We start from the raw sequence: 57,671 nt of genomic DNA, 5'->3' as shown, positions 1-57,671 counted from the left end.
GAAAAAATTAGAGCTTAATCAGCCAATAATGATCGAAATGTGATCACTTAATAAACCCGATGAAAGCAAAGATGAAGCTATCAAGTATATTGCTGATGCATATGAGTTTTATAATAAGCAATGAGAGTTAGTTGGCGGGGATAATTAATATGAATCAAATTGATAAAAAATATAGTGACGAAATAGCTAAGCTTAAGCAAGAAGTGTATGATGCCAATATGCTTTTAGTCAAGTACAATCTAGTTATTCATACTTGAGGCAATGTCTCAGGAATAACTAAGGATAGAAAATATATGGTCATTAAGCCTAGTGGTGTTGATTATGCAACACTTAAGCCTGAAGATATGGTTATTACCGATATGGATAATAATGTGTACGATTCAAAATATAGGCCATCAAGCGACACACCAACTCATACATTGCTTTATAAAAATCATCCTGAAATTCAAGGCATTGTACACACACATAGTACTAATGCAGTAGCTTTTGCACAGGCTGGCAAAGATATCCCATGTTTTGGTACAACTCATGCAGACAATTTTTATGGATCAGTGCCTTGTGCTAGAGCACTAACTCCTGAGGAAATTAATGGTGCTTATGAGCATAACACTGGGTTAGTTATTATTGAAACATTTAACAATAGAAAGCTTGATTGGAAAGCAACAAGTGCAACACTAGTTAAAGAACATGGCCCTTTTGTTTGATCATTTAAGTCACCTAAAGATGCAGTTGATTTAGCATTAACATTAGAACAAGTTGCCAAAATGGCAATTAAAACCTTAATTATAAGTAATAGCAGTGCTCCTGAAGCACAAAAAGCATTAGTAGAGAAACATTACAACCGTAAGCATGGCAAAAATGCTTATTACGGCCAAAAATAGGTATAAATGGAAACTAAATTAAAGACTTATCGTGTTAATTATGTTAATAATGCATATTGATATCAGCCATCAATATGAACTTTTTCTAGACGTTCATGAGCCTCATATCCATTTAAAGAAATTGAAAACTTAATAGACAAATTAGAACTTAATTACTACCCTGGCGGGATAATAGATCTTAATAATGACCCTAGACATAAAGTGTTTAATGCAGTCCAAAGACACTTAAAAACAGGCATATCCATCAATCCTAGCTCGCTAAAAGACAAAGCTAATTATTTAGTTTATGAAGTTGATGAACAAGTTAGAGTAATTTTAAATGATAAGTCTTTAAAACACCTAGCTAGAGGCTTAATATTTTGTGTCCCATTAGCCTATTTTAAAGTCATAAAAGAAAAAGAGCAGTTAAGCGAAAGTCAAGTTTTAGAATTTATTTATTCAAAAGGATTTTTTGAAATTTCTAAAGTAAATAAATAAAAAAGCAGAGCAAGCACTCTGAAATAAAATTACATTTTGTGATGCACTTTATCAATATTTGCTCACTCATCAATTAATGCAGACGATTTTTTAAGCTTATTATAATTTTCATCATTATTGTAAATAATAGCTTCAAATAAAATGTTACCAATTAGCATCTGCGAAACCCGTGAGCTAACTGGAACTAATAATGTATCATTTTGAATTTTTTGATACTGAATAATCACATCAAGATTTTTGTTGATTTTATTATCATTTTTAGATGTAATAGCAATTATTTTAAGACCATTTTTATGAGCATTTGAAATAACAAAATGAGACTCAGTTGACTTAAGATTGTTTGAAAACACAATTAATGTATCACTAGAATCAGCATTTGCTAAGGCAGGAAAGAATATGTGAAAATCTGAATTATAAACAACAGATTTTCCTATTTTTATCAAGTTAGCAACTAAGTCTAAACTTCTGCGCTGACTTGAGCCTGAGCCATAGACTAAAACATTTCGACTGTTATTGATTAATTCTGCTGCTTTAATACAATTTTCAGTAACGCTTTCTTCTTTGATGCTTTCAATAGCATATTTATATGATGAGTAAATTACACTAAATGGATTAGGCTCTTTGCCATTATCATATTTAATTGGATACATACGTTGAAAGTTAGAAAGCTTAATGTTTATTGAAGCAATGAAGTTTCTGTAGTCTTTAAAGTGATATTTTCTAACAAAACGGCTGACAGCAGCTTCTGATGAATTAGCTAGTTTGGCTAATTCAGCCTGTGAGAGATTGAATTCAGCCTGCTCAAATGAGTTTATAAAGTCCAAAATATTCTTTTCACTTTTAGTTAAATAAATGTTTTCATCTAATATTGGTCTTTTAACATTATTTTTTTTCATTATTCAATTATAAACATTTAATTTTTTAAAGTTGAGGTAACAATATGCACATCAAAGGAATTGGAGCATCAAAAGGTATTGCGATTGCTAAAGCATTCAAGATTGAAGAGTTGCCTTTAGAAATTTTGAATAATTCAAAAGGCATAGAATATGAAACTGAGTTATTCAACAAAGCAGTAGAACAAATATCAGCAGACATTAAGCATACAATTGAAATAGCAAAAACTAGTGAGCAAAAAGAGATTTTTGGCGCACATTTATTACTAGCTCAAGATCCAGCAGCTGCTGAAGATATTAAGAATGCTATTAAAAATGAAAATAAGTCTGCCATTTATGCAACCAATGAATATTTTAATAATATGGCTGCAGTTTTTGATTCAATGGACGATGCTTATATGAAGGAAAGAGCAGCTGATATTAGAGATATATTAAAGAAATTTTTGTATTTCTTTAATGGTATCAAGGAGCCAAATTTAAGTGCAATTGATAGTGAAGTTATTATTGTGGCAAGAGACCTAAGTCCCTCTCAAACAGTGCAATTGGACAAAAAATATGTCAAAGGTTTTGTAACTAATATTGGTGGCACAACTTCGCATACTGCAATTATGGCTAGAAGCATGAATATTCCTAGCATTGTTGGAACTGAGAATGTTTTGGAAAATGTAAATAATGATGATTTAATAGCTTTAAATGGCGCAAATGGTGCTGTAATTATTAATCCAAGTGATGCTGAATTAAGTGAGTATCAAAAGCTGCTTGATGAATACAATACATATTTAATTGAAATTAAGTCTTTAATTGGCAAGCCTTCAGTAACTAAAGATAATCATAAAGTAGAAATAGCATCTAATATTGGTGGAATTAAAGATGTTAATTCAGTTATAGAAAATGATGCTGAAGCAGTTGGCTTGTTTAGAACTGAATTTCTTTACATGGACAATGATCACTGACCTACTGAAGAAGAGCAATTTGAAGCTTATAAAGCTGTTGCAGAAGCAATGCAAGGCAAAAAAGTGATAATTAGAACGCTTGATATTGGTGGTGATAAAACTTTACAATACTTTAAGTTTCCTGAAGAAATGAATCCATTCCTTGGATACCGTGCTATTCGTTTATGTTTAGATCCAAAACATAAAGAAGTATTTATGGCGCAATTAAGAGCAATTATTAGAGCAAGCGAGTTTGGCAAAGTAGCTATTATGTTCCCAATGATTACTTGCGTGGATGAATTTATTGAAGCTAAGAAAATTTACTTAGAAGCCTATGAACAAGTCAAATTAGAAAATAATAAGATCGCTAAGGCGGACGAAATTGAAGTAGGCTTAATGATGGAAACACCAGCAGCAGCTGTGCTATCTGATCAATTTTGTAAATATGCAGACTTTGTGTCAATTGGAACTAATGACTTAATTCAGTACTCAATGGCCGCTGATAGAATGAATGAAAGCATTTCATATTTATACCAACCACTTAATCCATCTATATTAAGACTAGTTAAATATGTAATTGATGGAGCTCATAAACACGGCAAATGAGCCGGTATGTGTGGTGAAATGGCAGGTGATCCTGAAGCAGTTCCATTGTTGCTTGGACTAGGACTAGATGAGTTTTCTGTTGGAGCAGGTAGCATTTTAAGAACTAGAAAAATAATTAGCTCGCTTTCATATAAAGAAATGCAAGAGTTAGCCCAAAAAGCAATTAAGTGCGAAAACGAACAAGAAGTTAAAGAAGTTTTAAAAGAATATTTAAAATAAAGTTAACAAACAAAATTTAAAAATGAAGCAAGGCGCTTCATTTTTAATTATGTTTTTTTACTTATAGGCCTATAAAACAGGCATTGTGCTAATTAACAAGAATAAATGTTAATGATAACGAAACTAGCGCAATTAAAACAACAGGGAACACTATTTTGTAGTAAGTTGACTGTGTTTTTATTCTGCTATCAGCTAAGTTAGTAGCCAATAATTTATAGTTTTTGTTCTTCTTACGATAATGATCAATTCTCTTTTCACCTATATATACTAGCACTAAAATTATTGCTGAAACAAGTGTTCCAATAACAACAAAGCCTAAAGTATTTAAAGCAGTCATTATTGAAGAATTAGCAAAAGCAGTTGCTCCATCATATGGAGTTGCTTGAATTGATTCTTTAATCAATACTTTATATAAATAATCAGCTGTACCAGTGCCACCAGGAGTAAATGAAATTGAGTTAGCCACTCTAATCATTGTATTTTGGATATTAAGATTTCAGTAGTATCCATGAGGCACATCGGGCTTTACAATGCCTAGTGCTTGCGCTTGGAAAGCATTGAATGTTAAAAGCGAAGGCACAAATTTAAGTAGCACTAATTCAAACAAGTAATACGGATTTTTAAAAGTTTTTTTAATGCACTTATTTATATTGAAAAGTTCATATTCAAATTTAGCTTTTATTGCAAAGGAATCATATGCTCTAATAAAAGGAGTTATTTCAATAATCGCGATTAATGCCTTAAGCGCAAATCTTTGTAATTTTTTATTAAGTGTTATGACCAAAAGTAGTGTAGTTCAGCCTGTGTCGAAAATTAAGCCAAGTACAAGCATTACAATAAATGTAATAGAGTTGGGGTTTGAACTAACAAAGAAGTTAGAGAATGTCTTAATACCAATAGGCACAAAAATTGCAGTTGAGATTATGTTGCCAAGCTGTCAAATAAATGAGTTAACAACTATTGCTGACATTAAAGAAGCTCTTGGAACATTACGTCTTCTTAAATATCAATATGTAGCTATATCGCCACCAATTGATTTAGGAGTAATTGTTTGCACGACAATACCAATAATTGTTCCAACAAATATGTCTCTTCATTTAACTTTATCGCCTTGAAGAGTTATGACTCTCTTAAAAATCAAAGCTTGGAAAATTGATCACACAAATGTTCCAAATGATAGGAAAACAAAAGAGGCTCTAGCAATATAACCCGCATTCGCAGGCCGCACAAATTCAGCTATATCGTTTTTTATATAAAGCTTTTTATAAAATGCTTTAAATACTTCAGATGGCCCTCCTGCACTAGTGCCAAATTCATCTTTAAGGTTATAAACGGAGTAGAAAAGGAAAATGATAATACCTATTAAAAATAGCGAGTAAGCAAAATATTTTAGTACTGATTTAACTGAAAATTTGTCAATAGTATTTTCTTCTTTTAATTCAAGTAATCCTTCTAACATTTCATTGTTTCTAACAACCATCATTGTTTCACCATTTTGCTCACCGCTTCGTTCAATAGTGTCACAATAAAAAGATATTGCTTTTGCTTGCTGATTATAATGAATGTAGGCATATTCACGGTTTCTAAAAGAAATTTTGTATATTGAATTAGATTCAATATTGTTGTCATTTTCAATTTTTTGCACTCTAGTTACTTGTAAGTTAGAGCCAAATTTAGTGGCCGATTTTATTCTTTCAAAAAATCTTACTGCGCCGTTTAAGTCTATTTCATAGGTATGTATGGTTAAATGATGTCTTTTATATTTTTTGTAAATATCATCAAGGACTTCAAAAAGATCTTGATTTTTTTGCTTTTTATAAAAGTTAATCATTCTAAGAATTTCTAATAAAAATAAATTCGCATCAAAAGAATTAGTTAATCTATTATTTGCAGCAAACTCGCTACTGCTTGTAAAAGCTAAAAGCAAATTCATTTCAGGATTTTCAGCTACATATTTTCAAACGTTTGATCTATTGACAAACTCAAAGACTTCAATATTATTCTCTAAGGCAATGCTATGTGTTAGTGAACCAGCAAAATAGTTTTTTGCTATAAAGCTTTTTTGCAATGATTCTTTATCAAATTCAGGGTCATCATTAATTAAAAAAATAAGATATAGTGCAGCTATTTCATCAGGTTTAAAATATTTTAAGACCGACTTGTGTTTAATTGAGAAATTAAGACCTGTTCCTTCTTCATTGATAATAAAGTTGGCTTTTGAACGATGTCCAATGCCTTTTCAGTTAATTCTTTGCAAATAATTATGATGGTTAGCATAATAAAAATTTGCATTTTTTGCCCTGTTTATAGAAAAAAACGGCAAATTAAAGTATTTTAAATTGCTAGTAAAAAATTCTTTGTTTAAAGCTCTAGAAACATCGATTCCAAATGGCAGTGAATTTTTGCTTAGAAATTCATTTGTACTATATCTTTTGTGAATTTGTTCAAGATATTTATCAATAGCGTCTGAGTAGTCATAATTGTTGTTAAAAGCAGGCAAATCAATGTTTAAATAATCGACTTTGTTAATATAGTCAACTAATTTTTGCATGTCACTTCTAGAAAAAGCTGAACCGTCTGCATAGTTAAATAAAATCTGAGCTCTTTTTTTATTCCCTAAAGGATTTTGAAAAGAAACAACTGTTTCACATTTTTCCTGTGATGCTATAAATTGCTTGTAAACGGTTGGTACAGTTGCAAAATCATTTACTCTAATAACAGTAACTTTTTCGCTTTTAAGCTCACTAGCAAATATGTCTAGAAGCAAATTGGATGATTCAGAGTTATCAGATGAAAGTAAAACTTTTTTAATGTCGCTATTAATTAAAAAATTATTATAAAAAGCCTTAGCGATGGCAACAGTAGTGTACTCATTTAAGTAGATTGTGCCCATTTCTAAATCAGCTGTAATTTTATTACCTATTGCTTGAATGTTTCCAGAAAAAGCATCATTAATTCAATCAGGCGATTTATTATAATTTAGCTTTCAAATATTATAAAAAGAATTATTGCTCAACGAGCGCTCTTTGACTCACTTATTGTGGATGGGATTCAAACTCATAATGCTCCTTTAGCAATAATGGTCTATATCTTCTAACATTATATTAAATAATTTATTAAAATTATGCTATGAAGATTTTATTAGCAGGGACTCCTGAATTTGCTGTCCCAATTTTTGAAAAAATTATAAATAATTTTACGGTTGTAGGAATTGTGAGCCAACCAGATAAGCCAAATCAAAGAGGGAGGGTTTTAACCAGCACGCCAACTAAAGCACTAGCGCAAAAATACAATATCAAGTGTTTTCAACCTGAAAAAATAGGACAAATTGCTGATGAATTAAGAGCTTTAGATTATGACTATTTAGTAACAGCTGCTTTTGGTCAATTGATACCTACTTCTGTTTTACAAATAGCTAAAAAATTAAACTTAAATGTTCATGGTTCAATATTGCCTAAATATCGTGGTGCTGCTCCAGTTCAGCATGCTTTGTTAAATAATGATAAAACAACTGGTGTATCGTTTATGGAAATGGTAAAAGCGATGGATGCCGGTGATGTTTTTGCCAAAATAGAGTTTGAAATTAAAGAAACTGATGTAGCTTCTTCACTTTTAAAGAAAATTAGCTTGCTTACTGCAGATCATATTGTTGAGTGACTTAATAAAATTGATAAAGGAGAGCTTGAAAGAGAAGTGCAAGATGAATCAAAAGTTACTTTTAGCCCTAAATTAAATAAAGAAGATGCTGAAATAACTAAAGATTTAACTTGCGACGAAGCAATAAATAAAATAAGAGCATATGAGTATAACCCAGGAGCATTTGCTTATATTAATGGAAAGAGAGTTAAGTTATTTTTTGCTACTAAAAAGGTTGTAAAAGCAGGAATTAGGCTTGAGCTTGCTGATGGATCTATTTATGCAGTTGACTATCAATTTGACAGTAAAAAAAGAGTTAAGCTAAATTACTAAAATACCTATAAAACAGAGACAAAATAAAAAGCCGGCCTGGCTTTTTTATCTCTTAATTTCTTTAAGACGAGCTGATTTACCAGCACGGTTTTTCATGTAGTAAAGTTTTGCTCTTCTAACTTTGTTAGATCTAACAACTTCAATTGCTGAAATTAGTGGTGAGTGTAGTGGGAAAGTTCTATTAACACCAATTCCGAAAGATATTTTTCTAACTGTAAAAGTTTCTCTGGTACCTGATTCTTTTTTGCTAATTACTAAACCTTCAAAAATTTGGATACGTTCTTTTCCACCTTCACGAATACGAACGTGAACTCTAACGTTGTCTCCAACACGAAATTCTGGGAAATCTGTACGTAATTGACTAGCTTCTACTAATTCGATTAATTTATTTCTCATGATTAATCCTTTCAATAATATCTGGACGATTTTTTAATGTCTTTTTATATTTAGCTTCTTTCCTTCATTTTTCAATTTCAGCATGATTGCCGTTTAAAAGAACTTCAGGCACTAACATTCCTTTATATTCACGTGGACGTGTATATTGAGGATAGTCTAATAGGCCATCACCTTCGAATGATTCATATTCATGGCTTTCTTTGCGAATGACATTATCAATAAGCCTAATTATTGAATCTGCCATTACCATAGAAGGCAATTCACCGCCAGTAAGCACATAATCACCAATTGATAACTCTTCATCAACTAGTTCTGTTACCCGTTCATCAAATCCTTCATATCTGCCTGAAATAAAGGTAATTTGGTCAAATTTAGATAACTGATGTGCCTTTCTTTGGTTAAAAACTTTGCCTTGTGGTGAAACTAAAATTTTATAGCCGCCTCTGTTTTCTAATGAATCTAAAGCTCTATCAATAGGTTCAATTTGTAAAAGCATACCTTGACCACCACCATATGTTTCATCATCTACTTTATGATGCTTATCTAAACTAAATAATCTAAAGTCAACGATGTTTATGTCAATAAGCTTATTTTCTATTGCTTTTGCAATGATTGATTCTTCAGTAAAAGGGGCAAAATAATTAGGAAAAAGCGTTAAAAAATTAATCTTCATAAATTATTTTGATGCTTGTTTAGCAGCAACTTTTTCACTTTTTAGTACAGAATTGATTTTTTCGTTAAGTTTTTGAGTTTTGAAAAGGTTGTAAACAGTTTGAGTTAGTTGTGCACCATTTTTAATTCATTGAATAGCAGCTTCTTCGTTGATTCTAAGAGCCTTTGAGTGAGGATTGTATTCACCAATAGCTTCTATAAATCTTCCATCACGTGGAGCACGAGCATCTGCTACTACAATTTTATAGCAAGCGTTGAACTTGCTTCCTAGACGTTTAAGTCTAATTTTAACCATAGTTAAGCTCCTTTATAAATATTTTAGGTGTCAAGCACTACTACTTGACAGCATAAGTAATTTAATTTTATATAAATAATAAAAAAATGCAAGAAATATTTTATGCAATACGCAATTTGCGCAAAATTAAAAAATAAATTACTTTGATTTAAAATTAGTAATTAAAACTTCAACTGTTTTTTGTTTATTTTTTTTCTGATAGTTCGAATTATTGTAGTTAGAATCTAAATAGTGCACATAATATTTTTTCATTCACTGTTCAAGAATTTTATTAACCTTTCCATTATGAATTAAGACATTACTTAATGCAAACTTTACATTCTTATTGTGTATCTTATTAAGATTGTTATATAACTCAATCTCTTTTTTTTCATTCCATAAATTATTTTCATTATATGGTGCCATAGAAATTAAATAAGGAGGGTCTATATATAAAAAATCATTTTTGCTAAATTGATTATCAAAAAAGAATTCATAACTTTGTGATGTAAAACTCAAATTTTTGCTAATCATTTCTTTTTTAAAATTTATAAATTTGTTTTTTAATGATTTATTAAAATCTCTCTTGCCACATGGAGTATTAAAATGTCCACTTTTATTAAATCTTATTTGATTATTAAACGCAAACGCAATTAATACATAAAAAGCAACATTTTTGTTTGTATTGGATAATGTAGAATGATTAAAATTTTCTCTTAATTTAATATAAGAACTATTGTTGACTTTTTTTAATCCAATTGAGGAGTCCGTTCCATAATATTTATAGCCATTCTTTGATGTGTCAGAAAGTTCATATTCAACAATAACTTTTTGAATTTGCTCAATTAATATTTCTAATTCTGTTTCATAAATATAACGGTATAAATTTATTAAACTATCATTTATATCATTAACAACTATTTTATTTGCTTTAATGTTAATTGCTACATCACAACCGCCGGCAAATAAGTCATAAAAAGTATTGATATTTTTAGGGAAATAACGAATAATCTGATTTAACAATTTATACTTTCCACCAATATAATTTAAGGGAGATTTAATATATTTATCTTGAGTAATACCTATTTTTTTGTCACGCATAAATACAAAATTTCTCTATGATTATTAATTTTTGATTTTCCAGTTGTATAAGGATTATGTCCCGATTCAAAAACTGTAACTTTTCCTTTCAATTTTAATGTATCAACTATTTGATTATGTGTAATTTTATTGTTAGATCTAGCATTACCTTTATTTTCCATATTGCTAAATGAGACAAGTATGTATTTTGCCTGTATATTTTCAATAAGATCTGTAAAGGCATTAAATGCATTTTTAGTGCAATAAAGCGAATTTTTGTCTTTTCTATTAACCATCTTAGAAGTCGCGCCTTCAACTTCTGGTTTTTTTCATGTTATTATGTTTTCAACTATATGATAAGTACTTGAATATTGTCTTGAGTTATAAGGTGTATCAATATAAACTAAATCAGCCTTGATATGTCTTATAAGTTGGTTTGCGTCTTCGCAAAAAATTTTATTCCCATTATTATTTACAGAAAGATCTGGTAATTGTAAAAACAAATGCTTGTCAATGATATTTCTTTTAATGTAAGCATCATAGTGCCCAGTAGTATTTGCAATTTTATCCATTGCATACAATAGCGACGTGAGAAGTATGTCTTTTTCCCTTTTATTTACTTTGTAGGAATCAATTTTTTCTCTTATTAACCCAATTTTCATTGCGTTATATTCACTAAAATATTTATTTCCAAAATTTTCAGAAACATAGTTTGGATAAATGGGATTTAGATTATTTAATTCATCTAATAACAATTTGATTTTATTAATGTCTACTTTCTGATTTCCAAATCATGCATTGTAGCACACAAAGTTAGATTCTAAAATATCATTAATAATAATTTTTTTATTTAATTGCTGAAACATATAACTTACAACGCCAGTTCCGCCAAAAATATCTGCAAAAGTGTCAATGTCGTTGAGTTTGTCTTTAATTGCATGGTAAATAAAGTATAGAAGTTTAGTTTTGGCTCCTAAGTATCTTCGACTTTTTATATTGACTCTATCATTATTAATACTAGAAAAAGTAAATAATGGGTCTGTGTTGAAAGCAGGGTTGATTTGTTCATTAAAAAGTTGTTTTAATAATTTTTTTCCATCCACACCCCCTTATACTTATATATATTTTATAATATCAACAGCATATATCAAAAAGTTTCATTTTTGATATTTAATGTATAGCCTTTATAAAAAAACTACCTTTTATCAAGGGAGAAAATAATGAAATTAAAACACAAGAACAGTATTTTAACATGGGTGACACATCAATAAGAGTACATGAAATCGTAGAAATTAATTTTATTTTGCTTAATCTTATAGATAAATTTATGAAACACAATAAAATTTGGGACAAGAAAGAACAAGAAAAATTTTATCAATTATTTATAGATGAAATAAGAAATTTAGAATTAAATTATGGTCAAAAATTGTTTAAAAAATTTAGCAGAACAAGTGATAAAGAAGTTGATGAATCCAAGCAAGGTTTAAGAGCAAGAACTCTAACCAATAATTTGATGAAAATTGGTTTTATTAACAAGAACAGAAAAATAAGCGATGTGGGTTATTCATATTTATATGGTTCACTTAAGAATCCTGACAAAATAGAATCATTGCTTAATTTATCTATTCATAACTTGGTATATTTAAGACAATTATTTAAGACAAAAATTTATGATTCTGAAAGTGACGAATACTTTTATAACTTTAGATTTGCAATTAAATTTTTATCCAAATATACAGGCATAAGTCAAAATCATTTTTTAACAATTATAGAATCTATTAGACCTACACAGAGCAACAAGGAATTAAACCATATCATTGATAATTACCAACAAGTTTATGACAATAAATTGTCGTTTGATGATTTTTATAAAAATAATTTTACTCACCTGTTTATATCGCATGTAGACATAGACAAGGCTGAATCATTGCTGCAGAATGATAAATTTGATTTTGATGAATTTTCTTCATTATTCACCAACAAAAAAACGACAAAATCAGTAAAAGAATATTTAAATTTTGTTAATGCACTTATCAATTTTAATAACAATCCTTGCAAAGAAAACATGGATTTATTAATTTTGTCTTCAAAAAAAGATGTAATAAAAAAAGCATTCGGCTCTAATTCAACATTATTTAAATACAATTCAAAAGACACTGTTGACAGTTTTATAAGCAAAAATAAGAATGACAATCTTTTGCTAAGGCCAATAAACAAAATTTACATTGAATTTATTATGAATAAAACAGCAGATATTATTAGAGAGTATTCTGACATGTGCAAAAGATTGTTCGAGATCTCCGGATTAATTAGTTTTAACAATGGAATAGTTAAATTGAACCTAAGCTGGATAATAACACCATTACTATCTTTTTTATCTGATAAATTCACATTAAGAGGAAAAGACTCATATTTAGACTACGAAAACAAAAACAATAGCGTTTGATTCAGTGATTTATCTTTATGTGAGATTTTTGGTATTAATGACAATGATATAGATGCAATAATGAATTCAATTAAAAAACAAATCGGCTTTGGCGATGAAAGTTATGATTTTAAATTTAATTTAGAACTAAAAAATGAAAAAGAATTTAGGGATTATATATACAAGAAGTTTCCTAAGAAAAAAGTTATTGAAATTTTACAAAATATTGACACTAGAAATGACGAATTGGTATTTAATCTAGTTACAAGAAGCGCAACAATACCTACAATTTACGAATATATTCTAACAATTGCTTGATTCTACATATCTGAATCAAAAAATTACAACTTACATAAATGCTTCGGGGTCACATTGGATGGGAGCTATTTACCTATAATACATAATTCAGGTTACAAAGGGGATATAGAAATTTTTACCGATAAATACTCATTACAAATTGAAGCAACATTACTTAATAAATATAATCAAAAAAGAGCAGAATTAGAACCAGTTATTAGGCATGCAATTAATTTTGAAAGCAAGAATTATGCACCACAAACAATTTATATAGCTAATGAATTGGATGATAATGTTATAAATATTTTTAGAGCTTCACAGTTTATAGAATTTAAAGATACGACCAGCAATATGCGACATATTTATGGTGTTAACATCTTTGCGTTTACAACAAATGAGATAATAAGAATATTAGAAAGTGATATCACAGATACGGAAATTTTAAATGTCATTAATAAACACAAAAATAATACTCCTATATTTATAAAACAAGGGTGACGAGAGCACGTTTTAAACGATTTATTTTCATAATTTATAAGAGGCACTTCAAAATTACAATAGGACACAAAAGCAGATCTTAAATTATTTTTTACAAAACACCTTACACACCTTATAAGGAGTTTTGTAATCGAATTTTTTAACATTCTTTCTTTATTATATCAACTAAGAAAGTTATTTAAGCGATGCTTAAGTTTACTGTTAGATTCCCCAAACTTGTCCTTTTTTTCTTTTTAATTTCGTCATCTGTAGAAATTATTTTTATTATCTTTATCAAATCTTCTTTATTTAGATCATTTAAAAATTCATCTAATATTTCTTCATTTGATTTTGTCTTTTTTTAGTCTGAGGAACCTTTGCCTTTTTTAGGCAATTTTCCGCTCATTGATTCTATGTTCATTCCTAAATTATTTCTTTTATACTTATTCACTAATCTCTTTCATTTCTCATTAGAAATGCGCTCTACATTTTTTGCTTTCATCATTTCATTCAAAAACATTTTTTAGTGAGTTTTCCAGATCTATGTCTTTTATACTTTGCAATAAGTATTTTCATTCACTAAGTTCAATTGTTTAGCCATTTTTGTGCCACCAACAAAAAAACATCAACATGTATGCTGATGTCTACTTTTTGTCCTAGTGTAAAATTTTAAGCGTTTTTTTGTAGTTCTACTTAACTTTTGAAACAATGAATTTGTTTGCAAAAACAGTTATTTCATATTCATTATTTTTATGAAGAGAACCATCAATTATTTGGTAAGCTAGCATGCTTTCGATATTGTTTTGAATATATCTCTTAATTGGACGGGCACCAAAGTTTTCATCATAAGCATTTTTAGCAATGTGTTCAACTAATTTAGGAGAATACTTTAGGGTAATTTCTTTAGTTTCAGAAATTCTTTTAATTAATTTTTGAAGCTCTAAAATAACAATTTGTTGAACGTCATATTCACTAAGGTGGTTAAATTTAACAATTTCATCAATTCTGTTGACAAACTCAGGGCTTAAAAATTTAAGCAATTCAGCTTTTAAGCTTGGCACTTGTTCTAAAGCTTCATTTAATTCAATGTTTGATGCAATGTTAGAAGTCATAATAATTATTAAATTTCTACAGTTTATGACTCTTCCAGTTGAATCAGTAAATGCACCGTTATCAAGAATTTGTAACAAGATGTTTAAAACATTTCTATCAGCTTTTTCTATTTCATCAAAAAGCAAAATTGTATAAGGATTTTTTCTAATATTTTCAGCTAGTGACCCGCCTTGGTCAAATCCAACATAGCCAGGAGGAGCACCAATTATTTTAGATACGCTGTGTTTTTCCATATATTCAGACATATCTAGTCTAATCATTTGCTTTTCACTGTCAAATAAAGCAAATGCTAATGCTCTTGCTAGCTCGGTTTTACCTACACCTGTTGGTCCTGTGAATAGAAAACTTGCTAGTGGTCTGTTAGGATCATTAATGTTAGCTTTTGCCCTTAAAACAGCCTTAGACACCAAATTGACCGCTTCATCTTGACCCTTGATTCTTGCTTTTAATTCATTTTCAAGATTCAATAATTTTTGCTTATCAGTTTCTAGTAATTTAGTTACAGGAATCATTGTTCATTTTGAAACAATACCTGCAATTTCTTCAGCTGTTACACTATTTTTAATTAAAGTTGATGCGCCTGAAGAAATTCTTTCTTCTAATTCTTTTATTTTTTTCTCAATTTTAGGAACTTCAGAATATTCTAGTCTTGAAGCATCTTCGTATTTAGTTTCTCTTTTGTAAATGTTTATTTTGTATCATAAATCATCTAAATATTTTTTTAATTTTGACAAGTCTTCTAATTCTTTTTTCTCATCATTTCATTTATTTTGCAGCTTGCCTATTTTTTCATTAGCAGACTTAATTTCTTTTTCAAGCTCTAAAATTCTATTTTTATGCTTTTCTTTATCTTCTTCATTTAAAGCAATTTTTTCCATATTTAAGCGAGTTAATAATTGCTTTACTTTTTCCAATTCCTCTGGTTCATAGTTAATTTCGGTTTTTATAGTAGCAGCTGCCTCATCTACTAAATCAATAGCTTTATCAGGTAAGAATCTATCAGAAATGTAACGAGAACTTAACTTAGCAGCAGCTACTAAAGCATCATCTTGAATTTTTACATTATGATAGTTTTCAAATCTGCTTTTAATTCCACGCAATATAGTAATAGTATCATCAATTGAAGGCTCTAAAATATCAACCTTTTGCATACGTCTTTCTAATGCTGCATCTTTTTCAATATATTTTCTATATTCATTATAGGTTGTTGCACCAATTAAGTGCATTTTTCCTCTTGCCATTAGTGGCTTAACAATGTTAGCAGCATCCATACCACCATCAGCATTTTTACCAGTACCAACCAACATATGTATTTCATCAATGAAAACAATTATTTCGCCGTTAGAATCTTCAATTCTTTTTAATACATCTTTAAGTCTTTTTTCAAATTGCCCTTGGAATTGTGCGCCAGCTATAAGGCTTGCTAAGTCTAGCTCATAGACATCCTTATTTTTAAGATTTTCAGGAACTTCGCCTTCTACTATTTTTCTAGCTAAGCCTTCCACAATTGCAGTTTTGCCAACACCAGGCTCACCTACTAATACAGGATTATTTTTAGTTTTACGACTTAAAATACGAATTAATCTTCTAATTTCATCATCTCTATTTATAACTGGTTCTAATTCATGTTTAGCAGCTAAGTCAGTTAAATTACGGCCGTATATTTTAAGTGGATCATTTTCAGTATTTTTATTTTTATTATTGTCTTGGATGTTATTAAATAAATCTTCAAAGTTAAATTCCATAGCTTACCTCCACAACACTCTAATACAAATATTTTAGCACTTTAATTGGTAGAGTGCTAAAAAATTCAAGAATTTTGCACTCTTGAATTTTTGTTATGTAATTAAATTTATCCAATAAGCCTGTTTTATTGGTTTTCTGGTCAAATTAGTTTTCCTTGAATTTTGTCATTTTCTTTATTAATTTCAATAATTTCTAAAGTGACAACGTCACCAGGTTTAACTAAATCTTTAGGATGGGCAACATAGTGAGTAGGTGTTTTCTTCATTTTAGATATATGAATAAGCACAGCTTGCTTAATGCCTATGTAAACAAAGATTCCAAAATCAGTAATATTTTGTACTGATCCCTCTAAAATCATTCCTACTTTCAAGTCTTCAAGATTTAAAATATCTTTTTTGAGCTTATAGCCTTCCTTTTCGTCTCTAATGTCCTTGGTAGGATTTATTAAAGAATCGATAATTAATTTGACATCATATTCATTTGAATTAAATTCAGTAGCTAAAGATTTAATATCAGCATTTTTAAGTACTTCAGCATTAATGTTTTCTAGGTCAATGCCTAATTTATTAACAATTTTGTTAGCTAATTCATATGATTCAGGGTGAATGCTGGTTCTATCAAAAAAGTTATTTGAATCATGAATTCGTAAAAAACCAACTGCTTGCTCATAAGTGTTTTCGCCTAATGATTTAACCTTTAATAATTCTTCACGATTTTTGAATTTGCCTATTTTACTACGATATTCGATAATATTTTGAGCATGTTTATTGTTCAAGCCAGATACAAATTTTAATATTTCAGCTGATGCAGTGTTTAAATCAACACCAACTAGGTTAACTGCTTTGTCAACCTTAAATTCTAAAGCTTGTGAGAGCTCTTTTTGATTTACATCATATTGATATTGTCCAACTCCAATAGATTTTGGGTCAATTTTTATAAGTTCATTAAGGGGGTCTTGGAATCTTCTGCCAATATTAATTGCGCTTCTTTCTTCAACATTTAAATCAGGGAATTCTTTAATAGCAATGTCAGAAGCTGAGTAAATTGAAGCGCCAACTTCAGAAACTATTGCAAATTGTAAATCAAGATCTTTGTGAGATTTTTCTCTTTCTTTAATTACATTAGCAATGAATTGCTCAGTTTCTCTAGAAGCAGTTCCGTTACCGATAACAATAATGTTTATTGGATATTTATCAAGAAACTTATTAATTGTTCTTGCAGCATTTTCGGTTCTAGATTGAGGTGGATTAGGATACATTATGCCTTTTTCAATAAAGTTACCTTGTGGATCTAATATGGCTATTTTACAGCCATTAACGAACGCAGGGTCAATTGCAGCCACTCATTTATTTTTAACAGCAGGGAATAAGAGCATTGTTTCAACATTTTCAGCAAAAAGCTTAATTGCTTCGCTTTCAGCTCTTGCAAAAAGGTCAGATTTAATTTCTCTAATAATTGAAGGAAGAATTAATCTTTCCAAACTATCAATAATTGAAGCGTGAATAATTTTGCCCGTTGTTTTTATTTTAAAGTACTTTTGGTTCAAATCATATGTTATTTTTGCTTGATTAAATTCTTCAATGTTGTAGCTAATTATTTTTAAGTTTTCAGCCCTAGAAATTGCTAATACTCTGTGATTAGGAATTTTGCTTACTCTTTCCTTATGGTCATAATACAAATGGAAAGTTTCTTTTTCATCTTCAGCATTTTTCTTCTTTTTGGTGATAATAAAACCATAGTCATATATTTGTTTTTTAACCATTTCGCGGTTAGCAACATCTTGTGACACTATTTGGCTAATAATGTATTGAGCTTGTTCAATGGCAAACTCAACACTTTGTACTTTTTCATTAAGATATTTTTCAGCTTCCTTATATGGATTAAATCTTGGATTGTCAGCTTCAAGAATTGATAATGCAAGTGGCTCTAAACCTAAAGCAATAGCTTCAGTTGCCTTAGTTTTTTTACCAACTTTGAATGGCTCATAAATATTTTCTAAAGCTGCTTTTGTGTCTACTTCATCAATTTTGGCCTTTAGTTCAGGAGTCAAAAGCTTTTTTTCTTCCAATATTTTAATAATCGCTTCTTTACGCTTATTAAGTTCAATATTGTAAGTATACATTTGATGAATTTCTTGAATAACTTCTTCATCTAGGCCGCCAGTTAAAGATTTTCTATATCTGGCAATAAAAGGAACTGTAGCTCCTTCATCTAATAAATTAAGCACTGTTGAAACTTGGTCTTCATTAAGTTTAAGCTGATTAGCAACATATGTAATTGATATATTCATTTTTACCCCTTTTTTCTAAAACTGCTATAAAACAGGCATTTTGTTAAAATGATTCAAATGGAATGTCATCATCTATTTTACCCATTTGTTTTCATTTATTAAAAAGTTCTCTTCTTTCATTTTCATTCTTGCATCTAAGATAATCAACTTGATCTTTGTCATTTATTAAGTCATACTTAGGCGATTTTTTTTCTTTATAAACACTGTATCTTTTGTGAAATTCTATTATTTTTTGAATATCATCCTTTATTTGTATTTGTAAATCAGGATTATTTTTTAGCGAGTAGTGAAATACTTCAATTTTTCTTTTAGCAACATCTACATTTTCAGGATTAGCATAATCATCATCATTTAAGAAGCAGCCAACAATAATGTATGAATCATAGCCTAGCAAGCTTGCATATAGTTGTGCTTGCTTTTTATAATTAAGTGGCACACCATCTTTTTTCAATTTGTTAGCTTGACTATTCAAGGTTCAAGAATCATAGTTTTTTATATTTGTTGTTTTGATCTCAAAAACGATTTTTTCACTTTCAGCTAAAGCATCAGGCACCCCACCAATAATATCTAAATTTTTAAAGTAATCATAATCAACATCTTTTGCCTCAATATGCTTAATTATAGTGTTTTTGAGCAATTTTTTAGTATAGAATTCCTGTAAATTTTCAATAATTTTAGGCTCCAATATTTGACCAGCATTTACATATTTTTTTTGCAAAACTGGAAGTGCTAGCCTTGCTATGTGGCAAAAGGCTTTAAACTCACTGTTAAAACGGTCAGGAGTTAAAATATTTGAAATAGATGAGCCCCCTAGCTTTTTGAATTTTAAAAATTTATTAGACCCTAGTAATTGTTCTTGAAAATTGTCCATCAGGATTACTTGATGATTTTCCTCATCCAAAATGTAATGTGTACCATTGTAGTATTTTGCCATTTGTTACCTCATTAGTAATAACAATCATTATGAATTATATTTTAAAATTAGTAAATAAATGGGACTAGTAGGCATTTTTTGCCATCATTATTCAATATTCATATAAGATATATAAATATATAAATCTTTTGTTTTTTGGAGATAATAATTAATAATGGAAAAATATACTGAGCAAGAGCAAGTCAGACGTAATAAATTAAATTTTTATAGTGAAAATAACATTGCTCCATTTAAGAAAGCTTATGACTTAGGTAAATTAGTTTTAAGTCAAGAAATAGTTGATAATTATGACTCTTTTTCTAGAGAAGAATTAGAAGAGAAAAATATTAGTGTTAATGTAGCGGGCAGATTAATGACTGTAAGAGGGCCATTTTTAGTATTAAAAGATTCTAAAGGCTTAGTTCAAGTTTATTTCAATAAAAAAAGCGATGAAAATGTAGCTAAAATAGTTAGCACATTTGATATTGGCGACATTTTATGAGTTAGTGGCACAGTTATGAAAACTCATACTAATGCGCTTACCTTAAAGTGCAATAAAATAGAGCTTTTAACCAAAGCACTTAAACCACTACCTGAAAAATATCATGGGCTTGTTGACACAGAAGAAAGATACAGACGTAGGTGAGTTGACTTAATTACTAATGAAGAGTCAAAAAATAAGTTCATTTTAAGAACTAAAATCATTAAATGAATTAAGGAATACTTTGATAATTTAGATTATCTAGAAGTTGAAACGCCTTTTTTACAAGATTATGTTTCTGGAGCTGCTGCCAAGCCTTTTACAACTCATCACAATTCTTTAAACCAAGAATTTGTTTTAAGAATTGCAACTGAAATTCCACTTAAAAAATGTGTAGTTGGTGGACTTGAAAGAGTTTATGAATTAGGCAGAATTTTTAGAAATGAAGGCTATGACACAACTCATAATCCTGAATTTACTACAATTGAGTTTTATGAAGCTTATTCTAATGTTGAAGGCATGATGGACAGAACTGAAGAGTTATTCAAAGTTTTATGTCAAAAATTAGGCAAGTCAGTTTTTGTTAATAATGGCACTGAAGTTGATTTATCAAAGCCATTTAAAAGAATCAATATGGTTGATGCAGTTAATGAAAAAACTGGCAAAGACTTTAGAAATATTAGTCTGGATGAAGCTATTTTAGAGGCTAAAAAGCACAATATTAAAATTGAAAAATTCTGAACAACAGGGCACATTATCAATGCTCTTTATGAAGAGTTAGTGGAAGGCTCACTTATTCAGCCAACCTTTATTTATGGCCACCCTATTGAAGTTTCGCCATTAAGTGCTAAAAGTAGTGACCCTAGATTTACTGAAAGAGCTGAATTGTTTATTAATACTAAAGAATATGCAAACATGTACACCGAGTTAAGCGATCCAATAGACCAGTTAGAAAGGTTTAAAAGTCAAATTGATGAAAAGAAAGCTGGCAATGATGAAGCTAGCGATATTGACTGAGATTTTGTTGATGCATTAGAATATGGAATGCCACCAACAGGCGGATGTGGAATAGGTATTGATAGATTAATTATGCTTTTAACAGAAACCAGTTCAATAAGAGATGTATTATTATTCCCAACACTTAAAAGAGTTAATAAAAAATAAACGGAAGGTGCCGTTTATTTTTTGCTAAATGTTATTTGATTGTCTTTTAAGCCTATAAATTGGGCAAATTCAGCCAATTTATCAGCGCCAGCAACTGCATCAATATTAAGGTTTTTAATTTCTAGCTTAAATGAATCTTTTAGATCTTTAAAAGCGTGTTGGCCAATATTAAGTTTGCTGCCTTTATCTAGCTCAGAATTAAGCACTAGTGAAAATTTATCGTTTTTTATGTTTGCAAAAGCATATGAAGCAATTGAAGATAGTTTTTTAGGTAAGCTGATATTTTCTAAATTAGTATTAGCAAAAGCACTAATATTGATTGATTCTAGTTCTGAATCATTGCTGAACTTAATTGACTTTAATTTAGAACTATTAGCAAAAGCTCTATCGCCAATAAATTTTATTTCTTTAGAAAATTCAACTTCTTCTAAATTAACTAATTCCATAAATGATTCTGAACCAATTGAATCAACAACATATTCAGTATTTTTGTATTTAACTTTTTCAGGAATTTTGATTGTTCTGCTTTGAGCAACAATATTGTTAGAATCGTCGAAAAGCGCACGATTATAGGCAGTTATGGTTGCTTTGTTGTTTGAATTTATATCAAAGTAAAATAATTTTGTATTTTCATCAAGCTTAATTTCAGATTTGCTTTTATCATTGCAGCCTGCTGAAACTAAAGAAACAGTTAGTGAAAACGGAAGAATAGCAAAACCTAATTTATTTATTTTTTTCATAGACAAATCTCCTATAGATTGCTAATATTGCTTAATAATTATGCAATTATACACAATTTATTCCTGCTTTATATTGCTAGAGCTATTTATGGGTAATTACATATTAATTAAGGTTATATTTTTGCTTTGAAAAAAGAAATTTATTTATAAAATATAAATACAATACATAAAGACAGTAACTGCCTAGCTTAATATGTTACCGAGTGTATATCTTAGTTTTTTCTATAACTAATATTGTCTATTGTATTGGAACTCTTTATTATTATGAAAGGGGGAAATTTGATGCATACAGTCAAAGAAACAGCAAACAGATTAGCAAAAATTGAAACAGTTGAAGAAATTAGCCAAAAAATTGCCGCAGCTAAAGGATTCATTGTTGCTGAATACCGTGGTCTAACTGTTGCTGACCTTAAAAACTTACGTGTTAGTGCCAAAAAATTAGGCATTGAAATTAAAGTTTACAAAAATAGATTGTTTAAGTTAGCTGCACAAAAAGCAGGTTATGACCTTGATGAACATTTAGTTGGGCCAAACTTGTTTGCATTTAGCAATCTAGAAGACAATGCAGCTGCTAAAGTATTAGTGAAATTTGCAAAAGAAAACAAATTATTAGTGCCTAAAGCTGGTGTATTTGAAAACAATGTTATTGATGCAAAAGGTGTTGTTGAAGTTGCTTCATTACCAAACTATGAAGAAGCATTATCAATTCTTGCACGTTCACTTATTGCTCCATTACAACAACTCTCTCTTTCTTTAAAACTATATAGTGAAAAAGAAAGCGAATAATACTTTTAAAAGAAAGGATTAATATCATGGCAAAATTAACAAAAGAATCATTTATTTCTTCATTAAAAGAAATGTCAATTAAAGAAGTTATGGAATTAGTTGAAGCAATGAAAGAAGAATTTGGTATCGACCCTTCAGCTGTTGCCGTTGCAGCTGCTGCACCTGCTGCTGAAGCTGAAGAAAAGAAATCAACTCTTTCAGTTATTCTTAAGTCAGACAATGGTAAAAAACTTGCTATTGTTAAAGCAGTTAAAGAACTTCTTAACCTTGCATTAATGGATGCAAACAAATTAGTTTCAACACTTCCTGCTACATTAAAAGAAAACATTCCTGCTGCTGAAGCTGAAGCACTTAAAGCTAAATTAGTTGAAGCTGGCGCTGATGTTGAATTAAAATAATTAAACTTAGCATTAAAAATCTAACCAGAGCGGTTAGATTTTTTTGATTGCTTATTTTACTATGTTATAAATGGGCAAAATATTGTTTTGAACTTAAAAGTTTTTAAATTATCCTTAAATCAGGCCGTTCTTTTGAAGAATGCTTTTATAATTTTTCTCGAACTTCTCAATGAATTTTTTCAAAATACTTAAAAAACTTGCCCCAATGTCTCCCCTTCCTTCATTATAAAAAGTCTTAACATGTTTATAAGAGTTATAAGGGTTATGTCCAGTCTCAGCAAATCAAGTAGTAAAGTCAGTTTTTAGTCCACTTTTACTGAGTTCATCGTCTGATTCTTGATTTTGTAAATTAATCTTGTCTTTAACTTTTTCAAATGTGTTCTTAATATTTTCAAGCTTTTCAATTAAATCTTTTGTTTGTCTTTGTCTTTCTTTAATCTCAGCTTCTTTTTTCTCTTGTTCTTCCTTTGCTTTCTGCCTTCTTTCTTCTTCCTCTTTTTCTTTTCTTCTTTTGTCCTCTTCTTTTTTTCTTGCTTCTTCCTCCTTTTCTTTTTTCTTTTCTTCTTCTTCTTGCTTTCTTTTTCCCTCCTCTTCTTGCTTCCTTTTAGCTATCTCAGTCTCTTTTTCCATCTTTTCTTTTTCTGCAGTGCCACCTTCACCATTGTTAATCATAATACCAGGATCATCGTTAGGCATCATTTCAGCATTGCCCATCATTTCTGAAGAGTCGCCATTTTCAGTGCCATTACCTAAAAGCGGGCTAGAACTTTCTCTATTTTCTTGCCCCCCCCATTTATATTTTCACTATCGTTTTGATTTTTCTCTAACTCTGTATTTGATTCAGTCTTGAGTTCGCCATTCTGAAGATTCTCCATTTTTTCACCCATATCATTTTTCGATTCTTCAGCCATTTTATTTTCGCCATCAGCCATATTAACATTGTTGGTATCTTCACATTTAGCAGCAACAACTGAAAGCGATGATAAAGAAACTGCAGAACCAAAAAGAAGCATTAATTTTTTTACTTTTTTCATTTTTCTCTCTTTCGTTTTTTGTTTTTAAAAAATACATAGACAATTATGTGCGATGAATGCTAATTAGCTTTTTATTAACTAGTAACAAATTAGTACCAAAAATCAACTGTCTATGAAAAATTATCTTGTTTAATTTTTATTGCATTTATCAATGCAATTAGCATGTATTTTACTAAGAACCAAATAATATAAAGAACAATTTATCATAAATAAAGAATCATTTTCATAGCCATTCCACAACAATCAATTTATATGAAGTTATTAGTATAAATAGCTCTAATTTATAGGATTTTGGGATAATTTGCATAATGTTAATGTCTAGCAAATTAGATGCTGATAATTTTATTATTTATGTAGCGTACAAATTACATTTGTTTAAAATACGCACTTTGCTTTTTTAATTGTGATTTTGAACATTTAAAATTAAAAAAGCAAGAGACTTTTAATTTCTCTTGCTACTAAACAATAAAAAACAACCGTCAGTAGAATCTTAAAAAACGCATTTATGTTATTCACTAGTTTTTGGTATTAACTTATCAAATTTAGGTTTGACATTTTTATTGTGTTCTTCTATAAATTTTTTAAGCAGGTTCAGCAAATAACTTTGGGTCTTTTCCTTTGTTGAGTTCTCTTTAAAAGCAGTATATTGTGTAACCTCACCAGCATCAAAGAAATTACTATATTTTGTACTTATACTTTCATATTCAACGCCAGTCAACTGGCTTTTTACTTGCTCATAAACTTTCTTAATTTCTTCTAATTCTTTAAATAGCTTTTTAAATTCTTCAACTTCTCTTTTAGCCTTTTCTTTTTCATCTTCGTCCTTTTTTCTTCTAGCAGCTTCTTCAGCTTCTTTTTGCTTTCTGTCTTCCTCTTTTCTTTTTCTTTCCTCCTCTTCTTGTTTCTTTTTAGTTTCTTCAGTTTCCCTATCTTTTTCTTCTTTTTGATTTTTCTCTTTTTCTAGATTCTCTTTTTCTTTATTTTCATTGTCTGAATTACTGTTTGCAATATTAGGATCATCGCCCGGAGCAACTTCACGATTATGATCTTTGCCAGATTCATTATTTTCAGGGCTACTGTCTACATTAGGAGCGCTATTGTCTCTACTTTCTCCCCCCCCTATTTATATGTTCATTATTTTTATCAGACTCCATGTTTGTTTCCACTTTGCGTTCTCTTTCTTGATGATTATCCATTTTCTCACTCATATCATTTTTAGGCAATTCAGTTTTAGCATTTTTATTATCAGCCTTAGCATCATCATTAGCATCTTCACACTTAGCAGCGACAACCGAAAGCGATGATAAAGCGACTGCAGAACCAAAAAGAAGCATTATTTTTTTTACTTTTTTCATTTTTTTCTTTCCTTTTTTAATTTTGTTCAACAATAAAATATTTGTACACAAATATACCAAAAAACACTTTCTGCAAAAGCAGTATTTTATTTACATATATTAAAGTAATTTATGCAGTTAGCTTGTTATAGTTAACTTGTGTAAATGCAAAAATTTTACTAAAGAAAAGCACAATACATTCACATAATTTTAGTAATTTCTTGTTTAACTTTTAAGTTACCTATTTACCTTAGGCAACTGTTTTATAGTACTTTTAGTAATTTAAACAAGTGATTAAAACAATCATTTTATATAAAAAGCCCCTATTGAGTGCTTAAATTATTAATAACATCTACATTGCTTGTTGCATTGAATTGTTCATAGCAGGTTGAGCGCTTATTAAAAGGTTAATTCTTTCTGAATATGCTTTTCTAAGCTTTTTTGTGTTTGCAATAGAAACACTGTAGAAAGCAACAATTAAAATTCAAAATGCAAGACTAATTACTAGATTTATAATAAATGGTCTTGCATTTCCACTAAAAGTTGAAACTATAAGCACCGGTATAATGGCTAGTTGAAAAATATATTGTAACAGTGCTAAAATTGGTATTAAAATAACTGACACTAAAAGTAATTTTCTAGATTTAGCAAATTCTTTTTCAATTGGTGTTTGATGAATAATCATCGAGTGAAAGACAATAATTATTACAAAAATTGGAAATGAGAAAATACAAAATAATTTTGTAAATGAAAGTCCTGCACCAATTAATGTCAAGTCAAGTATTACCACAGCAAGCGATAATGAAATGAAAACAATTAATACAGTTCCATAGGTTCTTAACTTAGAAAACTTTTCCATTTTTTATTTATGAATTATTAACTCCGTGAATATGATGTGTACGTACATAAATATTTATAAATAAAAAAAATAAGCATGTGGAAATTTACCCGAAGTTGTTCCATATCTCTTATTTATAGGTTTATTGGTAAATGGAACTTTTTCAGTGCTTACTTTTTAATTTTAAACATATGAGAGCATATACAAGTATTAATGTATCTAAGCTTATTTAAGTCTTGATTTATTTATTTTTAAAATGCTTTACATAATTTATAAGCAAAAATAATACTTAACATAAGTTGTTAGGCCTATTCTTTAATTAATGCCCTTTTCTATAATTACAATTGCAACAAATAAAAGCAAAACTTTTAATTGTTATAAATATAGATTTGGAGCCAGAATAAATTCTGCTATTTTTATTTCTTTAATTTGGAATATCTATCCATTATTTAGATAACTTATTTATTAATATCTAATTAATAATATTTATATTTATTATAGATATATAAAAATGTGACATTTAGCTTTCTTTATTCAAGAGCTAAAAATTAAAAACATAAACTTTTAAGGAATATTGATTTAATTAGCTATTTTATAGAGCTTTTGGTCAAAAGCAATGATCATAATGTTTTTTAGAAAACAAAAAACTATGCATATGCATAGTTAATATATTTATAAGTTAATAAATTTGTATTGAAACAATTTGCAAAGACTTACAACAAGCTATTTTGCTTTTAGTTCAGTTTCAAGTTTTTTAATAGCTTGCTCAGTTTTTTCTATTTTCTCACTCTTTGTAAAAATTTCTAATTCATTTTTTGCGCTGGTTAATTTGTCATAAACTGTTAGTCATTTTTCATAAGCATTTTTTAATTTACTTTCATCATATCCATTTTCATTTGATGTACTTGCTTTAGATTCTAAATCTTCTCAAACTTTTTTAAGTTCTTTTTCAGTTGACTCATTATCTTTAACAATTTTTTCTAATTCAGCCTTCTTTTCTTTTAACTTTGTTAGATCCTCTTTTAAATGTTTAAGCATTTTTTCTTTTTGCTTTTTGTCATTTAATGCGCTATAGGTTTCAGCTTGGTCTTTTGCAGGTTGTTCAGTGTTGCTTTTATTGTCATTTTGGTTTTTGTTGCTGTGTGCACTATCTGTTGTTACATTATCTACTTTATTTTTGCTGTCTGAATCAGGTGTCTTATTTTCAGCTGATGAATTATTTTGATTAATCTCAGTGCATGATGCTGAGACTATTGGGAAGGCCAAAAGCGCAGGCAGTGTCATTAAAAATTTAGATTTCATTTTTTTCTCCTAGAATAAAACATTTTTAGTGATGGTTAAAATTGTCCAAAATATAAATGATTGCAAAATTTAAAATAGTAAAAAGCAAAATAAATTCTTTGCATATATGAAAAATTACCACATTAGCAGCAGTCTAAATGTTTAAATCGCTTTATGAAAAAAATGTGAATTTATGCAAACTTATTTTTGCACAGGCATACCAAGAATTTTTATTTTTTGAAACTTAGTAAAAAATACATTGATTTTGCGGACTAAAAACACAATGATTATTAATCAAAAACACCTATAAAACAGGCATATTCGCATTTCATATGTCATAAAATTAGTTTGCTAACAAAATATGATATTTTTATTATGGATAAAACTTAATATTATGATAAAATTTAACTATTAAATTTAATACTTTATTCAAAAGTATTGATTTTTTACTACTTTATCTGCATTTGAAAAAGATTAGAGGGAGTATTGTCAATATGCCAACATCAACACAAGATAAATACCAAAATAAATACCCATACAAAGTTAGAAAATTCGGCCCAATGACAGAACGCCGTGATTATTCAGCTACAAAAGTTACTTGAGAAGTTCCTGACTTTTTAAATATGTCAAAGGAATCTTTTGAATGATTCAAGAAAAGCGGAATCGAAGAAATTTTAAGAGAACACTATCCAATTGTTTCTAGCAACAAAAAAGTGTCTTTAGAATACATTCACAATTCAGCAAGACTAGAAGTACCACCTAAAGAATATGATGCAATCATCGAAGCAAAAGCTAAAGGCATCAATTATGCTGCTAAGCTTTTTGCTAAATTCAAGGTAACATCTGATAAAGGTGTTGTTAAGGATGACGAAGTTTTACTTGGCGAAGTTCCACTTATGAACTCAGGTGGAAGTTTTATTATCAACGGTAGTGAAAAAGTTATAGTTAGTCAGTTAATTCGTTCGCCTAGTGCTTACTTTGGTTGTGGTGTTCGTAACAAGCAATCTGATGACTTGTTTAACAAGCTTGAAATTTTACCTAGATTAGGTTCATGAGTTGAAATTTCACACAAAGTTACTACTAAAAACCCTGATTCAGTAAAAATCAAGATTGACAAAAACAAAAACATTAACCTTGCAGTGTTTTTAGGCGCCCTTGGTCTTAATGAGGAAAATATTCACAGTCTTTTTGGCCACTCTCCAGAGTTAGAAGAGACATTACTTAGAGACAAGAGTCTTAAATCAAGCGAAGATCCTATGACAGTTATTCAAAACTGTAGAGAAATTCTATTTAGAACAATTCGTAGAGGTGATTTGATGACTGAAACATCAGCAGCAAATCTTTTACCATCTCTTTTATTTAACAAAAAGCGTTACAGTTTAGGTGCTACTGGTAGATACAAACTTAACAAAAAATTAAGTCTTATTGATCGTATTACTGAAACATATTTAGGTCAAGATTTAGAAATCAAAGACGAAAATGGCGAATTAATGTTCTTAGAAAAAGGAACTTTCATTGAACATAAACTTGCATTATTAATTCAAGAAAATTTCAATAATGGCACATTAAAAACTACTGAAATTGAAGGAATTAATCCTGAGATTTTGTATGCAAAACTTTATACAGATCCAGCTTATCCATACTTAAAGAAGTCAAACAGAGTTGCTAAACTTTTGGTTTTTGCTAACAGAAAGAAAATGGATAAAGGTCTTGCTACATTAGTTATTGGTAATGATCCAAAATGTGATGCGCAACACTTAATTGCTTCAGATATTATTGCTGCAATTAACTACTATTTCAATTTATTAGAAGGCATTGGTCAAGATGATGATGCCGATTCTATGATTAACAAAAGAATTGTTTCAGTTGGCGAATTGATGCAAAATCAATTAAATGTTGGTCTTTCAAAACTAGAAAAAACAACCAGAGAAAGAATGTCAGCTAAAGAGCCTGAAAAAATTACTCCTAAAAACATCACAAATAACAAATTGGTGTCAAACCAAATGAAAACATTCTTCAATAGCTCAAAACTTTCTCAATTCATGGACCAAATTAATGCTCTTGCAGAGATTTCAAACGAAAGACGTATTACCTCTTTAGGGCCTGGTGGTCTTAACCGTGATACAGCTCAATTTGAAGTTCGTGACGTTCATGCAACTCACTATGGAAGAATTTGTCCTATTGAAACCCCTGAAGGACCAAACATTGGTCTTATCCTAAACCTTGCAACTTATGCAAGTGTTAATGAATACGGTTTCTTACAAACTCCATATTTCAAAGTTAACAATTCAGTAGTTGACTACGATAATGTTGTTTATTTAACTGCTGCTGATGAATTTGGTTATAACATTGCTCAATCAACTGCAACAGTTGATGATGACAACAGATTAGTTGACGAAACACTTACAATTAGAAAAAATTACACATACATTTTAGGTAAACCTAGTGATGTTGATTTGATTGAAGTTTCATCTAGACAAATGGTTTCAGTAGCCGCTGGATGTATTCCATTTTTGGAAAACGATGATGCTAACCGTGCACTTATGGGTTCTAACATGCAACGTCAAGCAGTTCCATTATTAGAAACTGAAGCCGCTTTTGTAGCAACAGGTAATGAAGCTGACATTGCTAAGTTTTCAGCTGCTAACTTTAGAGCAAGAAACGAAGGAAAAGTTGAATATGTTGATGGAGCTAAAATTAAAATCAGAAACAACAAGGGAACTTTAGATACATATAGTCTTAAAAACTTCCAACGTTCAAACCAAGATACTGTTATTCACCAAAAGCCTATTATTAAGGTGGGTCAAGATGTTGCTAAAGGTGATTTACTTGTTGATGGTTCTAGCTTTAAAGATGGAGAGTTAGCTTTAGGTAAAAACCTTTTAGTTGCTTTCTCAACTTACAAAGGTTATAACTATGAAGATGCTATTGTTTTAAATGAAAGACTTGCTAAAAAAGATGTGCTTACCTCAATTCACATTGAAGAGCAAACTATTCAATTTAGAACTAGCAAAGCTGGTGCTGATGAATTAACTAGAGATATTCCAAACGTATCTAAATATGCAATTAGACACTTAGATGAACATGGTATTGTTTTAGTTGGTTCTGAAGTTATTCCTGGTGATGTTTTAGTTGGACGTGTTTCACCTAAAGGCGACGATAACCCATCTAGAGAAGAGAAGTTGCTTGCCGCAATTTTAGGTCAAAGACAACTTAATGTTAAAGATACATCACTTAAAGTTAAAAACGGTCATAACGGTACTGTTATTGGTGTTGAAATTTTAAGTAGAGAAAACAAAGACTTGCTTGAAGATGGCATTGATATGATTGTTAAAGTATCTATTGCTGTAAAACGTAAAATTCGTGTTGGTGACAAGATGTCTGGTCGTCACGGTAACAAAGGTGTTGTTTCAGTTATTCTTCCTGAAGAAGATATGCCACACTTAGAAGATGGAACGCCTATTGATGTTATGCTTAACCCTCAAGGTGTGCCTTCACGTATGAATATTGGTCAAGTATTAGAAGTGCACTTAGGTATGGCTGCTAGAAGTTTAGGTTGCAGGTTTGTTACACCTGTATTTGATGGTGTTAAAAAAGAAGCCATCCAAGATGTTATTTCTGAAGCTGGATTACCACTATCAGGTAAGCAAACTTTAATTGATCCTATTACAGGTGAAAAATTTGACAACCCTGTATCAGTTGGTGTTATGTATATGTTCAAACTTAATCACATGGTTGATGACAAGATGCATGCGCGTAGTGTTGGTCCATATTCACTTATTACTCAACAACCACTTGGTGGTAAGAGTCAAAATGGTGGTCAAAGATTTGGTGAGATGGAAACATGAGCTATTGAATCTTATGGTGCTTCAAACGTGTTGCAAGAAATTCTTACATACAAATCAGATGACATTGTTGGACGTAACCAACTATATACATCATTAGTTACTGGCAAAGACTTACCAACTCCAGGTATTCCTGAATCATTTAACGTATTGAACTATGAATTAAATGGATTAGGAATGAAATTAGATATTACAACTGCAAATAATGAAGAAGATGATGAAGAAGCCCAACAATACTTTGACATAAGCAATTCAGTTGGTAATGAGGGAGACTATAATGAGTAGTTTTAATAAAAAAATAGCTAAAGACATTAAGAAAATTAAAATATCATTAGCAGCTCAAGACGATGTTAAAAATTGATCATGCGGTGAAGTAACTAAGCCTGAAACAATTAACTATAAGAGCTATAAACCAGAGCGTGATGGTTTATTTGATGAGCTTATTTTTGGCCCTACAACTGACTTTAAATGTCCAATTTGTGGTACTAAATATAAGAAAAGTGATGAAAACACTATTTGTGAAAAAACACCTATGTGTCAAAAATACCAACCTGTTATTTTGCCAAAAATGGTAAGAAGAAGCAGAATGGGACACATTCATTTAGAAAACCCAGTTGTGCACTTTTGATTTTTCAAGATTGACCACTCAATTATTTCTAAGTTATTAGGACTAAGAATTGCTAATTCCAATAAGACTGTTTCAAAGGGAGATTTGGAAAAATTAATCTACTACAAGAGTCATATTGTTTTAGAAGATGGTGGTCTTAAAAAGTTGCAAAAGAATGCAATTATTGACATCTCAGATGCTGCTATTATTTATGCAGATGCACTTGAAGAACTTAAAGAAAGATTTGAAAAAGATACTGAAGAGTATGAAATAATTAGTGAAGCATTAGCAGAATTAGAATCATATGCTGTTTCACAAACTGGTCAAGACTATGGTATTGACTTTTATGAATACAACGAAATTATTCATGAATTTTCTAAAGCTAAAATTTCAACTGGTTCTAAAGCCATTGAATACCTTTTAGAAAATATTGACTTAAAAGCAGAAGCTGAATTTATTGAAAGTGAAATTGAAAAAATTAACCAACACTTTGATAATAACCCAACTGCCTCAATTAAGGCACAAGAAAGATCTAAACTATACAAACGTTTAGCTGTTGTTAATGCCTTTATTCACTCAGGCCAAGATCCTAAATCAATGCTTATTTACGATCTTCCTGTTATTCCAGCAGACTTACGTCCATTAGTACAATTAGATGGTGGCCGTCACTCAACTAGTGATGTTAACGAACTTTACCGTCGTATCATTATTAGAAACAACCGTTTGAAAAAATGAGAAGAAACTGATGCTCCTATGCTTATTAAGCAAAATGAGTTTAGAATGATTCAAGAAGCAGTTGATGCCTTAATTGATAACTCTAGAAAAAAACCGGCACCAGTTACTTCAAAAGACAACCGTCCACTTAAGTCAATTAGTGACACATTAACTGGTAAAAAAGGTAGATTTAGACAAAACCTTTTAGGTAAACGTGTTGACTACTCGGGTCGTTCAGTTATTGTTGTTGGCCCTGAGTTAAAAATGCACCAAGTCGGTGTGCCTCGTGAAATGGCTGCGAAACTATTCGAGCCTTGAATTATCAAAGAATTAATTAATGGCGACAGCCACATTAATTCAATTAAAGCCGGTAAGAAAGCAATCGAAAACTTAGATCCAATTATTTGACCTTATGTAGAAAAAGCTATTGAAGGCAAAGTTGTACTTTTAAACCGTGCGCCAACATTGCACCGTTTATCAATTCAAGCTTATGAACCTGTGCTTATTCGTGGTAAAGCAATCAAGCTTCACCCTCTTTCATGTACCCCATTTAATGCCGACTTTGACGGTGACCAAATGGCAATCCATGTACCTATTAGCGAAGAAGCTGTGCGTGAAGCTAGAGAATTAATGTTAGCTTCTAAAAACATTTTAGGTCCTAAAGATGGTGAACCTATTATCAACCCTGCACAAGATATTATTCTTGGTCTTTATTACCTAACAATGGAAAAATCAGCTGCTATTGATGGCGATAAGGTTGTTGGTGAAGGTAAGTTTTTCTCAACCTATGATGAAATGTTATTAGCTTATGAAAATAAGTTAGTTTCTCTTCATGCGCGTATAGCACTTCCTATTAGTGAAATTAATAAAAAGAGACTTAATTACTCACCTGAAAATAAATACATTATTTCAACTGTTGGTAAATTTATTTTCAACAGAGCGTTCCCTGAAAGTTTTGAATTTATTTTTGGTAAACATGTCGAATATGTTAATAAAACAGACGCAAACGGCGAAGTTAAGCTAAGTGAAAAAGAAGTTGTTTACACTTCAAATAACAAGAATCAATTAGAACAATTCTTGCTTCCTTATGGTCAAAATTTTGCTGAAGTAATTGCACAAATGCCACTTAACTTGCCACTAAGCAAAAAAGACGTTGCTAAAATTGTGCGTAGAGTTTATGACAAATATGTTGCTATTGTAACTAAGAGTGATGTAGCCAGTGTTATAAATCAAATTAACGCCAATGAAATAAGTCAAATTTTTGACCTATGTGCCGAATTAAAAGACTTTAACGGCAAACCTATTGATGTAAATCATGTCGAAATTCTTGAAAAAATTATTGTTGAAGAGTACAAAGCTATTTCACAAGAAATTATTGTAAGAGAAAGAACTGAAGAACCTATTTGAACAGTTAATGACTACACTAAATTATTAGAAATTGTTTGATTTAAATACACAAACATTGTTGCTAATGTTTTAGACAACATTAAGGAATTAGGTTACAAATTCTCAACAATTTCAGGTACAACTATTTCAATTAGTGACGTTATTACCCACCAAGATACTAAGAGTAGAATTGCTGAAGGTGACAAATATATTGAGCTATTAAAAGACTACTTTGATCAAGGTTTAATGACTGATGATGAAAGATATAATGCTACTATAGCTAAGTGAGCTGCTATTAAGGATGATATTGAAAAAGACCTTAAGAAATTAACTAAGCTTTATCCAGATAACTCATTGTTTATGATGTTTAATTCTGGTGCTCGTGGTAACTCAAGTAACTTCGTGCAATTAGCTGGTATGCGTGGACTTATGAACAACAACACTAAGGTGCTTAAAGCCGATGCTGAAAACGAACGTGTGGTTCGTTCAACTGTTGAAATTCCAGTTAAGTCATCATTCTTAAATGGTCTTACAGCTTATGAGTTTTACTCATCAACCCACGGTGCTCGTAAAGGTCTAACCGATACAGCGCTTAACACTGCTAAATCAGGTTATTTAACCAGAAGATTAGTTGACGTTGCCCAAGGAATTACAGTTAGAGAAGATGACTGTGGTACTGATTATGGCTTCCAAGTTAAAGACATTTTAGATACTAAAACAAATACTGTTATTGAAGCTTTATATGACAGAATTGAAGGAAGATTTACTAACAAAGCTATTTATGATAAAAATGGCAAGTTAATTGTTGATGCTGATGAATTAATTACCCCTGAAATAGCGACTGAAATTGTCGAAAACGGCATTAAGAAAGTAGAAATTCGTTCAGTGCTTTCATGTTACACGCCTAATGGTGTATGTAAAAAATGTTACGGTAAAGATCTAGCTCTTAACCGTGTAGTTAACATCGGTGAAGCTGTTGGTGTTATTGCTGCTCAATCAATTGGTGAGCCTGGTACTCAGCTTACAATGCGTACATTCCATACTGGTGGTGTTGCTGGTGTTGAGGATATTACTGGTGGTTTTGGTAGATTAATTGAGTTAATTGACGCCTATGATTCACCTTGAGGTCGTCCTGCTGTTATAGCTAATTACTATGGACGTATTACTGACATTAAACGTGTCAAAGAGGGCTCTGAATCAGTTGAATATGATGTTATTACACAAGAGTACAAAACTCGTGATGGCAAAGTCAACACAGTTGAGTACAAAACTAGAGCCGGCAGAAAAATTAGAGTCAAAATCAATGACAAAGTTACTCCAGGTCAAAAGATTGTTGAAGGCCCAATTGTCCTTAACAACCTTTTAAGAGTTGGTGATACACGTTTAGTACAAAATTACATTCTTAAAGAAGTACAAAAGCTATACCGTTTACAAGGTATTACAATTAGCGACAAGTATATTGAAATAATTATTCGTCAAATGCTTTCTAAGATTTTAATTACTGACTCAGGTGATTCAGACTTCTTTAATGGATCATTAGTTGATGTTCATGTTTACCAAAAAGAGAGTGCTCGTTTAATTTCAGAAGGTAAAAAACCTCCTTTTGGTGAAGTGAAAATTAAGGGTGCTAAACAAATTCCATTATTATCAGATTCATTCCTAGCTGCTGCTTCATATCAAGAAACTCCAAAGATTTTAGTTAATGCTTCTATTAAAGCACAAGTTGACAGACTTAAAGGACTAAAAGAAAACATTATTTTAGGCCACAAAATACCAGCTGGAACTAACTCAAACTTTGAAGAAAATGGAAAATATGACTTACGTAATCCTAAATCATATTTTGCTGATAAATATGATCCAGATATTAAAACAGTTAAGTTTGTAGCCGATGAAAATGAAATTCTAAACATGGAACACAGAGTAGAAATTCAGCATATTTTTGATGAATTCCAATCAGAAGCTTTTTCTGCTAACATGATTGAATTTACTGACGATTCTGATAATTAAGAGCAAAAACAAAGCCGAATCAAGCATTCGGCTTTTCTTTTTAGCCTATAATATAGGCCTATACGAAAAGTTCTATAACTTTACAAAAGTTATACATTATTGCTTTTTTCTTTATAATTTAATGAACTTACAATCTAAGGAGAAATAATAATGAAATTGAAACTAAAACCAATTATTATTACTAGTGTTGTTACCTTCTCTGCTACAGTAGCTTTAGCTGTAGGACTTTCATACATTCCTTTTGGCGATAAAAAAATAGAAGCTTCAGGTAGCAAGAACTTTCAAAACGAGGTACACGGTGCTCCTGGATTGCCAACAGTTGATTCAAGTATTACATCATTAGATACTACTTCGCATGCTAATAATTTGGATCAGAGAAAAGCAAGTTCAAATGTTATTAAAGAAAATGAAAAAGTTAAATATGTTGCTTTAGGAGATTCAATATCTGCTGGTTTTGATTCTCACTTAGACAAAGATTACCCAGGTAATTATGATAAAGAAAAAAACGAAATTACTGGTATATCATTCCCTACATATTTAGCTTCTTTTATTCAAAAATCAAATAGAGAGAATAATAAATTAGAATCATATACTAACTATGCTTCATCAGGCACGACCTTAGAAGATTGGAAGTTTTTACTTACTGTAAATGAAAAATCATTGAAAGAGTTGCAGACAAAAAATCCAGCAAAATTAGCTTACTATAAGGTTAAGTTTGGAGAAAACTTAATTGAAAAATCTAAAAAAATCAAAGAAGAGCTACAAAAAGCCAACTTAGTTACTGTTACATTAGCTGCTAATGACTTTATGGAATTAGTTTCTGAGAAATTAAAGGATCCTAAATTCTTAGAGAATATTCAAAAAATAAAAGCTAATCCAACCAATGCAATAGCTAACGTTAGTGCTGCATTTCAGGATACATTCAATTTAATGAAGAAAAGAATTGACGTGTTTTCAACTGAGATTAAAAAATATGTAAAAACTGAAAACGTCAATTTTATAGGTTATCCATTGCCACTTCCTCATCTTTTTGTTTTATTAGATGGCTACTTATTTAAAAATAACAATTCATCATTAATTGTTAGCCAAATGGCTGTTAATTTGTTAAACACAAATATTCAGTCTCAAGTTACTAAAAATAATTTTAACTTCATAAACTCATATGATTTTGATTTCTGAACAAATGATTCAAATATCAATGTATTAGCGCCTACACTATTTGATATTCACCCTGGCAGCTTTGGCTATAAAAAAATGGCACAGGATGTGTTCATTAAGCTTATTGTTTCAGAAAGAAACAGTGATAAATTAAAAGAACAAGGCATTAACTGAGAAAATAAATATATTTATTCAGATGCTAATTCATTTTCTAAACAATTAGAGTTTGACAAACCTTTTGACACTGTCAAAAAAGTTCTTACTAGCGATATTGACAGAGATCTTTTTAAAGAAGATGAAATTTATAAAAAGTTTAGTGACAAGAGAAAAAGTGGTTGAGAGTGATACAAGAAAAGAGTTTTAAATAGCTCATTAGTTAAAAATATTCTACATGGCGCTATAGATCAGTTAATTAAGTTTCCGGCTGTTAAAAATGCTGACCCCAGTAGCAAATTAGCAAACTTTTTTACAAAAAACAATAATGAAAATTTAAATAAATTAAAAGAATGGATAGATAAAACTGAATTTATCCCTAATTTTTTACTAAAATCTGAACTAGAGTTTCAAAAGATATATTGAAATAAGGACAAAAATTCAGGCAAAGAGAGAGCAAAACTTTTTGATTTAATCAACATTTTCAAAAAGAATTTATTAAATGAATCTAGCTTAATTTCACTAGTTGCAGCATTCTTTAATTCAGATTTAATTCAAAAAGATAAGGAAGAATTAAAAAGCATAATTGAAGATTTTGCCCAAAATATGATAGTGCAAAATGTTGATGAAAAAATGCTCTCTGATGCTATAAACAAGGCAAATGGGGCAAATTCATCAAACCCAATCAAAACTGAAAGTTTAGCAAAAATAGTTAAGTCAGTTTTAAGTAGTGATAGTGTTAAAAAGACAATTGGTGAGTTATTTATTCATCTTGCTAATAACTCTAAAACTTATGAAAAAGCTAAGTCAGTTGGTGAACTATTGCATTTAGCACTTAAAAATAGTGATATTCAAAAAATAATTAGTGATTTAGCATCAAATCTTTTCGATGAAATTTCAAAAGAAAGTACACTAAGCAAGGAATTTACAAACTTTGTTTTTGAAATTATTAAAGCAAATGGTGATGTATTTAAAGATATAGAAGAAGTAAAGCTAAAAGATCTTTTATCAAAAGGAATTAAGGGATTAAAAGCTTTAGATAAAGAATTTAATATATCTAAAACATTCATAGACTCGTTATTATCTAAATTACAAGATGGCAAAATTTCTGATTTTAATTTTGCCAATGTTTTAGCACAAACATGAAGTAAATTAAGCAAGAACTTTGAAGGCAAAAAGCTTGATGAATCATTAATCAAAATTTTTAAAATTGTTGCTGATTTAGACTTAAAGAGCAATAAGGAAACTTTAGAAAAAATACTTGCAAATTCACTTAAATATTTCAATAAAGACAGTTATTTATCTAAATTAATAGCTGAAAAAGTTTACTCTTCAAGTGTCAACAAATTTAGTGATGTGTTTTCAAAAGATAAATTTGTATCACTATTTGACAAGATTTTAAATAGTTCTGAATTTTCAAAAGCAGCTAATTCATTAGTTTCTGCACTTACTGATATTGATAAAAATGAATTAGAAAAAGTTAAAACTTCATCAGAATTAATTAAGATGATTTTGACCAAAACATCTGTTTTACAGTCTAATTCAGAAGTTATTAATTTAGTTAAAAAGATTCTTTCATTTGACGAAACTAAAGAATTAGTTTCTAATTTAATTGTTAAATTTGCTCCTGAGTTAAAAGATGTTATCAACTCTGAAAATGCTAATTTATTTATATCTAAATTATTAGCAAACAGTGATTTCCAATGACTTTTAGAAGACTTTTCAGTTAGAGGAATTTTTGGAAGCCAAAGCGATTTATCAAACTTTAGTTTTGAAAATGCAATTAAGTCATGACTTTCAGATTCAAACCATAATTCAGCTATTATTCAAAAGATTTCATCTCTAGTTAAATCACTTGTTAAAGATGTGCAATCATTAAAGTTTATTAGTGATATATTGTATGCACAATTATCTAAACTTCCAGGAATAACAACTGATATTTCTAAAGACGATTTTGCTAAGTTATTTAGTAGTATTTCTGACTCATTAATTGACCAAAAAGACATTGAAACAGCTTCAAACGATATTTTGAAAAAACTATTTGATAGCGTTTCAAAAGACGGATTTAAATTTGATTTAAGTAAATTCTTTACAAGTATTTTTAAAGCAAATGAAAAGAATATAGACTTTGCTAGTCCAGATAACTTTTTATTCAAAATATTTAAATCAGTTGCTAAATCAGAAAAAGTTCAAGAAAGCAAAAATACAGCACAAAAATTGCTTATTAATGCATTTAAGTTCACTAAACAATCTCCTGAATTAAGAGCAAAAATTTCATGATATATTTTCCAAAACGCCAATAAAACAGGCAAATTTGTAAATAAAGAAGATATTCAAAAGTTAATAAATGCTATTTTTGATTCAAATGAACTTGAAGTTATATTTAGTGATATAGCTCAAAGTTTTGTAGAGCTTAACAAAACTGATTGGGAAGACATTAGTTCATTTGAAGATTTAGTTCAAGATGTTTTTGTTAAGTTTGTAAATATCAAAAACACAAGTTTAGGTCAAAGAGCTAATGAACTTGTTAAGTCACTATTTAAAAAAGATGACATCAAGCGTTTAATTGCCAAGATTGCATCAGGATTATTAAAGAGTTATCCTGAGATTACTAAAAATATTGATAACAACAAGCTAGAAGATCTATTTTATAGCCTTATTGGTAAATACGATGACTTGGATAAAATTTTCAAATTTGAAAACATTTATGAATCATTGTTAGGTTATTTAGGATCACATATTGGCAATATTGACTTTGAAGAGTTATCAGATCAGTTAAAAGATGAGTTCAACAGAATATTTGAAAATGGTTCAGTTGAAACAACAATTTTAGATTTATCAAAAGCTTTAGTAAAAGATAATTTTGTTAAAAGTCATAAAGATACACTAGCTAAGCTAGTTTCAAACATTTTTGACTTTGCAGAAAGCAAAAAATTAGTTTCAAGCACACTTACAAATGAGATAATCAATGCATCAGGTGATTCTGAAATTGAAAAACTTATTTCAAGAGATGAATTATCATCATTAGTTCATAAAGTACTACAAAACAGCGCTTTTAGGAATTTATTCACCAGCGTATTTAATAAATTAGCTGATTCTGAAGTTCAAACAATTCAAGGTTTTTCAACTTTAAAACAACTTATTAATTTATTAGCTAACAAAATAATAAATAGTGGTGATTTTGAACTCGTAAAACAACTTGCAAAATCATTAGTTGGAAGCAATGAGTTTACTAAACTAGTAAAAAATGCTTCAAAAGACTTCTTTGAGTTTTCTGAAGATGACATAAAAACACTATTTAATTTAATAATTGATAGTCCAGAGATTACTGACTTATCTAAAGACTTTTTAACTAAAGGAATTTTTGGTGATAATGTTAAGCTTGATGACCTTTCAAGTCTTGATTTAATAATTAAAAGCTGATTAAAAGACAGTAATACAAAAGATTTATCTGAAAAACTAGAAAAGTTCTTTGCATCAGTGTTACAAAAAGATGAAGTTGCTACCATTTTTGCTAGATCTTCATTTAATGCAGCCAAAAAGTATGGCGAAGTATTTGAAGACATTACTTTAGATGAATTTACCAACTTTATTAAAGATTTATTTAAAGTATTGCCAGAATTAGGTCAAAAATTAAAACTAAGAGAATACTTTGTTGAGGAGCTATTCAATGAGCTAAAAAATAATGGTTCAGGAGCCAGCTTAAAGAAAGTTTTTGATAATTACATTGAAAAACTTAAAGCAAGCTTGACAAGTGAGCAATGAGATAAAAACTTGTTAGACTTAATTAAAGCAGTTAGCTCAAAATCATTAACACAAAACAATAAATCAATGCTAACTAAACTTATTGATAATACAATTAAGAAAGTATTTACAAACGATAACTTTAGTAAAGATTTAGGAAACAAGATTTTTGAATCATCAGCTGATATTAAAACTTTTGCGTCACAAAGTGATTTTGTTGCCTTAATTCAAAAATCATTTAAGAGCACACATTTCCAAAAATTGTTTAAATCGCTAACTGATGAATTACTTTCAATAAGTACTGAAGATGTAAATAAAGCTACTTCAGTTAAATCATTGCTTGATAAAGCTGTTAAGTCCTTGGTTAACAAGAAGTCAACAGAAGATTTAATTAAGTTTGCTAAAGAATTTATCAATTTTGATGAAACTGGTAACATACTTAAAAACTTACTCAATTCACTTGGCGGAACAAAGGGAACTGTTGATATAAGCATTGATAAAATTAAAGAGCTTATAAACTATCTTGCTGATGATAAAGACTTGCAAGAATTATCACTTTCATTATTAACAAATGGCTTTTTCTCAGAAAAGATGCGTATCACTGATTTTAATGACTATGATAAGTTAATTAAAACTTGGTTGTCTGATTCGGCTGTTAAAGGTAAAGTTGTTGAGAATGTAAAGAGCATAATTAAGAAAGCTTTTGCTAAAGATTCTATTAGATATACTTATGCAACATTAATTTACAAATTAATGAAAAATGAAAGTGCACTAATAAAAGACATAAATGAGAAAGACTTAATTGCTTTAATTAGTGATTCGCTTCAAAATTATGATAAGGTAAGCAATGTTTTAGAGCTTGATAAATGATTCTTTACTGGCGTTTTTGATGAAATAGCCAAAAACGGCACAAAGATAGAGAGCAAAGCAATTGAAGAGCTTGCAACTAAGAATCTAAAAGATAAATTCAGTGCGCAAAATTGAGAAAAAACTGCAATTGACTTAATTAAATCACTTGCAACAACTGAGATAGTGCTTAACCATGAAGACACAATTGGTCAGTTTGTAGCAAATATATTTAACTATGCTGCAGGGACAAAAGAAGCTGGATCAATGATTTATGATCAGCTTACCAGGTCTTTTGATTCGAATCAAATCAGCAAGTACATTTCTAAGAATGATTTTAATTCACTAATTCAGTCAATTTTTGTTAAGAATCATAAAGTTATTGCTTCAATAATGAGAAATGTTACCCTTACAATGAAGCAAGATGTTTATAAATATCATAATGCTAACACTATAGCTGATGTTCTAAAAATATATCTAGATAGCAAGGACAAGATTTATCTAATTTCGAAAGACTTTTCAGTAATTCTAGAAAGCTTTTTAAAAGAGCAATCAGTTAAAAGCCTTATTGAAAAATTATTAAGCGAACAGCTTGCACATTACAAAATTGATGTTAATAGCAGCAAAAATACAGCATTCTTTACTGATTTATTAAATGAATTACCTTCATTAACTAACGACTTGCATATTATTCCGAATGTGCTTAATGGCTTAAGTAATGGATTAGACAAACATAAATCATTAACAGATTTATTCTCTGAAATATTAGGATTAACAGCAAAATCATTAAACTTTGAAGACTTTAGTTTTATGAGAATAATTCTTAATTCTTCAACATTAGAAAAACATCACAAAGTTTTAAGTGAAAACTTAAAGAAAATTGCTGAGGGGGCTTCAAGCGACGATACTTTAGTAAACAAATTCATTGATGATTTTGGCCTTGCTAAATTATTATCATCAAAAGGCATTACTGAACAAGATGCTAAAGATTTCTTTAAATCTATGCTTAAGTCAGGTAACACAAAAGGTGCATTAGACTTATTTATAGGTAAATTATTTGATGATGCAAGTAAGTTAAAAGATGTTGATTCATGACCAAAACTTATTTCAACATTATTTAAGAATGTTGAAGATAGCAAAGCCAAAGAGCATATTAAAAAATGAATTATTGACATTGTCAATGCAAAAGATAGTAAGCTATTTAAAGTAATGGCTAAGATAACAATTGATTCATTAAATAGTGATGGTTATAAAATTCCTGCTGATAAAGAATTAGATAAATTAAGTAAATTCTTTGAATCAATTTCAAAAGCAATTGTTGGCCAAAACACCAATGAAACAGGCACAAACGTCCAAATCATTGAGATATTTAATGATGTAATTGATAGTGTGTTTACTGCTTTAAAAGAGCTTAAAGATAATGATGATATATTTACTAAAATTGCTGAAGCAGCAAAAAATGGTGCACTTAAATTCATAAGTGATGGCAATGTTATTTCAATTGCTAAGGTATTTGATAACATACCTAAATTTGAAAAACTTTTAGAAAAAGTTGATGCTAAATCATATGCTGATTTTATTAACATTATGTTTAAATATGCTCCTGCTGATGAAAATAAAGGCTTATTTAATGCTATATTTAATTCAGAGAAGTCAAAAGGCAATTCATCGTTAGGCGCTCGCGGCTTCTGAGGTATTATTAGAGGTAAGGTACAACAATTAATTTCTGCATTTGTTACACCATTAATGAAGAACTATGTTGATGAGTTAGAAAAATCCGAAAAGGTCTATAAAACAGCTCAAGAAGTAAAAGAAAATGTTGAAGGTTATCAAGCTCTTTGAAGAGTTTATGCATCTTTAGCTTCAATTTTATATTCAAACACACCTAGTGGATTATTCTGAAACGCAACAAATCTTACTTCTGAAGCATTTTTAAGAGAAGGCTATAGAATGGCTTTCCAAAAAGCAGTTCAAGATAAAAATCTAACAAAATACAAAAATAACTATGCAGCAATTGGACTAGTAGGTGAAAAAGTAGTAAATCCTGAGTTCTGAACTGGTGTTTCAGGTTTGCGTCATAGTTCAACTAGCTATTGACTAAAAGATTCATATTATGCCCGTGACTATGTACTTATTTATATCTACTATAAAAATTCTAAAGATACAAAGTATAATAATCAAAAGACAAAGAAGCAAGTTCTTATTGAGGACTTAATAAAAGGCTACATGCCAGTTGATCCTCAACCAAACAAGTAAAGAAGTAATTTATGGATAAAGTTAAGTTTAAAAACAGATTAGTACAATATCTAGAAGTTGAAGGAGTTTCTAGATATGAATCGAATATTGCCAAAATGATGGAAGCTGAAATAAACAAAAACAACTGTTTTACAGTATCTTATGATAATTTTGGCTCAATTATTTTCCACAAAAAATCAAAGCATCCTAATGCCCCAAAGTTTATGGTTGCTGCTCATATGGATGAGGTCGGATTTTTAGTTAAGGGCATACATGAAAATGGCCAATTAAAACTTAGTGCTGTTGGTGGCATATGGCCTAATGTTGTAATTGGTACTAAGGCAACATTAATTAATTCTAATGGCAAAAGATTCAGCGGTATCTTTGGCCATACTTCAATTCATATAATGGAAGCTGAGAAAAGAAGTAAGGCAGTTTCTATGGATGATTTATATGCTGACTTTGGCTTTTTTTCTGAACAAGAAGCTAAAGACAACGGGGTTGAAGTAGGTAATGTTGTCTTAATGAGTGGTGAGACAGTTTATCTTGATAATCCGGATTTAATTGCCGGCAAGGCAATGGATAATAGAGCTGGTGTATGTGTTTTAGAATATATTGCTAAAGAATTAGAAAATGAGGATTTAGGCGTTGATTTATATCTAGTTGGTACTGTGCAAGAAGAAGTAGGAACTAGAGGGGCTAAAACTAGCGTTTCATTAATTAATCCTGAATTTGCTATCGCGCTTGATACAACTAGCACTCATGATACAGTTGGCACAATTAAGGGTACAACAATGATTGGCAATGGCGCTGCTATAAGAGTAAAAGATGGTGGCATGATGGCTAATCCACAATTAGTTGAATTCATGTGTAAAATAGGCAGAGAAAACAATATTAAGCACTATAAATTTATCTCAATGGGTGGCGGTACTGATGCTGCTGAATTGCAATATGCTAAGGGCGGTGCTATTACTTTGACTATTTCGCTTCCTCAAAGATATTTACACTCACCAATAGGCCTAATATCAATTAACGACTTAATTGATTCAGCTAAATTAATAGCGCAAACCATAAAAACTATTAATGCTGATGTTTATGCTACAATATTTAAATATAAATAAAATACAAGTTTAGGAGATTTTCATTAAATGGTTTCAACAGGCGCATGAGTTGGTATAGTTATTGGAGTAGCACTTTTCCTTGGCATAGTTGGCGGTTTTATTGGCTTTTTTGTAGCAAGAAAGATTTTTGAAAAGCAAATTCGTGAAAATCCCCCAATTACCAGAAATATGATCAAAGCAATGTTTGCACAGATGGGCAGAAAAGCATCTGAGTCGCAAATAAATGCTGTTATGCGTTCAATGACTAATGCCAAGAATGCTGAAAAGAAATAATAATTAACATTTTAAGCAGGTTAATACCTGCTTTTTTTATTTATTGCTTGTTGATTTACTTACATTTAATACCTTTTTAACTTCCAAGCTCAGAAGCGAAAATAAACAAGGTTTGCTAATAAACAAAACAAAAAACCGCAAATTTTCTAAATAATATGGAAAATTTGTGGAAAAAGAGCCAAAGCAAAATGCTTTGGGGGGGGGTTTTATTTATAATATTGATATATTATAAATATTTTTATTGAGGTTTGCAATGAGAAGGAAGTGGTTTTTAAGAGGCGGATTACTGACTTTATCTTCCACATTAATATCATCATCATGTGTGGTGCTAAATACATTAAATCCTGATGGAACAAGTAATCATACATCCCCCGGCAGTCGCGAGGGGGATTTTAAACCCGGAGGTGGAAGTAATCAAGGCGGTTCAAATAACAGCGAGAGAACTGATTCAGAATCTAGCTCAAAGGCATATCTAGCGTCTGCAACAGAAACTGGTGAATTATTTAGTGATTGATTTAAAGACTATGTTGACAAAAAGATGGCAGATGAAGCCAAAGCAATGGAAGATAAAGAAGCTGCCAAGGTTGATGCTAAAATTCATGAAGATGAGCATAGAATCACAAGTGCTGAGTTAACTGGTGAATTATTTAGTTATTGAATAAAAGAATATTGATACAACTATTATAAGTCAAGAATTTATAGAGATTCTGTCTCAGGCTTTGATATTGACTTACATCCAAGTAGCAAGCAAATTGATGAAGAAAATATGCGCTTGAATAAGATTGTTGCCAAAATGCTTGCAAAAGTAAATGAATCTAACAAAGATAGCCTTAGATATTTAATTGATGAGCTTAAAAAAGCGCAAGCAGAAGCAATAAAAGAGCAAAAGGAAGCTGAAATAGAGTTTAATAATAAAGAAAAGTCATATGAAAAAGAGCTTCAAGACAAAATTGCTAAGTATAAAAAATATGAAGAAGATCAAAGGAAGAAAATAGCAGAAGAAAAGTCATCTAATGATGATAATATCAAATTTTGAACTGTCAACGGCAAAGTTGAAAGCATGAAAAATGAAAGAAAACTAGCTTTAGAGGAGATTACAGATTTAAACGAATTATTGGAAGATGCCAAGGAATTAGAAAAAGAGACTAAGTCTAAGCTTGAAATATTTGATAAGAAAATGGCTGAGAGCGAAGAATTAAAGAGAAAAGCAGACAGGGTTGATTATGAAAAATTTTTCTTTGTGCATAATGAACAAGCTATTACCACTAAGTATTTAAATCAAATAACACAAGTTGAAAGCGTTTATGTGCCAGTTATAGATAAGTTGAGTGCACAACTAAGAAGTATATCAAGTGAGTTCTTGGTGATGAGCGGCTATTTCAATAAGATTTTATATAACGAAAAAGAAAAGAGTTTGTTTGTATACAACAATGAAGAAAAAAGCAGCTTTAGTATTTTCAATGATCTTAAAGGTGTCTTGTATGCAAAAGAGCTGCTTGCCAAAAGTGAAAAGGTAGCAAAAGAACTTCGTGATGAACTAGAAGCTGAACTAAAAGAAAAACGTGCCAAAATCTGAGCCGCTGAGAAAGCAGCTTTAAACGAGCATAAAGAAATTGTTAAATCATATGATGACAAACATATGAAACTATTAAAGGAAAAAGAAGAAGTTGATAAGTGGTTAAGTGATCATAATGATGAGCTTAAAAAAATAAATACACTTGTGTCGCTATATAAAAAGAATATAAGAGATATTGAAAGCAATATTGGAACAGTTAATAATCATATAAATAACCTTACAAGTAAGATAGATTCTTATAGACCTGAGTTTGCTAAATCATATATAGAGAATAACAAGGAGCTTGACGAACTTATTAAAAGAATAGAAAAAGAAACAATCAATTTTATCGATCAAGCGTATAAAAATTACGAACGCCAAATGAACAAGTTAGATAAAGAATCATATGAATTAGAAATTAATACGGATAAAAAAGTTGCAAGATATCAAGAAATAATAAACAAACTTGAAGAAGCAATCAAGGCAATTGATAAAAAGTAAAAAACAATAGTAGAAAAGCACTTTTGCATTTTCTACTTTTTTTATTTTGGACTGCTTAGCTTGATATGTTGTTAACTTACTTTGAATAGATTAAAAAGTGAATAAATACAAATTAAACAATATATCTTAGATGTAGCATTGTTCTAGTAGCCAAGCAAAAAACACAAAAACCATATTTTTTTCACATTAATATGGAAAATTGTGACAAAACACTTCCAAAGCAAAATGCTTTGGGGGGGGGGTATTAAAATATATATAAGTCTAAATATCAATATTAGGAGTTCACAGTGAAAAAGAAATGATTACTAAAAGGTGGGTTAATCGCCTTATTTTCACCATTATTATCATCAGCTTGTTTTGTGGAAAACAGTGATAAACCAACTGATCCAGCCAACAAAGTGCCTGTAGATGGAGGTGCTCAACCTGGCGGTAGCACACAACCTGGCGGAAGCACACAACCTGGCGGTAGTACTCAGCCAGGCGGAAGCACACAACCTGGCAATGGTGATCAACCAGGAGGTGGAACTAGACCAGGTGATAATAACCAAGCCAGATTTGTTCATTCATGGAATGAAATTTTTAATGATAGCCCAACTGGCGAAGATATTTTCTTACATCCAAGCAAAGATGAATTAGAAAAAGAGAAAAAGCGCTTAGATGATGAAGTTAAGAAAATATTGGATGAAAATAGAAAAATCAATGAAAAAGTATTCAAAGAATTTATTAAGAATCGTTTAGATTCAATTTTTAGAGACAGCCCAACTGGTATGGATATTAATTGACATCCAACTAAAGAAGAGTTAGCAAAAGAAGAAAAACGCTTAGCTGATGAAGTTAAGAAAATATTAGATGAAAATAAGAAAATCAATGAAAAAGTATTTAAAGAATTTGTTGCTAATTATTGATATTCTATTTTTAAAGATGATGTAACTGGAAGTGAAATAGGCAAAGTAAGTCTTTATGACTATGAAACTATGAGCGATAAAGCTTTAAATAAATTAAAAGCTCATTTTATGCAAGTCAAAGAATATTATGACAACATAGTTTCATCATCAGATAAAGCTAGTGAATCATTAAGAAAGCAATATGAAGCATATATTAGCAATCTTAAAAATGAGTTAGAAACTAACAAAAAGGCAATTCAAAAGAAAATTGCTGAAAACAAATCTAAACTTAACTACCTTGAAAAAGAAAAATTAGTAAAAGCTAAGGCTGAATTAGCTGAAACTAAAGAGTCTAAGAAAGATATCTTAGACTTGCTTGAAGGCGCTAAGGAAGAAAAAGCATACTATGAAGGTGAGGCTAAAATTGCAACTGAAGAGGTTACAAAAGTTAAGGTTTTTGGTGACAAAATTGATACTCTAGAAAAGCAAATCAAGGATTTAGAAGCAAAAATTGAGAAAATCTCTTCAGACATTAAGAAAAAAGATGTATTTAGCCAATTGCTCGAGAGTTTTTATCAATCTTCATATGAACTTAAGAAACAAATTGAATATCTTGAAGGCATAATAAAAGATAAATATAGTAATAATTTCTCAGAAGAGTTTTACTTTAATAATGAAGTGAAATTTAACCATGAATTAATTTCCGAATGAAACAAGGCAATTAGTGAAGACAATGAAGAGTTAACTGAGTTACAAAACGAAATTAATGCGTTCCTAAAAGATAACTCAAAGGCAATTGAAGAAATCAACAAATTAGTTGAAGAAGCAAATAATGAAGGTCACAATAAAGATAATTTAGCTAGTGAGTTAGAAATATTAAATGAACAAGTAAAAGCTTTGATTAAGAATTCTAAAGACTGAAGAACATATTTAGATTCAAAATCTAAAGAAGCTAAGAAGTATAGTGATAATGTGACTACATATGATAAAGATATAGAAAAATTAAATGCTCATATGGCAACTGGCGAAAAAGAAGAAGCTGCTGGGACACAAGTTGTTAAAGAAGCTGAAGAAGATTTAGCTCAATTAAAAACAGAAGAGAAAAAACTTGCTGCTGAACTTGCTAAATTGCTTGATAAAGAGAAATTGATATCTGTTTTAGAAAAAAATAGCAATAAAAACGATGACAACTTTGATAAATATGTCTTTAAGTATGAATTGCAAAGCGATAAAGTTGCTGATGAAATAGAAAAAATTGAAAAAGCACTTGAAAAACATAAACAAGAAAGAATTAAAAAGATTCTCACAGGAGTATCTGAAATTACTAAAGAATTATTCAGCGATTCCTATAAAAAAGCTATAGAAGAAGTCAAAGCAAGAATTTACAGAGATTCAAAATCAGGTTTAGATATTGACCTTTACCTAACTAAGGATCAAATTGATAAAATAGTTAAAGATTATCTAGCTGAAAACTGAAGAAATAATAAAGCAAAATTTGATGAATATTTAGCAGCTAATGAAGTTGCTGAGTTATTTAGTGATAAATTTAAAGACTATGTTAATAAAGTAATGGAAGATGAAATAAAAGCTAAAATAGATGACATGATTCTTTATGAAGATCATATAACTTCTAGCGCCAAATCAACTGGTGATTTATTCAGTGATGAATACACAGAAAAAGTCAAAGATGCTGAAAGAAGATCAAGGGATAAATTAAAAACTTTATTTGATAGAAACCCATTCTGAAACGAAATAACTCCAAGAAGCTTTTTAAATGAATACAAAGAAAGAATTACCAAATATTACAAAGAGTATTCTAAGTTAGAAGAAAACAACAATAAAAAACTCGATGAGCTTAAAGATACTAATGACAAACTTTTAGCTCGCTTAAAAAGCGAACTTGGATCTCGTATTGCTGGATTAGAAACTAAAAAGCAAGAAGCTGAAAAACAAATAGAAGAAATTAATAAGCTATTAAATGAACCAGATGTTACAAAAAACTTGCCAAAAGCCAAAGAAACGTTAGCTACACTAAATGATTCGCTTGAAGGCGCAAATGAAGAATTCAAGCACTTTAATGACTTAGTAAAAGAATATGATGAAAAGCTAAGTGAAGATAAAAAGATTAGAGACCAAATTGCTGAGTTATCAAAAACTAATAAAGAACTTACTGAAGCTTTAGAAAAGATAAAGACCAAAAAAGAAGAAACTACTAAATCATTCGAGGCAGAAATTAAAAAAGACAAAGATTCACTAACAGAGAAAATGGAATCAAGCAGAAAAGATAAGGCAGAAAAAGATAGGCTAATTACTGAAATTGCTAAAGACGAAGAAATAATTGCTTTTGCTTATGATTTTTCGCCAAAAACTAATTTAGAAAAACTTTTAGAAAAATACAAAGAAATTTCAGCTCTAGAAACAAGCATTAATGAAATAAATAAATCAATTTCCGAAAAAGAAATGAAGAGAACAAATGCCATTAGTGAAATAGATAAAGACAGCAAGACAAAAGAAGAAGCCAAGAGCAAAAATGATTCTGAATTGTCTACATTAAGCAAGAAAGATAGCGATATTACTGCGTACTTACTAAAAGTTAACAGCGATATAGGAAAGTGAAGAGACAATGAAAAGCTTTATAGTAAAGATATTGAAAGGATAACTGAAGAGATTAAGAAACAAACTGCTCTAGTAGCTGAATTAACAAAGAAAAATGAAGAGTTACAAAAAGAATTATCTAAACTAAAAAGTGCTTCACAAAGACTAGAAGTAAACATCAGAGAAACTAAATCTACTAAAGAAAAAGGGATTGAAGAGTTAGAAAAAGCTTATAATGCTGACTATGCAAAATTAGAAAAAGAAGTATATGAGCTTGAAAAAGAAATGCTTCCAACAATAGAAAAAATTGAAAAAGAATTAAAGGAATTTAAATAATATAAATCCCCCACATAGACTATTTATCCTATAAAACAGTTTCAAACGTTTAAAACCTTCTCATTTATAGCGAGAAGGTTTTAATATTTTTTCCATTTATTTATAATCTAGTTTCATAATATCTTTTTAAAGAATTAAGAAACTATTCAAGCAAGTTTATAATAAGTTTATATTAAAAACTAATATTAAATTCGAGGTTTACAATGAAAAAGAAGTTTTTGATAGCAGGTGGCGTTCTTTCACTAGTTTTACCTTTAGTTTCAGCTAGATGCAATGATACAAAAACTCAGAATAATTCAAATTCCAATCCAGCTGTTACACCACCTAGTACTTCACCTGCCCCTAATCCTAATAATAATTCAGCAAGGTCTGAATCTTCAAATAAAAGTTGAGATTCAGTGTATGACAATAGTCCTACTGGTGCTGATATTACATCAAATGTCAGTTATAAAGAAATGTTTGAAAAATACAAACAGACTTTATTAACAAGCATAAGTTCAATTGACAAGAAAATAGTTGAAATTGACAAAAAATCCAACTTGCTTGAGAAACAACATCAAGAAGATATTGCTAAACGCAAAAATGACTTTGAATCCAATAAAACAGTCTTAGAAGCTGAAATTAATAAGAATAATAATGATATAGAATCGCTTGAAGAAAGCATATTAATAAAAGCAAAAAGCGAACTAAAAGAAACAACTGAAAGCATAAAAGATTTAGAAGATATTTTGGCTGGCGCACAAGAAGAAAAAGACTTTTATTCTAAACTAACTGATAAAGAAAAAGACTTTCTAAATAATAAAGCAGAAGACATTAAGAAAAGAATTGAAAAGATAGTTAAGACTGCTGAGACAGGAAAGGAAGCAAACCTTAAAGAACTAAAAAGCAATTTGGAAGCGCTAAAGAAAGAAATTCCTGATCCAAGTAAAAATTCATTAGATTATGTTAAAAAATACTACACAATAATTTATGACCAAAGCATTAAAACAATTGAGTCATTTATTGCTGAAGGCAAGAAAAGAAAGCAAAAATCAGAAGCTGAAGTAAAAGACTTTGAAAGTAAACTTTCTGAATTAAAACAAAAAGCTAAAGAGCTTCAAAGTAAATTAGAGAATCTAAACAAAACTTCAAAATCAATTTTAGAACTAGAGAAAAAATATGAAAAAGAAGAGCTTGAATTAGAAAAAGAAGCCTATAAATTAGAAGAAGATAAAAACCACAGACAAAGAAAAATAGGAGAATTAAATAAATCAATAAAAGAAATAGAAAAATTAAGCAAAAAGTAATTAAAAAAGTATGGAAAATTTCCATATTTTTTTAATCAAAATTCAAAATAAGCAGATTTTCTGCTTAGTTTGGGGGGGGGGATTTTTATATAATGATCCAGATTTAATATTCAAAAATTAATATGAGGACAATTAATGAAGAAAAAATTACTATTAAGCTCAGGTATTTTAGCCTTAGCTTCTCCTTTTATATCCGCTACTTGTGTAGTAAAAAACAAAACAGAAAATGACACTCCTGCTACTGCGCCAGCACCTAGCCCAGTAACACCACCAGCCGCTGAACCTGTCACTCCTCCTAATGAATCACCTTCAGTTCAACCAGCACCTAATCCAGTTAACCCACCTTCAAACACTGAGCCTACTACACCACCTAATGCTCAACCATCAAATCCAACAGCTAAAGACAAACTAGAAAAAGAACATAGCAAAAAACATGAAGAGGCATCATCCGAATCAACACTTAGATTATTTGATGATACATATACTAATGATAAAAGAGATGCTTTAAATAGAATCTGAAATTGAACGCCATTTTATAGTAATATAAGTAGTAGTAAAGACTTTACTAAAGAATACAAAGAATCATTAAGTAAGCAAAAAGAGAAACTATTAGTGTTTCAAGCAGTTCAAAAAAAGATTGAGATGAAGTTGATAGACTAATAGATAGTAATAACAAATATTTAAACCTACTTAGAAGTGATCTAGAAGCTTATAAAACAGACTTAGAAAGACAAAAAGCTGAAAATAATAAAAACATAGTTGAGCTTACTGAAAAGGCTGAACATGTTAAAAGTGAGTTAGCTTTAGCAAAGGAAGCTTTGCAAGACTTAAAAGAGCTGTTTGAAATAGCTAAGGAAGAGTTGACAAAATATGGCAATAAGGTGATCTTATATAATAGCGAAGTTGAGTTTGGCACAAAGGTTAGAGAAGAAACTGATTCAATTAATAAAGAAGAAAAGAAAATAACTGCAACAGTAAGTGAGTTAAAAAGTGATATTGAATCAATCAATAATGAATATGAAAACACTGCAGCTGAAATAAACAAATTAATTCATGACAAAAAGAATGAAGCAGAAAAATCAGATACACTAATTAAAAAATTAATGAATGAATTAACTTATTCACAAAAGAGTGAAATAGGATTATTAGACTATGTTGCAGGTATCACTGCTGAAGAATTAGAATTGCAAATTGAAAATAGAGATGAAGCAAAAGAATTAATTAGTGAACTAGCACGTCTTAAAATAGAAGATAAAGCTACCAAAAACAATTTAGTTAGCAAAATTACAACATTAGTCAAAGAAAATGAGCAAAAATCAAGTGAGTATAAAAAAATTCTTGCTAAACTAAAAACAGAAGATGATAGAATTGCTAAATTTATAGGTGAAGAGCACACAAACAAGCAAACAAATGAAGATTTACTAAGACTATACAGTGATAACATTTCAATGTTAGAATTGCTAATGTGAGATGTCGTTGCTAAAGAAAGCGAACTAACAGAAGAAAGTAGCAAATTAGATAAGGAATTAGAAAATCTAAAAGAAAAAGATAAAGATCTTCAAGATAAATTATCTAAAGCAGAAGAAAAGTCAGAATTTATTGATGAGCTAGAAGATGTTTATGCAGAAGATCAAGAAACATTAGAAGAACAAGTTTATAATAATGAACAACAAATAGAGTTAAAAATTAAAAAACTTGATGAAGAGATAAAAAGATACACTAAGTAGATAAGCAAAAAATATGGGAATTTCCATATTTTTTTTGACAAAGTAGCACAAAATAAGCAGATTTTCTGCTTAGTTTGGGGGGGGGTATTTTTTATATATAATTTTTCCAATTTAATATTCAAAAGTTAATATGAGGAAGAATTAATGAAGAAAAAATTACTATTAAGCTCAGGCATTTTAGCCTTAGCTTCTCCTTTTATATCCGCTACTTGTGTAGTAAAAAACAAAACAGAAAATGACACTCCTGCTACTGCGCCAGCGCCTAACCCAGTAACACCACCAGCCGCTGAACCTGTCACTCCTCCTAATGAATCACCATCAGTTCAACCAGCACCTAATCCAGTTAACCCACCTTCAAACACTGAGCCTACTACTCCACCTAATACTCAACCTTCAAATCCACCAGCTAATGACAAATTAGAAAAAGAACTTGGCAAAAAACATGAAGATGCATCAGCTAAATTGACTTCATATTTATTTAGTGATGCTAATGGTAGATCAATTGAAAGTATAAAAAGCAGAATCTATAGAGATTCAATTTCTGGCTTAGATATTGACTGAAATCCATCAAGAGATAGTGAGTGAGGCATTGCAAGAAAAATAGATAATTTAATTGCTACAGAAGATCATAATGAATCATCATCAGAATCAACACTTAGATTATTTGATGATACATATACTGATGCTAAAAATAAAGCATTGCTTGAAAAAGCAAAGAAAGATGTTGCTGATTCTAATGATAGAGTTGAAAGAAACTCAAGATCAGTTGAAAATGGCAACTGAAACGGTATATCTAAAGATGAAGAAGAAAAATTGAGAGATCATCTAGAAGATGTTTCTGAAAGCATTCTAAACAATGATGTTTCTGTGTGAGAAAGAAAGCAAGAAGAAGCTAGAATTGCTTGAGAAAATGTATTTACTGAACCATTTTGGAATGATATAAGCAATAGAGGTTGAGAAAAAGAGTACAAAGATTCATTAAGCAGAAAACTAAATAGTAAAAATGAGTCACTAAAAACAGCCTTAAAAAAATTAGAAAGCAAAAACAATAAAGAAATTAATTTAGTTAGTGCAAGCCACAATAGTTATTTAAAGATTTTAAAATCTGAATTGGAAGCAGACAAAAGATCTTTTGAGGCACAAAAAGCAGATAATGAAAGCAAACTAGCTGTAATTAGTGAAAAATTAGAAAATTCAGATACGAATAAAAAAGCATCAGAGCTAAAAAGTCTTATAGCTGATTTAAACGAGTTGCTCATTTCTAGTAAAGCTGATTTTAATAAGCTCAGTGACAATGTAAATTATATTGAATGATTAATGAATTATGGGCTAAAACTAAGAAGTGACAAGGAAACAGAAGGCAAAGAGCTCCAAAAAATTAAAGAAGTATTAGAAAAATATAAGCAAGCGAAAATTGAAGAAAACAAAATTTCAGAAATTGATAAAAAATATGATGACAATGTCAAAAAACTTAGCGAATTATTAACTAGCGAAAAAACTAACAAAGTTAAATCAGAAGAATCATTAAGTAGCTATAAAGAAGAACTAGAATTTTATGATAAGTTCAGTATGTATTTATTCCCAGACTCAGAAAAATCGTATGAGGTATACTTAGATAAGATTAATGAACTTACTGAAGAATTAGAAAGTCATAAATCTCAAATCTCTGATTTAGAAAATCTAAAAATTGAGATAGAAAAAGAAAGAAACAGCTCAATTTCTTCCGTAAAGGCTGAAACTCGCCAATTGGAAGATGCTGTTGAAAGTCACAATAACAAATTTAAAGCATTAAATGATGCTGATAATAAAGTTAATGAGGAATTATCAAAAGCAAATAGTCAGTTTGTTGATGACAAAAAAGAAATTGTTGAAGCTGACAAAGACATTAAGAACCTAGAAAATTTAATATCTGGTCACTTATATAATGAAAATATCTTACTAAGCGAATTAAATAAGTTAGGCGATGAGAAAAAATCACTAGAAGCTAAAAGTAAAGAAATTTCTGAAGAGTTAGCAAAATTAGAAGAAAAAGAAGAGCTAATTGAGCACTTAGAAGAAATTTATAATAAACAAATAGAAGAGTTAGAAGAAAAAGCTTATAACAGCGAAAAATACTTAAATGATCAAATTAAGAAAATTGAACTAGAAATTAGTAAACTAAAGTAAATATTAGAAAGAATAGACCAAAAAACATATTGAAACATTGATATCGTTTTGGTCTATTTTTTATATTGCTTTAAAGTGCCTAAAAGTTACAAAAACATTAAAAACAATGGAAAATTTCTATATTTTTTGCTATTTTTGCTCTGAATAGGCCAAAATTACAGTTCTAGAAAACATAGTATTATAATTAAAATAGTAGTATAAAAAATACTAGAAATTGAGGCAAATGATTATGAGGAAGTGATGACTGCTAAGAGGAGGGCTTTTAGTACTAGGCACTCCTTTAATTTCTTCAGCCTGTTTTGTGCCAAATATAGTGCCAAATGCTGATAAAGAACCTTTAATTGATAAAGATTTCGAAACTGAAAAGAATCGCCAAAAAGATTTATGAAACAGGGCATTTTTAGACAATCCTACTGGTTCAGATATTACTGGCTTAATGAATCAAAAGGATATGGATGAATGAACTAAAAGATTCTTAGAATCTAACTGAAATAATAATAAAACAAGATGAGTTTTAGCAACATCTGCTAAAGAAACAGCAGATTTATTTGATAATGAATTTATGAAACCATTCTTAGATGCATCAGCAAAAGCGCAAGCTAAAATGAATAAGGCTTTTGATGCCGTATCCAAAGAAACTGAACTATTATTTAATAATGATGAATTATCAAGCAGGGCTAAAGAAGCTGTTGAGAGATATAAAAAACACGGGAACATACACTCATTAGAATCTGCAAATGAAACTGCAGAAATATTCAGTGATGAATTGTCAAGCTTAGCTAGAGAAGCTGTTGAGAGATATAAAAAACACGGGAA

Annotated in this window: 38 protein-coding genes (1 of these 38 running past the window's edge); 21 read left to right on the top strand and 17 right to left on the bottom strand. The window is 29.8% G+C overall.

Annotated elements, in window-relative coordinates; translation table 4 throughout:
* The 3 genes in view from MAGB_RS01400 to MAGB_RS01390 are tightly spaced (at most 6 nt apart) and all read left to right on the top strand, a layout consistent with a single transcriptional unit that may run on beyond the window.
* Positions 1–148, top strand: the 3' portion of a protein-coding gene (locus tag MAGB_RS01400) for an L-ribulose-5-phosphate 3-epimerase (protein WP_004024036.1). Its footprint begins 737 nt before the window's first position; only the last 148 of its 885 coding nucleotides appear in the window; its start codon lies off the left edge, out of view; the stop codon is at positions 146–148.
* Between the two features lies 1 nt (position 149).
* The gene (locus MAGB_RS01395; RefSeq protein WP_004024035.1) at positions 150–881 is read left to right on the top strand and encodes an L-ribulose-5-phosphate 4-epimerase; all 732 of its coding nucleotides are present in this window, start codon (positions 150–152) and stop codon (positions 879–881) included.
* A gap of 6 nt (positions 882–887) precedes the next feature.
* Positions 888–1,358 (top strand): MPN499 family protein, encoded by a 471-nt coding sequence (locus MAGB_RS01390; RefSeq protein WP_004024034.1) that lies wholly within the window; start codon positions 888–890, stop codon positions 1,356–1,358.
* 29 nt (positions 1,359–1,387) lie between these two features.
* On the opposite strand, the gene MAGB_RS01385 is transcribed toward MAGB_RS01390, so the two are convergent.
* Positions 1,388–2,254 carry a MurR/RpiR family transcriptional regulator gene (locus tag MAGB_RS01385; RefSeq protein WP_004024033.1) on the bottom strand — a complete coding sequence of 289 codons (867 nt, stop codon included), beginning with the start codon at positions 2,252–2,254 and terminating at the stop codon, positions 1,388–1,390.
* 44 nt (positions 2,255–2,298) lie between these two features.
* Here MAGB_RS01385 and ptsP point away from each other — a divergent pair, with 44 nt between their 5' ends.
* Positions 2,299–4,008, top strand: coding sequence for a phosphoenolpyruvate--protein phosphotransferase (ptsP, locus tag MAGB_RS01380; protein WP_004024032.1), 1,710 nt, complete (start codon positions 2,299–2,301; stop codon positions 4,006–4,008).
* Positions 4,009–4,096: 88 nt separating this feature from the next.
* Here the strand turns inward: ptsP and MAGB_RS01375 are convergent, their stop codons facing one another.
* Entirely contained in the window at positions 4,097–7,069 is a 2,973-nt protein-coding gene (locus MAGB_RS01375) for a lysylphosphatidylglycerol synthase transmembrane domain-containing protein (RefSeq protein ID WP_235750724.1), read from the bottom strand.
* 68 nt (positions 7,070–7,137) lie between these two features.
* Between MAGB_RS01375 and fmt the strand changes: the two genes are divergently transcribed.
* Complete coding sequence (fmt, locus tag MAGB_RS01370; protein ID WP_004024030.1) at positions 7,138–7,977, top strand: methionyl-tRNA formyltransferase; 840 nt, start codon at positions 7,138–7,140, stop codon at positions 7,975–7,977.
* A 45-nt stretch (positions 7,978–8,022) separates the two neighbouring features.
* On the opposite strand, the gene rplS is transcribed toward fmt, so the two are convergent.
* The 5 genes from rplS to MAGB_RS01345 all read right to left on the bottom strand — a co-directional run bounded on the left by rplS (position 8,023) and on the right by MAGB_RS01345 (position 11,502).
* The gene (gene rplS / locus MAGB_RS01365) at positions 8,023–8,373 is read right to left on the bottom strand and encodes a 50S ribosomal protein L19 (RefSeq protein WP_004024029.1); all 351 of its coding nucleotides are present in this window, start codon (positions 8,371–8,373) and stop codon (positions 8,023–8,025) included.
* On the bottom strand, positions 8,363–9,046 hold the full coding sequence (gene trmD / locus MAGB_RS01360; RefSeq protein WP_004024028.1) for a tRNA (guanosine(37)-N1)-methyltransferase TrmD: 684 nt from the start codon (positions 9,044–9,046) through the stop codon (positions 8,363–8,365). The genes rplS and trmD overlap by 11 nt, the downstream gene beginning before the upstream one ends.
* Positions 9,047–9,049: 3 nt before the next feature.
* A complete protein-coding gene (gene rpsP / locus MAGB_RS01355; RefSeq protein WP_004024027.1) occupies positions 9,050–9,340 on the bottom strand; it encodes a 30S ribosomal protein S16 in 291 nt (96 codons plus the stop codon).
* A 138-nt stretch (positions 9,341–9,478) separates the two neighbouring features.
* Positions 9,479–10,420, bottom strand: a complete 942-nt coding sequence (locus MAGB_RS01350) for a DNA adenine methylase (protein ID WP_004024026.1) — start codon at positions 10,418–10,420, stop codon at positions 9,479–9,481.
* A complete protein-coding gene (locus MAGB_RS01345) occupies positions 10,402–11,502 on the bottom strand; it encodes a DNA adenine methylase (RefSeq protein WP_004024025.1) in 1,101 nt (366 codons plus the stop codon). The genes MAGB_RS01350 and MAGB_RS01345 overlap by 19 nt, the downstream gene beginning before the upstream one ends.
* Positions 11,503–11,726: 224 nt before the next feature.
* Between MAGB_RS01345 and MAGB_RS01340 the strand changes: the two genes are divergently transcribed.
* The gene (locus MAGB_RS01340) at positions 11,727–13,652 is read left to right on the top strand and encodes an AlwI family type II restriction endonuclease (protein WP_235750723.1); all 1,926 of its coding nucleotides are present in this window, start codon (positions 11,727–11,729) and stop codon (positions 13,650–13,652) included.
* A gap of 635 nt (positions 13,653–14,287) precedes the next feature.
* Here MAGB_RS01340 and MAGB_RS01330 read toward each other — a convergent pair.
* The 3 genes from MAGB_RS01330 to MAGB_RS01320 form a co-directional block, all read right to left on the bottom strand.
* Entirely contained in the window at positions 14,288–16,456 is a 2,169-nt protein-coding gene (locus MAGB_RS01330; RefSeq protein ID WP_004024023.1) for an ATP-dependent Clp protease ATP-binding subunit, read from the bottom strand.
* A 125-nt stretch (positions 16,457–16,581) separates the two neighbouring features.
* Positions 16,582–18,747: a Tex-like N-terminal domain-containing protein gene (locus MAGB_RS01325; protein WP_004024022.1), complete on the bottom strand. Its 2,166-nt coding sequence runs from the start codon at positions 18,745–18,747 to the stop codon at positions 16,582–16,584.
* A 43-nt stretch (positions 18,748–18,790) separates the two neighbouring features.
* Complete coding sequence (locus MAGB_RS01320) at positions 18,791–19,681, bottom strand: MAGa7180 family putative nuclease (RefSeq protein ID WP_004024021.1); 891 nt, start codon at positions 19,679–19,681, stop codon at positions 18,791–18,793.
* 154 nt (positions 19,682–19,835) lie between these two features.
* Here MAGB_RS01320 and lysS point away from each other — a divergent pair, with 154 nt between their 5' ends.
* Entirely contained in the window at positions 19,836–21,305 is a 1,470-nt protein-coding gene (gene lysS / locus MAGB_RS01315; protein ID WP_004024020.1) for a lysine--tRNA ligase, read from the top strand.
* Positions 21,306–21,319: 14 nt separating this feature from the next.
* Here the strand turns inward: lysS and MAGB_RS01310 are convergent, their stop codons facing one another.
* Entirely contained in the window at positions 21,320–22,045 is a 726-nt protein-coding gene (locus MAGB_RS01310; RefSeq protein ID WP_004024019.1) for a leucine-rich repeat domain-containing protein, read from the bottom strand.
* A 282-nt stretch (positions 22,046–22,327) separates the two neighbouring features.
* On the opposite strand from MAGB_RS01310, the gene rplJ reads away from it, so the two are divergent.
* Both rplJ and rplL read left to right on the top strand, forming a co-directional pair.
* A complete protein-coding gene (gene rplJ, locus MAGB_RS01305) occupies positions 22,328–22,831 on the top strand; it encodes a 50S ribosomal protein L10 (protein ID WP_036433168.1) in 504 nt (167 codons plus the stop codon).
* A 26-nt stretch (positions 22,832–22,857) separates the two neighbouring features.
* Complete coding sequence (gene rplL / locus MAGB_RS01300; RefSeq protein ID WP_004024017.1) at positions 22,858–23,229, top strand: 50S ribosomal protein L7/L12; 372 nt, start codon at positions 22,858–22,860, stop codon at positions 23,227–23,229.
* Positions 23,230–23,343: 114 nt separating this feature from the next.
* Here the strand turns inward: rplL and MAGB_RS04315 are convergent, their stop codons facing one another.
* From MAGB_RS04315 to MAGB_RS01270, 6 genes are all read right to left on the bottom strand, one after another.
* The gene (locus MAGB_RS04315) at positions 23,344–23,946 is read right to left on the bottom strand and encodes a hypothetical protein (protein WP_157767240.1); all 603 of its coding nucleotides are present in this window, start codon (positions 23,944–23,946) and stop codon (positions 23,344–23,346) included.
* Between the two features lie 32 nt (positions 23,947–23,978).
* Positions 23,979–24,263 (bottom strand): variable surface lipoprotein, encoded by a 285-nt coding sequence (locus tag MAGB_RS01290; RefSeq protein WP_036433164.1) that lies wholly within the window; start codon positions 24,261–24,263, stop codon positions 23,979–23,981.
* A gap of 508 nt (positions 24,264–24,771) precedes the next feature.
* On the bottom strand, positions 24,772–24,981 hold the full coding sequence (locus MAGB_RS01285) for a hypothetical protein (protein WP_036433163.1): 210 nt from the start codon (positions 24,979–24,981) through the stop codon (positions 24,772–24,774).
* Between the two features lie 385 nt (positions 24,982–25,366).
* Positions 25,367–25,618, bottom strand: a complete 252-nt coding sequence (locus MAGB_RS01280) for a variable surface lipoprotein (RefSeq protein ID WP_036433155.1) — start codon at positions 25,616–25,618, stop codon at positions 25,367–25,369.
* Positions 25,619–25,949: 331 nt separating this feature from the next.
* Positions 25,950–26,456: a hypothetical protein gene (locus MAGB_RS01275; RefSeq protein WP_004024016.1), complete on the bottom strand. Its 507-nt coding sequence runs from the start codon at positions 26,454–26,456 to the stop codon at positions 25,950–25,952.
* Positions 26,457–27,158: 702 nt separating this feature from the next.
* Complete coding sequence (locus tag MAGB_RS01270) at positions 27,159–27,737, bottom strand: hypothetical protein (RefSeq protein ID WP_004024015.1); 579 nt, start codon at positions 27,735–27,737, stop codon at positions 27,159–27,161.
* A gap of 473 nt (positions 27,738–28,210) precedes the next feature.
* On the opposite strand from MAGB_RS01270, the gene MAGB_RS01265 reads away from it, so the two are divergent.
* The 12 genes from MAGB_RS01265 to MAGB_RS01210 form a co-directional block, all read left to right on the top strand.
* Entirely contained in the window at positions 28,211–31,846 is a 3,636-nt protein-coding gene (locus MAGB_RS01265; protein ID WP_004024014.1) for a DNA-directed RNA polymerase subunit beta, read from the top strand.
* Entirely contained in the window at positions 31,839–36,275 is a 4,437-nt protein-coding gene (locus MAGB_RS01260) for a DNA-directed RNA polymerase subunit beta' (RefSeq protein WP_004024013.1), read from the top strand. The genes MAGB_RS01265 and MAGB_RS01260 overlap by 8 nt, the downstream gene beginning before the upstream one ends.
* Positions 36,276–36,425: 150 nt before the next feature.
* Positions 36,426–44,432 (top strand): multifunctional lipase MilA, encoded by an 8,007-nt coding sequence (gene milA / locus MAGB_RS01255; protein WP_004024012.1) that lies wholly within the window; start codon positions 36,426–36,428, stop codon positions 44,430–44,432.
* Between the two features lie 11 nt (positions 44,433–44,443).
* The gene (locus MAGB_RS01250; RefSeq protein WP_004024011.1) at positions 44,444–45,532 is read left to right on the top strand and encodes a M42 family metallopeptidase; all 1,089 of its coding nucleotides are present in this window, start codon (positions 44,444–44,446) and stop codon (positions 45,530–45,532) included.
* Positions 45,533–45,559: 27 nt separating this feature from the next.
* Complete coding sequence (locus tag MAGB_RS01245; RefSeq protein WP_004024010.1) at positions 45,560–45,805, top strand: YneF family protein; 246 nt, start codon at positions 45,560–45,562, stop codon at positions 45,803–45,805.
* Positions 45,806–46,058: 253 nt separating this feature from the next.
* Positions 46,059–47,861, top strand: a complete 1,803-nt coding sequence (locus MAGB_RS01240) for an MAG6090-like repeat-containing lipoprotein (protein ID WP_004024009.1) — start codon at positions 46,059–46,061, stop codon at positions 47,859–47,861.
* Between the two features lie 287 nt (positions 47,862–48,148).
* Positions 48,149–51,676, top strand: a complete 3,528-nt coding sequence (locus MAGB_RS04365; RefSeq protein ID WP_004024008.1) for an MAG6090-like repeat-containing lipoprotein — start codon at positions 48,149–48,151, stop codon at positions 51,674–51,676.
* Between the two features lie 203 nt (positions 51,677–51,879).
* Positions 51,880–52,962 (top strand): variable surface lipoprotein, encoded by a 1,083-nt coding sequence (locus tag MAGB_RS01230; protein ID WP_004024007.1) that lies wholly within the window; start codon positions 51,880–51,882, stop codon positions 52,960–52,962.
* Between the two features lie 135 nt (positions 52,963–53,097).
* A complete protein-coding gene (locus tag MAGB_RS04310) occupies positions 53,098–53,622 on the top strand; it encodes a lipoprotein, MAG6090 family (RefSeq protein WP_036433152.1) in 525 nt (174 codons plus the stop codon).
* A 158-nt stretch (positions 53,623–53,780) separates the two neighbouring features.
* Positions 53,781–54,689: a hypothetical protein gene (locus MAGB_RS01220; RefSeq protein WP_036433150.1), complete on the top strand. Its 909-nt coding sequence runs from the start codon at positions 53,781–53,783 to the stop codon at positions 54,687–54,689.
* Between the two features lie 144 nt (positions 54,690–54,833).
* On the top strand, positions 54,834–56,855 hold the full coding sequence (locus tag MAGB_RS01215) for a lipoprotein, MAG6090 family (protein WP_004024006.1): 2,022 nt from the start codon (positions 54,834–54,836) through the stop codon (positions 56,853–56,855).
* 223 nt (positions 56,856–57,078) lie between these two features.
* The coding region (locus tag MAGB_RS01210; protein WP_318023927.1) for a lipoprotein, MAG6090 family at positions 57,079–57,671 on the top strand (593 nt) is incomplete at its 3' end.

Source organism: Mycoplasmopsis agalactiae 14628, from assembly GCF_000266865.1.
Taxonomy (GTDB): Bacteria; Bacillota_I; Bacilli_A; order Mycoplasmatales; family Metamycoplasmataceae; genus Mycoplasmopsis; species Mycoplasmopsis agalactiae_A.
The sequence above is the reverse complement of the archived record's forward strand: the minus strand, read 5'-3'. Positions and strand labels throughout refer to the sequence as shown.